The sequence below is a fragment of the Pseudomonas viridiflava genome, assembly GCF_001642795.1.
In the GTDB taxonomy this organism is placed as follows: Bacteria; Pseudomonadota; Gammaproteobacteria; order Pseudomonadales; family Pseudomonadaceae; genus Aquipseudomonas; species Aquipseudomonas viridiflava.
In genome coordinates, this window is record NZ_LKEH01000047.1 from 115344 (window position 1) to 171137 (window position 55794).

Annotated in this window: 60 protein-coding genes and 2 tRNA genes (2 of these 62 running past the window's edge); 41 read left to right on the forward strand and 21 right to left on the reverse strand. The window is 55.9% G+C overall.

Going from position 1 to position 55794, the window contains the following annotated elements; genetic code table 11:
- Window positions 1–559, reverse strand: the beginning of a protein-coding gene (locus AO065_RS23520; protein ID WP_004879128.1) for an OprD family porin. It extends 782 nt beyond the left edge of the window; only the first 559 of its 1341 coding nucleotides appear in the window; the start codon lies at window positions 557–559; its stop codon lies beyond the left edge, outside the window.
- A 971-nt stretch (window positions 560–1530) separates the two neighbouring features.
- Between AO065_RS23520 and AO065_RS23525 the strand changes: the two genes are divergently transcribed.
- Entirely contained in the window at window positions 1531–1956 is a 426-nt protein-coding gene (locus AO065_RS23525) for an HIT domain-containing protein (protein WP_004879130.1), read from the forward strand.
- A 2-nt stretch (window positions 1957–1958) separates the two neighbouring features.
- Complete coding sequence (locus AO065_RS23530; RefSeq protein WP_004879131.1) at window positions 1959–2165, forward strand: SlyX family protein; 207 nt, start codon at window positions 1959–1961, stop codon at window positions 2163–2165.
- Between the two features lie 59 nt (window positions 2166–2224).
- Here the strand turns inward: AO065_RS23530 and AO065_RS27610 are convergent, their stop codons facing one another.
- Window positions 2225–2830: a cold-shock protein gene (locus AO065_RS27610; RefSeq protein ID WP_032650179.1), complete on the reverse strand. Its 606-nt coding sequence runs from the start codon at window positions 2828–2830 to the stop codon at window positions 2225–2227.
- Between the two features lie 459 nt (window positions 2831–3289).
- Here AO065_RS27610 and AO065_RS23540 point away from each other — a divergent pair, with 459 nt between their 5' ends.
- The 17 genes from AO065_RS23540 to AO065_RS23620 all read left to right on the forward strand — a co-directional run bounded on the left by AO065_RS23540 (window position 3290) and on the right by AO065_RS23620 (window position 16943).
- Window positions 3290–3763 (forward strand): Dps family protein, encoded by a 474-nt coding sequence (locus tag AO065_RS23540; RefSeq protein ID WP_004879132.1) that lies wholly within the window; start codon window positions 3290–3292, stop codon window positions 3761–3763.
- Window positions 3764–4090: 327 nt separating this feature from the next.
- Window positions 4091–4435, forward strand: a complete 345-nt coding sequence (locus tag AO065_RS23545; protein ID WP_004879136.1) for a ribbon-helix-helix domain-containing protein — start codon at window positions 4091–4093, stop codon at window positions 4433–4435.
- Between the two features lie 289 nt (window positions 4436–4724).
- The gene (gene aspS, locus AO065_RS23550; protein ID WP_025994454.1) at window positions 4725–6500 is read left to right on the forward strand and encodes an aspartate--tRNA ligase; all 1776 of its coding nucleotides are present in this window, start codon (window positions 4725–4727) and stop codon (window positions 6498–6500) included.
- Window positions 6501–6613: 113 nt separating this feature from the next.
- Complete coding sequence (locus tag AO065_RS23555; RefSeq protein ID WP_004879139.1) at window positions 6614–7360, forward strand: YebC/PmpR family DNA-binding transcriptional regulator; 747 nt, start codon at window positions 6614–6616, stop codon at window positions 7358–7360.
- Window positions 7361–7488: 128 nt separating this feature from the next.
- Window positions 7489–8013, forward strand: a complete 525-nt coding sequence (gene ruvC / locus AO065_RS23560; RefSeq protein ID WP_004879140.1) for a crossover junction endodeoxyribonuclease RuvC — start codon at window positions 7489–7491, stop codon at window positions 8011–8013.
- Between the two features lie 106 nt (window positions 8014–8119).
- Entirely contained in the window at window positions 8120–8728 is a 609-nt protein-coding gene (gene ruvA / locus AO065_RS23565) for a Holliday junction branch migration protein RuvA (protein WP_004879141.1), read from the forward strand.
- Window positions 8729–9787, forward strand: coding sequence for a Holliday junction branch migration DNA helicase RuvB (gene ruvB, locus AO065_RS23570; protein ID WP_004879144.1), 1059 nt, complete (start codon window positions 8729–8731; stop codon window positions 9785–9787). It abuts the gene before it with no gap.
- A gap of 135 nt (window positions 9788–9922) precedes the next feature.
- Window positions 9923–10390 (forward strand): tol-pal system-associated acyl-CoA thioesterase, encoded by a 468-nt coding sequence (gene ybgC / locus AO065_RS23575; protein ID WP_004879146.1) that lies wholly within the window; start codon window positions 9923–9925, stop codon window positions 10388–10390.
- Window positions 10380–11075 (forward strand): protein TolQ, encoded by a 696-nt coding sequence (gene tolQ / locus AO065_RS23580; RefSeq protein WP_004879148.1) that lies wholly within the window; start codon window positions 10380–10382, stop codon window positions 11073–11075. Before ybgC ends, tolQ begins: the two co-directional genes overlap by 11 nt.
- 14 nt (window positions 11076–11089) lie before the next feature.
- Window positions 11090–11554: a protein TolR gene (gene tolR, locus AO065_RS23585; RefSeq protein ID WP_002554654.1), complete on the forward strand. Its 465-nt coding sequence runs from the start codon at window positions 11090–11092 to the stop codon at window positions 11552–11554.
- Window positions 11554–12624: a cell envelope integrity protein TolA gene (gene tolA / locus AO065_RS23590; protein ID WP_004879153.1), complete on the forward strand. Its 1071-nt coding sequence runs from the start codon at window positions 11554–11556 to the stop codon at window positions 12622–12624. Before tolR ends, tolA begins: the two co-directional genes overlap by 1 nt.
- Window positions 12621–13922, forward strand: coding sequence for a Tol-Pal system beta propeller repeat protein TolB (gene tolB, locus AO065_RS23595; RefSeq protein ID WP_004879154.1), 1302 nt, complete (start codon window positions 12621–12623; stop codon window positions 13920–13922). The genes tolA and tolB overlap by 4 nt, the downstream gene beginning before the upstream one ends.
- 52 nt (window positions 13923–13974) lie before the next feature.
- Complete coding sequence (gene pal, locus AO065_RS23600) at window positions 13975–14472, forward strand: peptidoglycan-associated lipoprotein Pal (RefSeq protein ID WP_004879156.1); 498 nt, start codon at window positions 13975–13977, stop codon at window positions 14470–14472.
- A 6-nt stretch (window positions 14473–14478) separates the two neighbouring features.
- A complete protein-coding gene (ybgF, locus tag AO065_RS23605; protein WP_054998489.1) occupies window positions 14479–15294 on the forward strand; it encodes a tol-pal system protein YbgF in 816 nt (271 codons plus the stop codon).
- Between the two features lie 173 nt (window positions 15295–15467).
- Window positions 15468–16115: a 7-carboxy-7-deazaguanine synthase QueE gene (queE, locus tag AO065_RS23610; RefSeq protein WP_004879159.1), complete on the forward strand. Its 648-nt coding sequence runs from the start codon at window positions 15468–15470 to the stop codon at window positions 16113–16115.
- 16 nt (window positions 16116–16131) lie between these two features.
- Complete coding sequence (gene queC / locus AO065_RS23615; RefSeq protein WP_004879161.1) at window positions 16132–16806, forward strand: 7-cyano-7-deazaguanine synthase QueC; 675 nt, start codon at window positions 16132–16134, stop codon at window positions 16804–16806.
- A gap of 63 nt (window positions 16807–16869) precedes the next feature.
- Window positions 16870–16943: transfer RNA gene (locus AO065_RS23620), tRNA-Lys, on the forward strand.
- Between the two features lie 454 nt (window positions 16944–17397).
- Here the strand turns inward: AO065_RS23620 and AO065_RS23625 are convergent.
- The 3 genes from AO065_RS23625 to AO065_RS23635 all read right to left on the reverse strand — a co-directional run bounded on the left by AO065_RS23625 (window position 17398) and on the right by AO065_RS23635 (window position 19956).
- On the reverse strand, window positions 17398–18126 hold the full coding sequence (locus AO065_RS23625) for a type 1 glutamine amidotransferase (RefSeq protein WP_004879163.1): 729 nt from the start codon (window positions 18124–18126) through the stop codon (window positions 17398–17400).
- A gap of 119 nt (window positions 18127–18245) precedes the next feature.
- Window positions 18246–19136 (reverse strand): dihydrodipicolinate synthase family protein, encoded by an 891-nt coding sequence (locus AO065_RS23630; protein WP_004879165.1) that lies wholly within the window; start codon window positions 19134–19136, stop codon window positions 18246–18248.
- A 43-nt stretch (window positions 19137–19179) separates the two neighbouring features.
- Window positions 19180–19956 carry an aldolase gene (locus AO065_RS23635; protein WP_004879166.1) on the reverse strand — a complete coding sequence of 259 codons (777 nt, stop codon included), beginning with the start codon at window positions 19954–19956 and terminating at the stop codon, window positions 19180–19182.
- 132 nt (window positions 19957–20088) lie between these two features.
- On the opposite strand from AO065_RS23635, the gene AO065_RS23640 reads away from it, so the two are divergent.
- The 4 genes from AO065_RS23640 (at window position 20089) to AO065_RS23655 (ending at window position 23900) form a co-directional block, all read left to right on the forward strand.
- A complete protein-coding gene (locus AO065_RS23640) occupies window positions 20089–20625 on the forward strand; it encodes a helix-turn-helix domain-containing protein (RefSeq protein WP_004879168.1) in 537 nt (178 codons plus the stop codon).
- Window positions 20626–21318: 693 nt separating this feature from the next.
- The gene (surE, locus tag AO065_RS23645) at window positions 21319–22098 is read left to right on the forward strand and encodes a 5'/3'-nucleotidase SurE (protein ID WP_032650183.1); all 780 of its coding nucleotides are present in this window, start codon (window positions 21319–21321) and stop codon (window positions 22096–22098) included.
- Window positions 22099–22195: 97 nt separating this feature from the next.
- Window positions 22196–22627, forward strand: coding sequence for a MarR family winged helix-turn-helix transcriptional regulator (locus tag AO065_RS23650; protein ID WP_032650186.1), 432 nt, complete (start codon window positions 22196–22198; stop codon window positions 22625–22627).
- Between the two features lie 43 nt (window positions 22628–22670).
- Window positions 22671–23900, forward strand: a complete 1230-nt coding sequence (locus AO065_RS23655) for an alginate lyase family protein (RefSeq protein WP_004879175.1) — start codon at window positions 22671–22673, stop codon at window positions 23898–23900.
- 189 nt (window positions 23901–24089) lie between these two features.
- On the opposite strand, the gene AO065_RS26835 is transcribed toward AO065_RS23655, so the two are convergent.
- From AO065_RS26835 to AO065_RS23675, 5 genes are all read right to left on the reverse strand, one after another.
- Window positions 24090–24449, reverse strand: a complete 360-nt coding sequence (locus AO065_RS26835) for a putative ATP-dependent zinc protease (protein ID WP_268873405.1) — start codon at window positions 24447–24449, stop codon at window positions 24090–24092.
- A gap of 52 nt (window positions 24450–24501) precedes the next feature.
- Complete coding sequence (gene katG / locus AO065_RS23660; protein WP_004879176.1) at window positions 24502–26772, reverse strand: catalase/peroxidase HPI; 2271 nt, start codon at window positions 26770–26772, stop codon at window positions 24502–24504.
- A 285-nt stretch (window positions 26773–27057) separates the two neighbouring features.
- On the reverse strand, window positions 27058–27960 hold the full coding sequence (locus AO065_RS23665; protein ID WP_004879178.1) for a DUF1460 domain-containing protein: 903 nt from the start codon (window positions 27958–27960) through the stop codon (window positions 27058–27060).
- A 310-nt stretch (window positions 27961–28270) separates the two neighbouring features.
- Entirely contained in the window at window positions 28271–28660 is a 390-nt protein-coding gene (locus tag AO065_RS23670; RefSeq protein WP_004879184.1) for a tautomerase family protein, read from the reverse strand.
- 30 nt (window positions 28661–28690) lie between these two features.
- Window positions 28691–29755, reverse strand: a complete 1065-nt coding sequence (locus AO065_RS23675; protein WP_004879187.1) for an NAD(P)H-dependent flavin oxidoreductase — start codon at window positions 29753–29755, stop codon at window positions 28691–28693.
- 395 nt (window positions 29756–30150) lie between these two features.
- Between AO065_RS23675 and AO065_RS23680 the strand changes: the two genes are divergently transcribed.
- Window positions 30151–30786 (forward strand): LysE family translocator, encoded by a 636-nt coding sequence (locus AO065_RS23680; protein ID WP_004879190.1) that lies wholly within the window; start codon window positions 30151–30153, stop codon window positions 30784–30786.
- A gap of 60 nt (window positions 30787–30846) precedes the next feature.
- Here AO065_RS23680 and AO065_RS23685 read toward each other — a convergent pair whose 3' ends face one another.
- The gene (locus AO065_RS23685; protein ID WP_004879192.1) at window positions 30847–32136 is read right to left on the reverse strand and encodes a M20 family metallopeptidase; all 1290 of its coding nucleotides are present in this window, start codon (window positions 32134–32136) and stop codon (window positions 30847–30849) included.
- Between the two features lie 182 nt (window positions 32137–32318).
- Between AO065_RS23685 and AO065_RS23690 the strand changes: the two genes are divergently transcribed.
- Window positions 32319–33539, forward strand: a complete 1221-nt coding sequence (locus tag AO065_RS23690) for an alpha/beta fold hydrolase (RefSeq protein WP_032650188.1) — start codon at window positions 32319–32321, stop codon at window positions 33537–33539.
- A 232-nt stretch (window positions 33540–33771) separates the two neighbouring features.
- Window positions 33772–34830: a quinolinate synthase NadA gene (nadA, locus tag AO065_RS23695; protein WP_004879196.1), complete on the forward strand. Its 1059-nt coding sequence runs from the start codon at window positions 33772–33774 to the stop codon at window positions 34828–34830.
- A gap of 77 nt (window positions 34831–34907) precedes the next feature.
- On the opposite strand, the gene AO065_RS23700 is transcribed toward nadA, so the two are convergent.
- Window positions 34908–36341 carry a M48 family metalloprotease gene (locus tag AO065_RS23700; RefSeq protein ID WP_004879198.1) on the reverse strand — a complete coding sequence of 478 codons (1434 nt, stop codon included), beginning with the start codon at window positions 36339–36341 and terminating at the stop codon, window positions 34908–34910.
- 140 nt (window positions 36342–36481) lie between these two features.
- Here AO065_RS23700 and AO065_RS23705 point away from each other — a divergent pair, with 140 nt between their 5' ends.
- Together AO065_RS23705 and AO065_RS23710 are read left to right on the forward strand one after the other, a co-directional pair.
- Entirely contained in the window at window positions 36482–36733 is a 252-nt protein-coding gene (locus tag AO065_RS23705; protein WP_004879200.1) for a sulfurtransferase TusA family protein, read from the forward strand.
- Window positions 36734–36763: 30 nt separating this feature from the next.
- Window positions 36764–37834: an AI-2E family transporter gene (locus tag AO065_RS23710; RefSeq protein ID WP_004879201.1), complete on the forward strand. Its 1071-nt coding sequence runs from the start codon at window positions 36764–36766 to the stop codon at window positions 37832–37834.
- Between the two features lie 51 nt (window positions 37835–37885).
- On the opposite strand, the gene AO065_RS23715 is transcribed toward AO065_RS23710, so the two are convergent.
- Both AO065_RS23715 and AO065_RS23720 read right to left on the reverse strand, forming a co-directional pair.
- Window positions 37886–38359, reverse strand: a complete 474-nt coding sequence (locus tag AO065_RS23715) for a peroxiredoxin (RefSeq protein ID WP_004879203.1) — start codon at window positions 38357–38359, stop codon at window positions 37886–37888.
- 9 nt (window positions 38360–38368) lie between these two features.
- A complete protein-coding gene (locus AO065_RS23720; RefSeq protein WP_004879204.1) occupies window positions 38369–38932 on the reverse strand; it encodes a glycine cleavage system transcriptional repressor in 564 nt (187 codons plus the stop codon).
- A gap of 325 nt (window positions 38933–39257) precedes the next feature.
- Here AO065_RS23720 and dapA point away from each other — a divergent pair, with 325 nt between their 5' ends.
- The 9 genes from dapA to AO065_RS23765 all read left to right on the forward strand — a co-directional run bounded on the left by dapA (window position 39258) and on the right by AO065_RS23765 (window position 45899).
- Window positions 39258–40136, forward strand: a complete 879-nt coding sequence (gene dapA / locus AO065_RS23725; RefSeq protein ID WP_004879206.1) for a 4-hydroxy-tetrahydrodipicolinate synthase — start codon at window positions 39258–39260, stop codon at window positions 40134–40136.
- 18 nt (window positions 40137–40154) lie between these two features.
- Window positions 40155–41273, forward strand: coding sequence for an outer membrane protein assembly factor BamC (gene bamC, locus AO065_RS23730; RefSeq protein ID WP_004879210.1), 1119 nt, complete (start codon window positions 40155–40157; stop codon window positions 41271–41273).
- Window positions 41274–42032 (forward strand): MBL fold metallo-hydrolase, encoded by a 759-nt coding sequence (locus AO065_RS23735; protein ID WP_004879212.1) that lies wholly within the window; start codon window positions 41274–41276, stop codon window positions 42030–42032. It begins immediately after the preceding gene.
- A 28-nt stretch (window positions 42033–42060) separates the two neighbouring features.
- On the forward strand, window positions 42061–42771 hold the full coding sequence (gene purC, locus AO065_RS23740) for a phosphoribosylaminoimidazolesuccinocarboxamide synthase (RefSeq protein ID WP_004879213.1): 711 nt from the start codon (window positions 42061–42063) through the stop codon (window positions 42769–42771).
- Window positions 42772–42863: 92 nt separating this feature from the next.
- Window positions 42864–42953: transfer RNA gene (locus tag AO065_RS23745), tRNA-Ser, on the forward strand.
- A 229-nt stretch (window positions 42954–43182) separates the two neighbouring features.
- Window positions 43183–43806: a GIY-YIG nuclease family protein gene (locus tag AO065_RS23750; RefSeq protein WP_004879215.1), complete on the forward strand. Its 624-nt coding sequence runs from the start codon at window positions 43183–43185 to the stop codon at window positions 43804–43806.
- A 23-nt stretch (window positions 43807–43829) separates the two neighbouring features.
- Window positions 43830–44438 carry a hypothetical protein gene (locus AO065_RS23755; protein WP_004879217.1) on the forward strand — a complete coding sequence of 203 codons (609 nt, stop codon included), beginning with the start codon at window positions 43830–43832 and terminating at the stop codon, window positions 44436–44438.
- Window positions 44439–44505: 67 nt separating this feature from the next.
- Complete coding sequence (locus tag AO065_RS23760; protein ID WP_155500402.1) at window positions 44506–45333, forward strand: DUF7946 domain-containing protein; 828 nt, start codon at window positions 44506–44508, stop codon at window positions 45331–45333.
- A complete protein-coding gene (locus tag AO065_RS23765) occupies window positions 45333–45899 on the forward strand; it encodes a hypothetical protein (RefSeq protein ID WP_004879220.1) in 567 nt (188 codons plus the stop codon). Before AO065_RS23760 ends, AO065_RS23765 begins: the two co-directional genes overlap by 1 nt.
- Window positions 45900–46234: 335 nt before the next feature.
- Here the strand turns inward: AO065_RS23765 and AO065_RS23770 are convergent, their stop codons facing one another.
- From AO065_RS23770 to AO065_RS23780, 3 genes are read right to left on the reverse strand one after another with little or no spacing between them, the layout of a single operon-like run.
- Entirely contained in the window at window positions 46235–46600 is a 366-nt protein-coding gene (locus AO065_RS23770) for a DUF7079 family protein (protein WP_004879222.1), read from the reverse strand.
- The gene (locus AO065_RS23775) at window positions 46585–47367 is read right to left on the reverse strand and encodes a hypothetical protein (RefSeq protein WP_004879223.1); all 783 of its coding nucleotides are present in this window, start codon (window positions 47365–47367) and stop codon (window positions 46585–46587) included. Before AO065_RS23775 ends, AO065_RS23770 begins: the two co-directional genes overlap by 16 nt.
- Window positions 47368–47377: 10 nt before the next feature.
- Window positions 47378–47923: a PAAR domain-containing protein gene (locus AO065_RS23780; RefSeq protein WP_032650279.1), complete on the reverse strand. Its 546-nt coding sequence runs from the start codon at window positions 47921–47923 to the stop codon at window positions 47378–47380.
- Window positions 47924–48031: 108 nt separating this feature from the next.
- On the opposite strand from AO065_RS23780, the gene AO065_RS27970 reads away from it, so the two are divergent.
- From AO065_RS27970 to AO065_RS27975, 3 genes are all read left to right on the forward strand, one after another.
- The gene (locus tag AO065_RS27970; RefSeq protein ID WP_412778559.1) at window positions 48032–48418 is read left to right on the forward strand and encodes a CopG family ribbon-helix-helix protein; all 387 of its coding nucleotides are present in this window, start codon (window positions 48032–48034) and stop codon (window positions 48416–48418) included.
- Between the two features lie 77 nt (window positions 48419–48495).
- Window positions 48496–48948 carry a type VII toxin-antitoxin system HepT family RNase toxin gene (gene hepT / locus AO065_RS23790; RefSeq protein WP_004879227.1) on the forward strand — a complete coding sequence of 151 codons (453 nt, stop codon included), beginning with the start codon at window positions 48496–48498 and terminating at the stop codon, window positions 48946–48948.
- 30 nt (window positions 48949–48978) lie between these two features.
- Entirely contained in the window at window positions 48979–49191 is a 213-nt protein-coding gene (locus tag AO065_RS27975; protein WP_080597865.1) for a type II toxin-antitoxin system MqsA family antitoxin, read from the forward strand.
- Between the two features lie 55 nt (window positions 49192–49246).
- Here AO065_RS27975 and AO065_RS23795 read toward each other — a convergent pair whose 3' ends face one another.
- The 4 genes from AO065_RS23795 to xylA form a co-directional block, all read right to left on the reverse strand.
- Complete coding sequence (locus AO065_RS23795) at window positions 49247–50383, reverse strand: sugar ABC transporter permease (RefSeq protein ID WP_004879229.1); 1137 nt, start codon at window positions 50381–50383, stop codon at window positions 49247–49249.
- A complete protein-coding gene (gene xylG, locus AO065_RS23800) occupies window positions 50384–51940 on the reverse strand; it encodes a D-xylose ABC transporter ATP-binding protein (RefSeq protein WP_004879230.1) in 1557 nt (518 codons plus the stop codon). It abuts the gene before it with no gap.
- A gap of 98 nt (window positions 51941–52038) precedes the next feature.
- Window positions 52039–53040: a D-xylose ABC transporter substrate-binding protein gene (gene xylF / locus AO065_RS23805; protein WP_004879232.1), complete on the reverse strand. Its 1002-nt coding sequence runs from the start codon at window positions 53038–53040 to the stop codon at window positions 52039–52041.
- Window positions 53041–53209: 169 nt separating this feature from the next.
- Window positions 53210–54526 carry a xylose isomerase gene (xylA, locus tag AO065_RS23810; RefSeq protein ID WP_004879233.1) on the reverse strand — a complete coding sequence of 439 codons (1317 nt, stop codon included), beginning with the start codon at window positions 54524–54526 and terminating at the stop codon, window positions 53210–53212.
- A gap of 164 nt (window positions 54527–54690) precedes the next feature.
- On the opposite strand from xylA, the gene AO065_RS23815 reads away from it, so the two are divergent.
- Window positions 54691–55794, forward strand: partial view of a XylR family transcriptional regulator gene (locus tag AO065_RS23815; protein WP_004879236.1) — the 5' portion only. 90 nt of this gene lie beyond the right edge of the window; the window shows 1104 of its 1194 coding nt (coding positions 1–1104); its start codon is at window positions 54691–54693; its stop codon lies beyond the right edge, outside the window.

The window sequence follows — 55794 nt, forward strand, 5'->3', positions numbered from 1 at the left end:
GACTGGTGCCGGAATAGAAGTGACCACCCTCAAGATCAAGGCCTTTGATCTCACTGCTTTGCAGGCTTATGCCGCTGGCTGTCTGTGGCAGTAGTCGAGATCCGCCGACTGCAAATACCGGGCTGGTAGGCTGCATGTCGCCGATTTTAAGCTCGGTCTTAGATACGCGGAATTTTACTGCGCCGCCCAGTTTGCCAAGCGTATCTTCGTTACCGCCATTTCGGTCGGTAACCAGGTTGGTGGATCCGGAATAAGTGTCTGGCCCCCAGAGCTTCAACCCAAAATAGCCGAACGCTTCCACACCTACGCCGACAGTACCCTGAGTGTAGCCAGAGCTGAAGTTCGTCCACAAACCTTGGGTCCAGTCACGCTGATCCTGGTTGCCGTCGCCTTTGTTGTCGCGGTTGAAATAATAATTGCGCAATTTCAGGTCAAGCGTGCTGCCTTCAACAAAACCCTTGGCCTCAGCCTGATCACTGACGAACGGTGCCGCTGTTGCCAGTTGGGCGCTGGCTGCGGTAACGGCCAGTGCGATTGCGCTCCACTTCATCACTCTCATCGTGATTGCTCCTTTGGTTTTTAGAAGGTACTCAAGCCGTCCCACCTGTTTTTTTATCTGGGCGGCCTTTTCTATTTTTATGTCGGCGGAAAAACTACCTCACGCTGACGATGCTTGCGATAGGTGCAGCCCTATCCTTTCAGAATCTTTACGGCGGTGTCGCTGAGTGCGTCATCCTTGTTGGTGCTTCGCTTGAGCTGTTTCGGGGGCTGTTCCAGGCAAAGGCCTCAAGGAGAGACTCTGCGCGGTCTGGCTGGTCGACAGCGTCATTGCGCGGCACGAACTGTTTTCCCTTGGTCATTTTCGCTTCTGTTTTCCGCCAGAAGCATCGTGACCATATGGGTGATATAGCAACAAGCGTGCACAAAATTCCATCGAATGAAAAAAATTTGTGAAAAATCAGAATCAGCGTCGACTTTACGCTGTATCCGATTGTTTTAACGTGAAAATTTCCATAAGAAAATTTTCACATGCGATGCCCGGCAGGTATCAGGTTAGCCGCAGGCCCCGGATTTGTTACCGTTTCCCACCTGTATTTGTGTAAATCGCGCACCCTCAGTGTTGGCGACGCAACATCAGTGTGTGGTTTTGGTGCACTGGTCGATGTGACTGCCTGACTCTGGAGCGACGCTTGTGCACGGTTCATGTTGATCGAGACCCTGTTTCATTTTCATGACCCGGATTCAGGTTTTTGAGCGATCAAAGCAATTCAAGTGATGGGTATCCCTGCACCCAGCGCTGTTCCTGAGGCTCGCACGCGGTTCAATTCAGTGCGGTTCCAAGGATTTCAGCTGCATTCTGGTGCGAGCGGGGCCGGGGCGTGGTCAGCCGTTGTTCACTGCGTCGGTAAGATGCTGCGACCGACACGGGGTGAAGCCTTGCCCGATCACGCGTATCCTTTCAAAAACGTCAGGCATCCTGCTGTCACAGGGCAGGGCGGCTACCTAATCTGGCAATCAGGAGCTTTTATCGTGTTCGTTCTGGATTCACGTCTGCTGCAAGACACCCGGCCCCTGGGCGACTTTCCGCTATGTCGGCTTTTGCTCTCCAATGACTCGAACTACCCGTGGTTCATTCTCGTGCCTCGTCGCGCCGACATCAGTGAGGTGTTTGAGCTTTCCGCACAGGATCAGCTGCAGCTCTGGCAGGAAACCACCACTCTGTCGAAGATTCTCAAGGATCTGTTCAGCGCTGATAAGCTCAATGTTGCAGCGCTTGGCAATGTCGTCAGCCAGCTCCATATGCATGTAATCGTGCGTAAGCGCGACGACGCTGCCTGGCCTGCACCGGTGTGGGGCAAGCATCAGGCGGTTCCTTATACGGATGAGGCGTTTGCTGCCATTCGTGAAAGGCTGAAGCCTGTGTTAACGACTGATTTCCGATTTGAGGGGGAATAATCATGAACCTTGATGAGCGAGTCATGGAGCTTGAGAGCCGTCTGACCTTTCAGGACGATACCATTCAGGCATTGAATGACGTGCTGGTGGCTCAGCGACGCGAGCTTGACCAGTTACAACTGCAGATGACCGCTATGCTCAAGCGGCAGGAGGAGTTGGGCAATCAGTTCGAAACCTTCGAGGAAGATGCGCCACCACCTCATTACTGACAAACATAAAAAAACCGCGGCCTCCCATGGAGGTCGCGGTTTTTTATCGCCGTTGGAAATCAGCGGCGAGGCAGAGCTGCGATAACGTCTTCGGCTTGCAGGCCCTTGTCTCGATTCATCACCGAGAACTCGACGCGCTGACCTTCGACCAGCACACGATGACCTTCACCGCGAATGGCGCGAAAATGCACAAAAATATCGTCGCCGGAATCACGTGAGATAAAGCCGAATCCCTTCGAGGTGTTGAACCACTTCACGGTGCCGGTATCACGGTTACCCATGTCATGGCTCTGTGGTGCGGGCGAAGGGGACGATCTGTAGAAGCTCACCCCAAGATGCAGGGCGACGGCTACGATGGCGGTTACCAGGCCGGCAATGATCGCTGGCTGGCCTGCTATATATTGCAGCGGAACAAGTAGCGTGAGGATTTGCAGCACGACGGCAAGAACGAGCAATGCACTGACCAGATTTTGCAGTGTGTGACGGGTGCCTCGATTCCAGTAGGGAATTACCGGAGCGAGAATCAGGTTGAGTAGCCCCAGAAAAGCCAGAAAAAGCGCGTCAGGCTGTTGCAGGTAGGGAGCGACCGCTTCGCTACGCAGGCTGGGGATGAAAGAAAGCAACAGAGCTGCTGCTCCCGTTACCAGGTGGACAATTTTCAACATTTTTAAAAAGCTCACAGGTCAAGAAGGATTACAAGAAAAAGCGGGTAACGCCCGGTACGCTTCTGAACAGGAGGAGGCGTGATACACGAGCGATGGGCCAGCCTATGCGCCAAGCCGGATGACAACGCTTCAGCGACACGCGGTGTATTTAACAGCAAAGCCCGATGCTACTCAAATCAGTCGTTTACGCAGTCAAAAACAGCGTGTGGGCCGCAGCGTGGGCCGCATCATAAGCCCTCCTGCAAGTGCCGAAACAGAGCCTTCCAAAGGCTTTCTGGCGGGTTTGGGGCTTCCGGCCCTCGCGGGTTTCATGAAAAGGCCTGGCTGACGCCTCCGGTATTTCTCCTGTGCGTACGTCAGCGTCGGGCTGCACGTCGACAGAAAGCTGCGCGGCTCCTCTTCTCTTGATAGAGTAGCGGCTGTTACTGCTTTCCAATCCTCACTAAAAGGACATGAAACATGGCAATCGATATTGGTATCAGTGAAGAAGATCGCAAATCGATCGTTGACGGTCTTTCGCATCTGCTTTCGGATACTTATGTGCTCTATCTCAAGACCCACAACTTTCACTGGAACGTCAGTGGGCCAATGTTTCGTACGCTCCATCTGATGTTTGAAGAGCAATACAACGAACTGGCTCTGGCAGTCGACTCCATCGCCGAGCGTATTCGTGCGTTGGGTTTTCCTGCACCGGGTACTTATTCGACCTATGCGCGTCTTTCTACCATCAAGGAAGAAGAGGGCGTGCCAAGTGCTGAAGATATGATCAAAAGTCTGGTTCAGGGTCAAGAGGCTGTTGTCCGCACGGCACGTAGTATTTTTCCTTTGTTGGATAAAGTCAGTGATGAGCCTACTGCGGATCTGTTGACGCAGCGGATGCAGGTTCATGAAAAAACTGCATGGATGTTGCGCTCGATGCTTGAGTCGAAGTAATGATATCGGCGAGTGGCACCCTGTGCCGCTCGCCAGCACCATCCTTTCCGCTAGCTCCTCTGCATCTGGGTCGCCTGCCTTCGGTGTGACCGATTTCGTCCTTTTCTTGCAGTCATGTAACTATCACGTGCCTCCAGAGTGGTGTTTTGAGTTGTCGCTGTTGCACGTCTTGATATTCCTTAGTCTCTTGTAGTCATGTCCTACGGTGAGCAAGTACAACCGCTGCTGGATATAAATTCATGGATCGGGCTTTATAGGTCAGGTAGTCACTTGTTTATAAATGTTTCCTTTTTCCTGTTCCGAATTTAACTAACAGAGGTTATCAAGATGATGGCACACGGTGTCGAACGCGAGGTCAAGGATTTAAGTCGTCATGCGACGATACGTGATGATCCTTTTGTCGAGGATTTCAACATGACGCTGGCTCAACCCCATTCCAAGTCAGTCCGGCTCAACGGTCTGGCAACGTGTCTGCGTCTCGAGAACGTGTACTGGAACATACTGTCCGGTATTGCGAACTCCAATAACTGCTCGGTGAATGCCGTGCTTTCCTATATTGATAGAGAGGTTCATCTGCGCCATGGCGGTGTAAAGAATTTCAGCGGTCTGATTCGCGTCGTCTGTGTGGCGCACCTGTTGAAGGCCGATCGTCTGGACATGTCCCGGGCCTAGCTTGACCCCCTCATTCTGCGGGCCTGCCTCTGGCGGGCCCGCGCCTTCCCGGTGTTGCGGGTGAACCACTCGGGCGCACGGGGCAGCCACGAACTTATCCTGGCGGGATAGGTTCGTTCGGCTGCACGGCATCGATTAACTCTATATAATCCTCCGCCTTGCTAACGGGCATGACTCTGCGTGGGCGAGGGCTGGCTTGAACTGTGTGCCGGTGCCTTGCACTATTGAGCGCAAGCCAGGAGCGAAAGCCCCACCGAATTTTCGAATTACGAGAAGTGAAACCACCATCATGATGCGCAGCCATTATTGCGGCCAACTGAACGAGAGCCTGGAAGGTCAGGAAATTACCCTTTGCGGATGGGTCCACCGTCGCCGTGACCATGGAGGCGTTATCTTCCTCGATATCCGCGACCGTGAAGGCATGGCTCAAGTGGTGTTCGACCCTGATCGTGCAGACACCTTCGCCGCTGCCGACCGTGTTCGCAGCGAATATGTGGTCAAGGTTGTCGGCAAGGTCCGTGCGCGTCCTGCCGGTGCCGTGAACCCCAACATGGCCTCGGGTGCCATCGAAGTGCTGGGCTATGAGCTGGAAGTGCTGAACGAGTCGGAAACCCCGCCGTTCCCGCTGAACGAATACTCCGATGTCGGCGAAGAGACCCGCCTGCGGTATCGCTTCATCGACCTGCGTCGCCCGGAAATGGCTGAAAAGCTGCGTCTGCGTTCGCGCATCACCACCAGCATCCGTCGTTATCTGGATGACAACGGCTTCCTCGATGTCGAGACGCCGATCCTGACGCGTGCCACACCGGAAGGCGCTCGCGACTATCTGGTCCCGAGCCGCACACACCCGGGCAGCTTCTTCGCGTTGCCGCAATCGCCTCAGTTGTTCAAGCAGCTGCTGATGGTTGCCGGTTTCGACCGTTACTACCAGATTGCCAAGTGCTTCCGCGACGAAGACCTGCGTGCCGACCGCCAGCCGGAATTCACTCAGATCGACATCGAGACCAGCTTCCTCGACGAGAAGGACATCATCGGTCTGACCGAGAAGATGGTCCGCCAGCTGTTCAAGGAAGTCCTTGATCTGGAATTCGGCGAATTCCCGCACATGACCTTCGAAGAAGCCATGCGTCGCTATGGTTCCGACAAGCCGGACCTGCGCAACCCGTTGGAACTGGTCGACGTGGCCGATCAGCTCAAGGAAGTCGAGTTCAAGGTATTCAGCGGTCCGGCAAACGATCCGAAGTGCCGCATCGCTGCGCTGCGTGTTCCAGGCGGCGCGAGCATGCCGCGCAAGCAGATCGACGATTACACCAAGTTCGTCGGCATCTACGGTGCCAAGGGTCTGGCGTACATCAAGGTCAACGAGCGCGCCAATGGCGTGGATGGCCTGCAGTCGCCGATCGTCAAGAACATCCCTGAAGCCAACCTCAACGTGATCCTTGATCGCGTCGGTGCGGTGGATGGCGATATCGTGTTCTTCGGTGCTGACAAGGCCAAGATCGTGAGCGAAGCGCTGGGCGCACTGCGCATCAAGGTCGGTAACGATCTGAAGCTGCACACCTGCGAATGGGCTCCGATGTGGGTCGTCGACTTCCCGATGTTCGAAGAGAACGACGACGGCAGTTTCACCGCGTTGCACCACCCTTTCACTGCGCCCAAGTGCACGCCTGAAGAGCTGGAAGCCAATCCGGCCACTGCGTTGTCCCGTGCCTACGACATGGTCCTGAATGGTACCGAGCTGGGTGGCGGTTCGATCCGTATCCACCGCAAGGAAATGCAACAGGCGGTATTCCGTCTGCTGGGCATCGCCGAAGACGAGCAGCAGGAGAAGTTCGGCTTCCTGCTGGACGCTCTGAAATACGGCGCACCACCGCACGGTGGTCTGGCGTTCGGTCTGGATCGTCTGGTGATGCTGATGACTGGCGCTCAGTCGATTCGTGAAGTCATTGCCTTCCCGAAAACCCAGAGCGCTGCGGACGTCATGACCCAGGCGCCGGGTGTCGTTGACGCCAAGGCCCTGCGTGAACTGCACATTCGCCTGCGCGAGCAGCCAAAGGCCGAGTGATGCCGGGCAGGGCGTATCCTGGATACGCCCTGCATTGCCCGAATCGAGTGAAACTTTTTGCCTGTTGCATGGGCGAAAGGTGAAGGTGTTTCGAAAAGAATCTGGAGCGAGAAATGGCAGGTCATTCTAAGTGGGCGAACATCAAGCACCGCAAAGAGCGTCAGGATGCCAAAAAAGGCAAGATCTTCACCAAATGGATTCGTGAGCTGACCGTTGCCGCTCGTCAGGGTGGCGGCGATCCGGGCTCCAACCCGCGTCTGCGTCTGGCGCTGGACAAGGCGCTCGGCGCGAACATGACCCGTGACACCATTGATCGTGCTGTGGCGCGTGGCGTGGGCGCTTCCGATGGCGATGATGTCGAAGAGCTGGGTTATGAGGGCTACGGCCCGGGCGGCGTTGCGATCATGGTCGAAACCATGACTGACAACCGCAACCGGACTGCTGCCGCTGTGCGTCACGCGTTTACCAAATGCGGTGGCAACCTGGGCACCGACGGTTCCGTTGCCTACCTGTTCGACCGCAAGGGGCAGATCTCCTTCGCTGCGGGTGTCGATGAAGACGCCTTGATCGAAGCGGCAATGGAAGCGGATGCCGATGACGTCGTGACCAATGAAGACGGCTCCATTGATGTCTTCACATCCTTTTCCGGGTTCTATGCCGTGCGTAACGCGTTGGAAGCAGCGGGTTTCAAGGCGTCGGATGCGGAAATCGTCATGCTGCCGACCACCAGCGCCGTGCTTGATCTGGAAACCGCTGAAAAGGTGCTCAAGCTGATCGACATGCTTGAAGACCTGGATGACGTGCAGAACGTCTATTCGAACGCAGAAATTCCGGACGAGGTCATGGAGCAACTGGGCTGACTATCGTCAGACAAGCTGCACTGGAAGCCGGGGGAACGAAGCCGTGAGTGATTGCGGCTATCGGCCTCCGGCTTCTGCCTTTATGCTGCGCTCATTGTGTTGCGTCACCTTTCCTTGCTGCAGGCGTTATGACTCTTATTCTTGGTATTGACCCCGGTTCGCGAATCACAGGCTACGGCGTGGTGCGTGACACCGGCCGCGGCTGTGTCTACGTGGCGTCGGGCTGCATTCGCACCGGCAGTGGTGAGCTGCACGAACGTCTGCAAATCGTCTATCGCGGCGTTCGTGAGGTGATCAAGACCTACGGGCCTGTGACGATGGGGATCGAAAAGGTCTTCATGGCGAAAAACGCCGATTCTGCGCTCAAGCTCGGCCAGGCCCGGGGCGCGGCCATCGTGGCGGGAGCCGAAGAAGAGCTCGAGATTGCCGAATATACGGCGACCCAGGTCAAGCAGGCTGTGGCCGGTACCGGCGGTGCAAATAAGGAGCAGGTGATGATGATGGTCATGCACCTGCTCAAGCTGACTCAGAAGCCACAGATAGATGCTTCCGATGCGCTAGCCATTGCGTTGTGCCATGCGCATACCCGTTCCAGTCTTCTTCCTCACGGTTTGAGCACGGCACGTAGCCGGGGCGGCAGGCTGCGTCTGTGACTGCATCATTCGCACGCATTTTTTTACTTGCAGGGCTGGCTGGCTCTGTGATGATTGTTCCCAACTTTTTCGCGCAAGCGACAGGCAACACGAAAGGATCTGAAACGTGATTGGACGTTTACGCGGCTTTCTCGCCGAAAAACAGCCTCCGCATCTGGTGCTGGACGTCAATGGCGTCGGTTATGAGCTGGAGGTGCCGATGACTACGCTGTACCGGCTACCCCACGTCGGTGAACCCGTGACCCTGCATACGCATCTTGTGGTCCGAGAGGACGCGCACCTGCTGTATGGCTTTTATGAAAAGCGCGAGCGCGAACTGTTTCGAGAGCTGATCCGTCTCAATGGTGTCGGCCCCAAGCTGGCACTGGCATTGATGTCCGGTCTTGAAGTCGATGAGCTGGTACGCTGCGTTCAGGCTCAGGACACCTCGGCGCTGACCCGCATTCCTGGTGTCGGCAAGAAGACCGCCGAGCGGCTGCTGGTAGAACTCAAGGACCGTTTCAAGGCCTGGGAGTCGCTGCCCGGCACGTTCACACTGGTTTCCAGTGGTCCGAATCAGGCTGAACCCGTGGCGTCGGCCGAGTCCGATGCGGTCAGTGCGTTGATATCGCTGGGCTACAAACCTCAGGAAGCAAGCAAGGCCGTTTCCGCCATCAAGGAAAAAGATTTGAGCAGTGCCGATCTCATCCGGCGTGCATTGAAGGGGATGGGCTAAGTGATAGATGCCGACCGCTTGATAACCGCTACCGGCGGCCGTGATCGCGACGAACAGCTGGACCGTGCGATTCGCCCGCTCAGCCTGGCCGACTACATTGGTCAGCCAACGGTTCGCGAACAGATGGAGTTGTTCATCCAGGCTGCACGAGGCCGTAATGAATCTCTGGACCACACGCTGATCTTCGGGCCTCCGGGTCTGGGCAAGACCACACTGGCCAATATCATTGCTCAGGAAATGGCGGTCTCGATCAAGAGCACGTCCGGGCCGGTGCTCGAAAGGCCCGGTGATCTGGCCGCAATTCTGACCAATCTTGAACCCAACGACGTGCTTTTCATCGACGAGATTCACAGGCTGTCGCCCATTGTGGAAGAAGTCCTGTATCCGGCGATGGAAGACTTTCAGCTGGATATCATGATCGGGGAGGGGCCTGCTGCACGGTCCATCAAACTCGACCTGCCGCCGTTCACGCTGGTTGGTGCGACCACCCGTGCGGGTATGCTGACCAATCCGTTGCGTGACCGTTTCGGTATCGTCCAGCGTCTGGAGTTCTACAGCATCGCCGATCTGTCGACGATTGTGACTCGGTCCGCCGGCATTCTGGGGCTGGTTATCGAACCGGAAGGCGCGTTTGAAATTGCACGCCGCGCACGTGGCACCCCGCGTATCGCCAACCGCCTGTTGCGTCGTGTGCGCGACTTCGCCGAAGTGCGTGGCAATGGACAGATCACCCGGCAGACCGCCGACAAGGCCCTGAACCTTCTGGACGTTGACGAGCACGGGTTCGACCATCAGGACAGACGCCTGCTGTTGACCATGATCGAGAAGTTCGACGGCGGTCCGGTGGGTGTCGACAGCCTCGCGGCGGCCATCAGTGAAGAGCGCCATACGATTGAAGACGTACTGGAACCCTATTTGATCCAGCAAGGCTATATGATGCGCACACCGCGCGGCAGGGTCGTGACTCGTCATGCCTATCTGCACTTCGGTCTTAACATCCCTTCCCGAATGGGAGAGCTGCCGGCCGCCGAGGAATTTATCGATGATCCGGCTGATTAAATGTGACGTCATGCAATTTAATGGCCGTCTGTGTGTCACATTGCCAGTCTCTTGGGTGTTACAGGCGGTGAGCGGCAAATCGTTGAAAAACAGTTGCCTGACCCGATTGGCAACGTGAGGAGTAAGCACTAGAGTATGCGCGCGCAAAACGGGGTTCAGTCGTTCGCACATCGCTGTCGCGTTTATTACGAGGACACCGATGCTGGCGGCATCGTCTACTACGTCAATTATCTGAAATTCATGGAACGGGCTCGTACCGAGCGGCTGCGCGATCTTGGTTTCGCCCAGTCAGCAATGGCGCAGGACAACCTGCTGTTTGTCGTGCACTCCAGCGAAGCGCGTTATCACAAGCCGGCGCGGCTGGATGACGAATTGCTCGTCAGTGCACAGGTAACCGAATTGAACCGTGTCAGCCTGCGCTTTCAACAGCAAGTCAGGCGGGCGTCGGATGCAACGCTGCTCTGCGAGGGGCAGTTCTTGGTGGCGTGTGTAAGCGCCGATAGTTTGAAACCCCGGGCCATTCCCGAAGCTCTGCGAGCGGCCTTTGCCGATCAGAGCGGCGCGGGCACACATTCAGAGCAGGAGATAAAGCGTGGAAGCTAACGTCGTCGACCATTCCTCCATGTGGAGTTTGGTCAGCAATGCCAGCATTGTTGTTCAGTTGGTGATGCTGATTCTAGTGGCCGCCTCGGTCACTTCATGGATCGTGATTTTTCAGCGCAGCAACATGCTGCGTGCAGGTCGGCGTGCACTGGACAGCTTCGAAGAGCGTTTCTGGTCCGGTATCGATTTGTCCAAGCTGTACCGTCAGGCAGGCAGCAATCCTGATCCTGATTCGGGCGTCGAGCAGATCTTTCGTGCAGGCTTCAAGGAGTTTTCCCGTCTGCGTCAGCAGTCAGGTGTCGATCCTGATGCGGTGATGGAAGGTGTGGCCCGTGCCATGCGTGTTGCCATTTCCCGTGAGGAAGAAAAGCTTGAGTCCGGTCTGTCGTTTCTGGCGACCGTGGGTTCCACCAGCCCGTATGTCGGTCTGTTCGGTACTGTCTGGGGGATCATGAACTCCTTCCGTGGTCTGGCAACCGCTCAGCAGGCGACCCTCGCCACTGTGGCACCAGGTATTGCCGAAGCCCTTATCGCAACAGCCATCGGCCTGTTCGCGGCAATTCCGGCCGTTATTGCCTACAACCGTTTCTCCGCGCGCAGCGAGACTCTGATCAGCCGTTACTACACGTTCGCTGAAGAGTTCCAGGCCATCCTGCACCGTAAAGTGCACACCAGCGAAGAGTGAGCAGGTAATTCCCCATGGCTTTAATCGCTCGAGATCGACGCAGAAAACGCAAGCCGGTCGCCGAAATGAACGTAGTGCCCTACATCGACGTGATGCTGGTGCTGCTCGTGATTTTCATGGTGACGGCTCCCATGATCAACCAGGGCGTGAAGGTCGACTTGCCCAAGGTCTCCAGCGAGGCTTTGCCGCAGGACAACAACAATCAGGTCCTGACCATTTCGATCAAGGCTGACAAGACCTATTACTGGAACCTTGGCAGCGAAGTCGATACCGACAAGCAGATGGACAAGGCAATGACCTTGCCGCAGCTGACTGCCGCCGTCACCAAGATCGTCGCTGCCGGGCGTGATGCCGGCAAGCAGACGCAGGTGTTCATCCGTGGTGACAAGACCGTTGATTACGGTTCGGTCATGGGCACGATGGGTGGGTTGCAGAAAGCCGGGGTCGGGAATGTTGGCTTGATTACCGAGGCCCCCTGATGCAGCCGATTCGAGAGCCGACAGCCTCGGAAAGCTATTTCTGGCCCAGTGTCTGGGCTGTGGCGTTGCACATCCTGATTTTCGGCATGCTCTTTGTGAGCTTTGCGATGACGCCCGATCTGCCTGAAGCCAAGCCTATCGTTCAGGCAACGCTCTATCAGCTCAAGTCCAAGAGTCAGGCGACGACCCAGACCAACCAGAAAATTGCTGGCGAGGCAAAAAAGACGGCTGCACGACAGACTGAAGTCGAGCAGTTGGAGCAGAAGAAAATCGAGCAGTTGAAGCAGGAAGCTGTTAAAGCTGCGGAACAAAAGAAAGAAGAGTCCGCTCAAAAAGCGGAAGAACAAAAGGCGGCGGACGAAGCCAAGAAGGCCGAGCAGAAAGCGGAAGAGGCCAAAAAGGCTGACGACGCCAAGAAAGCTGATGAGGCCAAGAAGGTTGCCGACGCCAAGAAGGCTGAAGAGAAACAACTGGCCGACATAGCCAAGAAAAAAGCCGAAGACGAAGCGAAGAAGAAAGCCGAGGAAGACGCCAAGAAGGCTGCTGCCGAGGAAGCCAAGAAGCAGGCTGCTGACGAGGCCAAGAAAAAGGCCGCAGAAGACGCCAAGAAGAAGGCTGCCGAGGACGCGAAGAAGAAAGCCGCTGCCGACTCCGCCAAGAAAGCGCAGGAAGCTGCCCGTAAATCTGCTGAAGACAAGAAGGCGCAGGCACTGGCCGATCTGCTGTCCGATAAACCGGAACGGCAACAGGCTCTGGCAGACGAACGTGGCGACGAAACCGCTGGCAGCTTCGACGATCTGATTCGCGTGCGTGCATCCGAAGGCTGGAGTCGTCCTCCATCGGCACGTAACAACATGTCGGTAACGTTGCAGATCGGCATGCTGCCGGACGGTACAATCGCCTCCGTGTCGATTGCCAAGTCCAGCGGTGACGGGCCATTTGACAGCTCTGCGGTTGCTGCGGTGAAAAACATTGGGCGTTTGACAGAAATGCAGGGTCTGAAGCCCGCTGACTTCGCTCCCTATCGTTCATTCAAGATGACATTCACACCTGGAGATCTAGCCTTGTGATCAACCTTTTTCGAGGACTGCTTTTCGTTCTCTGCTGTGCAGCCGGAGTCGCGGCCGCAGAAGAAAAGAACATTCTGGTCACCAGCGGCAGTGACCGTGCCACACCGATCGCTGTCGTACCGTTTGGCTGGCAGGGCGGCAACGTACTGCCAGAAGACATGGCGGAGATCATCGGCAATGACCTGCGCAACTCCGGCTACTACTCGCCGATCCCGAAGCAGAACATGATCAGCTTGCCGACCCAGGCCAGCGAAGTCATCTTCCGTGACTGGAAAGCACTGGGTGCCCAGTACGTCATGGTCGGCAACATTGTTCCTGCAGGCGGTCGTCTGCAGATTCAATACGCGCTGTTCAACGTGGCCACCGAACAACAGGTCCTGACCGGTAACGTTTCCGGCACCAATGACCAGCTGCGCGACATGGCGCACTACATTGCAGACCAGTCGTTCGAGAAGCTCGTCGGCATCAAGGGTGCGTTCTCGACACGCATGCTCTATGTCACGGCAGAGCGTTTCTCGGAAAACAATACGCGCTACACCCTGCAACGTTCGGACTACGACGGTGCGCGTGCGGTAACGCTGTTGCAATCCCGTGAGCCGATCCTGTCGCCGCGCTTTGCGCCGGACGGCAAGCGTATTGCCTATGTGTCGTTCGAACAGAAGCGTCCGCGCATCTTCGTTCAACACATCGATACCGGTCGTCGTGAGCAGATCACCAACTTCGAAGGCCTGAACGGCGCGCCTGCGTGGTCGCCGGATGGCACCAAGCTGGCATTCGTGCTGTCCAAGGACGGCAACCCGGAAATCTACGTGATCAACCTGGCTTCGCGTCAGTTGAGCCGTGTGACCAATGACTCTTCCATCGACACCGAACCGTTCTTCGGCAAGGATGGCTCGACGATCTACTTCACGTCGGACCGTGGTGGAAAGCCGCAAATCTATAAAACCAATATCAATGGCGGTGGTGCCGAACGTGTTACGTTCGTGGGTAACTACAACGCCAATCCGAAATTGTCAGCCGATGAAAAGACGCTGGTGATGATTCACAGGCAGGACGGCTTCACTAATTTCAAGGTTGCAGTGCAGGATTTGGCCCGCGGAAGCGTAAAAATCCTCACAGATAGCAACCTTGATGAGTCGCCTACTGTTGCGCCCAACGGCACCATGGTAATCTACGCCACCCGCCAGCAGGGCCGGGGAGTCTTGATGCTCGTGTCCATTAACGGACGCGTAAGGCTCCCGCTTCCTACCGCTCAAGGCGAAGTCAGAGAACCTTCCTGGTCCCCTTACCTGAACTGACGCGGCGCTACACGATTTGCTTAACACACTGGGGTTCATTAGGAGTTTCAAGATGGAAATGCTGAAGTTTGGTAAGTTTGCTGCGCTGGCTCTGGCCATGGCTGTAGCTGTAGGTTGCTCGTCCAAAGGCGGCGACAATGCCGGTGCTGGCGCTGTCGACCCTAACGCTGGTTACGGCGCCAACACTGGTGCTGTTGACGGTTCCCTGAGCGAAGAAGCTGCTCTGCGCGCAATCACCACCTTCTACTTCGAATACGACAGTTCGGACCTGAAGCCAGAAGCCATGCGCTCCCTGGACGTGCACGCTAAAGACCTGAAAGCAAACGGCGCTCGCGTTGTTCTGGAAGGCAACACCGACGAACGTGGTACTCGTGAGTACAACATGGCACTGGGCGAGCGTCGTGCGAAAGCCGTTCAGCGCTACCTGGTACTGCAAGGTGTTTCCCCAGCTCAGCTGGAACTGGTTTCCTACGGCGAAGAGCGTCCAGTTGCTACCGGCAACGACGAGCAGTCGTGGGCTCAGAACCGTCGCGTCGAACTGCGTAAGTAATTTGACATGCGAACGTGCCGACGTGCTCTAACCGTTTTGGCCCTCGCCCTTCCGCTTTCAGCGTTGGGTGCGGCTCCTGTGGTCGATAACAATTCTGGCTCTGGCAGCAGCAGTTATCCGCCAGCGGGTTATGGCACGTCCGGCGCCTATGCCGGGGGAGGGGTAACACCTCCTCCCTCGGCACAAGGTCAGCTGTTCATGCAGTTGCAGCAAATGCAGGAAGAAATCGCGCGTTTGCGCGGGCTTGTCGAGGTTCAGCAGAACGATATCCAGCGCATGAAGCAGGAAGCTCTGGAGCGTTATCAGGAACTCGATCAGCGTATAGCCAGTGGCGCAGCCGCTCCGGCTACCAATAATTCTCAACCTTCTGGTGGCGCTGTAGATGCCAGTGGGACGCCGTCGGCTCAAGCCGCTCAGGCACCGGCAGCAGGCACAGAGCCTCCTGACCCGGCGAAGGAAAAGCTTTATTACGAAGCAGCCTTCGATTTGATCAAGGCAAAGGATTTCGACAAGGCCAGTCAGGCCTTCACAGCATTCCTGCGCAAGTATCCGAACAGTTCGTATGCGGGCAATGCCCAATACTGGCTGGGCGAGGTGAATCTGGCCAAAGGCGACCTTCAAGGCGCAGGTCAGGCATTCGCCAAGGTGAGTCAGCAATATCCGAAGCACGCCAAGGTGCCTGATTCGCTGTACAAGCTGGCCGATGTAGAACGCCGCCTGGGTCACAATGACAAGGTCAAAGGCATTCTGCAGCAGGTTGTTGCCCAGTATCCGGGTACATCTGCCGCCCAGTTGGCGCAGCGAGACCTTCAGCGACTGTGATGTCCTGACTCGCAAATCAAGAAAGCCGCGCTCGTCGCGGCTTTTTTCGTTAGAATCTCGCACCCGAAATTCCGGTACACCCATTACGCTTCTCTGGATTCTGCGAGTGCAGGGTTCCTTGAAGTGCCTGACGGAGGCGGACGGCCTGTTTAGCTGTTACGCCCGTGGCTGATATGCAAGACACATTACGCATCACCGAAATATTTCACTCGTTACAGGGTGAAACCCGTACGGCTGGGCTACCCACCGTATTTGTACGCCTCACTGGCTGCCCCTTGCGCTGCCAGTACTGTGACAGCGCCTACGCATTTACTGGCGGCACCATCCATACGCTCGACGACATCATGGGTCAGGTCGCGGCCTATCGTCCTCGTTACGTGTGCGTAACCGGCGGCGAGCCACTGGCCCAGCCCAATGCGATTCCATTGCTCAAGCGCCTCTGTGACGAGGGCTATGAAGTGTCGCTGGAAACCAGCGGCGCGCTGGATATCTCGGCGGTCGACCCCCGGGTCAGTCGAGTCGTTGACCTCAAGACCCCTGGGTCGAAAGAGGTCACGCGCAACCGCTACGAAAACATGGAGCTGCTCACGCCCAACGATCAGGTCAAATTCGTGATCTGTTCGCGGGAGGATTACGACTGGGCGGTTTCCAAGCTCATTCAGTACGGGCTTGATCGCCGGGCTGGCGAGGTTCTGTTCTCTGCCAGTCATCATGAGCTGAAAGGCCGTGATCTGGCCGACTGGATAGTGGCGGACAACCTGCCTGTACGCTTGCAGATGCAGCTGCATAAATTTCTTTGGGACGACGAGCCGGGGCGCTGAGATGAGTGAATTGAACATGACCGAGAAAAGAGCCGTAATCCTGCTGTCCGGTGGCCTCGACTCCGCAACTGTCGTCGCCATGGCCCGTGCTGAAGGCTACGCCTGCTACACCATGAGTTTCGACTACGGTCAGCGTCATCGCGCCGAGCTCGACGCAGCCGCGCAGGTAGCTCGCGACCTCGGTGCGATCGAGCACAAGGTGATCGGCTTGAATCTCAATGGCATTGGCGGCTCGGCGTTGACCGACAGCTCCATTGCAGTCCCTGAGACGCCCTCAGAGGGCATTCCGGTAACGTACGTGCCGGCCCGCAACACTGTCTTCCTATCGTTGGCCCTGGGCTGGGCAGAAGTGCTGGGCGCACGCGACATCTTCATCGGCGTGAACGCTGTGGATTATTCGGGCTACCCGGATTGCCGTCCCGAGTTCGTCGAGTCCTTTGAGCGCATGGCGAATCTGGCGACCAAGGCCGGTGTGGAAGGGCAGGGCTTCACCATCCGCGCACCGCTGCAGAACCTGAGCAAGTCTGACATCGTCAAGGCAGGCACTGTACTGGGCGTCGATTACGCGCTGACGGTTTCCTGCTACCAGGCCGACGATCAGGGCCGTGCGTGCGGCAAATGCGATAGCTGCCGCCTGCGTGCAGAAGGCTTCGCCGCTGCTGGCGTAGCAGACCCGACGCGTTATTTTTAAGTTTTTTTAAAATAGGTGTTGTATTACTCATAAAAATCAGTAAGATACGCGCCACACAACAGAGGGTCGTTAGCTCAGTTGGTAGAGCAGTTGGCTTTTAACCAATTGGTCGTAGGTTCGAATCCCACACGACCNCGAAAATCTGGAAGGCCCATGAAAATGCGGATTTCCAGATTTTTTTTTGCGTTGCAGATTGTCAGGTCGGAGAGCTGATTGAGCTTCTGTCATGAGTGAAGCGACGATCTCTAAAGCAGTTGGCAAGTCTTTCGAAGCTGAAGGCAGTAGTACCGATCGAGCGTTATGCGCCCGGACAAGCAGCCATCTGTCGCGAAACGTAGCGCCGGAAAGCAGTAATGTCCAATTGCGGGGCGGAGTGCCTGCTCAAGGTTACCCAGCGCCACGCGTTTTGTTCACCCTGTTGCAGCACGTGGCTGTTATCGGCGATTGCAGGGGTTTGCTGAGGTCGAATGTCTGCTGGGTCGACTGGAAACGATGATGGCATTGGGCATGTTCTGACGCCATGGCGAGGTCGGTCGTCCTTCATGACCTGATGACTCATTTTTGCGGATATCGCTTAACCGAGGGTTATGGTCATAGGACGTTAGTTGCTCGGTACTCGGTGACGAGCTTATCCAGAAAGGTGAACAGCTTTTGATTCATCTCATTCCAGTTGTTAGCGCGCAGCGCTGCGGACTGCTGGACAAAGCGCCGGTCGGAGAGAGTGTTCAGTTCAGGCTCCGAGGCTGCTATCAGAAGCTCTACGACTTCGCTGGTAAATTCCATGTGACATTGGAATCCATAAACCAATGTGCCGTACTCGACGATCTGTCGAGGGCAACCTTCACTTACAGCGAGAATTTTTGCGTCGGCGGTAAGGCCCGGCATATCGTTGTGCCAATGGCCGACCTCGAGCACGTCGCCAAAATGGGCGACTTTGCTGTTGGCTTTACCATCGGCAGTCAGACTAATCGGGTACTTTCCGATTTCCTTTTCTGGACTGTGCCCAAACTGTGCACCCAGTGCCTCTCCGATTAGTTGGGAGCCGAGGCAGATGCCCACGACCGCTTTTCTGGCAACGATTGCCTGGCGGATCAAGCGGCATTCAGCGACGGCATCAAAGTGAGGGCACTGCTCAACGGTGGTTGCGGGGGCTTGCGGCCCACCCAGCACTACCAGAAGATCGATATTGTCCGCATTACTCGGCAGAACCTCGTTGGCGTAGACGCGGGAGTAGCTGATTTTGTAGCCTCGCTCGCGGACCCAGGTTTCATATGCTCCAGGCGCTTCGAATGATTCGTGGACGATGAAATGTACTCTCATGGCAGATATCTCATGGTGGCCCAGCAAAGGCGAAAGGGGAGGTAGCGGGTGTTCGAATGCGTAATGGGTGATGGGGCATGTCTGGCAGCGAGGTGCTGTCGGGCACTCCAGCCAAACCATTATTCCGAAGAAAGCTCGTCCAGTAGACCTTTGAGGTAAATGGTGTCTTTAGCGTCCAGGGGCTGCAAAGGCAGGCGCGGCGCGCCGACATCCAACCCCAGCATCTTCAGACCGGCCTTGATTGTTGTGGGCAGGCCGCGACGAGTGATGTACTCCAACAATTCGTACTGGCGATAAAACAGCGCTCGTGCTTCCAGCAAGTTTTCATTCTGAACAGCATTCCAAAGAGCGAGATTCAGCTCTGGGATGAGGTTTGGTGCGGCGGTGCACCAGCCAGTTGCGCCAGCGATAAGCGCTTCAAGGGTGAGCGGATTGCAACCGTTGAAGAAAGCGATCCGGCCACCAGTTGCTTTGTACAAACGGTGCATGCGCTGAATGTCGCCGGTACTTTCCTTGACCATCGTGACGTTTATGACTTCACTCAGGATGCGTAGGATCAGGTCAACGGCAAGGTCGGTTCCGCTGGTGCCTGGGTTGTTGTAAAGCATGATCGGGATGTTGATAGCTGCACCGACGGCTTTATAGTGATCGACGATCTCGGTCTCGGTCAGCTTCCAGTAGGAGACCGGCAGTACCATCACTGCTGTGGCGCCACAGGATTCGGCCAACTTGGCGCGCTGCACGGTGCGCGAAGTGGTTAGGTCCGAAACGCTGACGACAGTCGGTACGCGCCCGCTGATCTTTTCCTGGCTGTAACGTACGACCGATTCCCACTCGCTGTCGGACAGGTAGGCTCCTTCCCCTGTGCTGCCCAAAGGAGCGATTGCGTGCACTCCGGACTGAATGAGGCGTTCGATGGACTTGCCCAACGCATCCAGATCAACTGAACCATCAGCACCGAATGGAGTGATGGTGTAGCCGATGACGCCGCGAACTTGAGGTGCAGACATAAATAAGCCCCGTACAATTTTCTGAGAATGAGTGCAGCTTCAATTAGCCCAAGCAGTCAGCGTGGGCACGCAATGCACGGCGTGCGTAGTAGCTAAACGCAGCGCCATGACGTTTTGGTGTGGAGATCCAGTCATGGGCCTCTCTGCCCAGTGCCTCCGGAATTGGACGGATTTCACCTGCGCTCATGGCTAGTAACTGCATCCTGGCAGCGCGCTCGAACAGCAGAGCCAGCACACAGGCCTCTTCGATTGAGCTTCCAGCGACCAGCAGGCCATGGTGAGAAAGCAGGATCGCTCGCTTGTCTCCAATTGCCCTGGAGATGATTTCGCCCTCCTCGTTTCCGACCGGGACCCCCGGCCATTCCATTAAGAACGCGCAATCGTCGAAAAGCGGGCAAAGGTCCATGTGTGAGATTTCAAGCGGTATCTCCAGCATCGACAAGGTTGCGCTGTTCAGCGGATGGGTGTGGATGATGCAACTCACATCTGGGCGTGCTCGGTACAGCCAACTATGAAAACGATTGGCCGGGTTGGCCATTCCGTTACCGGTCAATACGGTAAGGTCCTCATCAACGATGAGGAGGTTGGATGCTGAGATCTCATCGAATCCCAGCCCTAGCTGTTGCGTATAATAAGTACCCGGCTCGCCCGTGCGAGCTGTGACCTGACCGGCGAGGCCAGAGTCGTGACCACCATCGAACAGGATTCGACAGGCCAGAGCGAGTTTCTGGCGTGATGTGTAGGTGTTATCGATCAACGTGGTCAGCATTTGCTCACGGGCGAGCTTGACGAGTTGGTCTTTCGATGTCTGCATGGTCATGGTCGAGGTACCTGATCGAAGAGCTAAACGTGTTCAGTGGTCGCTGCAACGACCTAGGACACGAAATGATAATAATGACACTTGGTGTCATAAACAAGATATGTTTCATTCTTTTCCAGGGGACAGCTTTGCATGTCGGTTCAGCTGAAGATTTTGCGTAAAAAGATGGGCGTGACCCTTGAGCAGCTGGCAGGCCAGACGGGATTGACCAAGAGCTACTTGTCAAAGGTAGAGCGAGGTTTGAACTCTCCTTCGATCGCCGTGGCGCTCAAGTTGGCCAAGGCGCTCAACGTCCAGGCAGAAGAACTCTTCAGCACTGAAGCAGTGCCAGTTGAGGGCTATAGCCTGGTTCGTCGTCAGCAACGTGATGCCTCTCCTAAAGGCGCGGCTGCGACCCACGTCGCGTTAGCGAAACACATCGGGCAGAGGGCCTTGCTGCCGTTCATGGTCTATCCGCCTAAATCATTTGCGCATTCGGCCTTCAAGGAGCATCTGGGGGAAGAGTTTGTCTATGTCCATCGCGGAAGCGTGGAGGTCGATTTCGGTAGCGAGCGTCTCATTCTGGAAGAAGGAGACGCGCTGCATTTCAATGCGCAGAAATCTCATCGCATTCGCACGGTTTCAGAGACGCAAGCAGAGCTGCTTGTAGTTGTGCACAGCTCGGAATAAGCGAGCCCTACAATGCCTGCAAATCAGATTTGATCCTGCTTTCGCCTATTTCTACAGCTGTCGTGGTTACCTCGTATGGCCAGATTTGATGCGGGTGGTGGGTCAAAGACCACGGTCCATCGGTCGATCAGGTCCTGTTGAACTGTAATGAGATTCTGATGCAGGCGCTGCGCTAGCGTGAAGACGTTGCTGCATGATGCAGTGGATCGTTACGGGTCAGCCGGTCAACCTTCGGGTAGTAGCGACCGAGCGCCACGTGGCAATTGACGGGGTGGTTTCGGTTGGTGACCCATCAGGGGCCGCATACGCGAAGAATTGTATAAAACCGTTATCACAACCGCCCGAGCCAAGCAGGTTCGTTTCCTGATGCGAGGCGAGGCTGGGCATGACGCGCAAGCTGAAAAAGCATTTTCAACGCTTTCGGTAAAAGGTTTGGCCTGCGTGCTCCTACACCTTCCGGAGTAGCGCTCTCTTTTCTTTATGGTCTGAACGGGCATACTCCGAGGCCTCTTCGTAAGTCCTCAAATGACGAACGCATCACATCTGCTGTCTGGAACCTGCGCATCGTAGGAGTCAATCCGAGCCGCTAGGCGCGTGAAGTTTTTTTCACAGATATGGCTATGAGAATTTAGCTATGTAAATATAGGTTGTTCGCGGTGAGCAAGATGAGCCTCGATTTTATCGGAGAAGATCATGCGTGTTCCCACTTCTAGATTCGAGCGTATTCTTCTCACTAATGATGACGGGATTGATGCTCCAGGATTGAAGGTTCTTGAGCGTATTGCAAGCCAGCTCGCAGACGAGGTATGGGTTGTGGCTCCCTTGCTTGATCAAAGCGGCACGTCGCACTCATTGAGTCTCCATACGCCTTTGCGACTCAGTTCCCATGGAGCTAGACGATTTGCAGTGACGGGAACCCCAAGCGACTGTGTGGCTATGGCACTCGGGCATCTACTAAGTCACGATCAACCTGATTTGGTTTTATCTGGCGTCAATCGGGGCGCCAATCTCGGGGTGCAGACAGTCTTTTCTGGAACTGTCGGAGCGGCCATGACAGGCCTTTTATTCGATGTCCCGTCAATCGCCCTTAGTCAGGCAGCTACACAAAGCAGAGCGATATCCTGGGAAGTCGTGCTTGCCCATGGGCCGAGCGTTATTAATCAACTGATTGACATGAACTGGCCAAAAGATGTGTGCCTGAACGTCAACTTTCCTGATTGCCTGCTGAGTGAGGTTTCCCCTTTAAAATTGACGAGCCAAGGTACTGGTCACGTTCAGGATGTGGAGGTCAGTTCAGAGCATGACCCTCGCGGCGTTGAATACCATTGGCTGAGTCTGAAAAAGCGTCATACAGAAGAGCAGACAAATACCGAGACGGCTGCGCTGGCAGCCGGGCATATTACGGCGACCCCTTTGCAGTTCGAGCGAACGCATTTCGGCGCGCTTGCTGCGATGGCTGTAAATGTAGTTTAGCTTATCGCTTCCAACACTTGAGAAGATCAATACGTTTTTGACCGCAACGCTTTGCCCCGTTGTACGCCCAGAACATTGCGGTCCTTTGGAGCTTTCAATGAGTATTTCAGTATTGCGAGAGCAATTGACACGTTTGAGCAAACGCCTGCGTCAAGAGGCACAAAACCATCCGGAAGGCTGGTCTCAAATGTTGGTTCTGAGCGCGATTGATCGAATGGCTGGAGCTGCAACGCCTACCCAGATCGCGGAAGCCGAGAGGATGCAATCTTCAAATCTCGCCTCGTTGCTCAGAGAGCTGGACGCACGAAAATTGATTGAGCGGACTCCGGACATTCACGACAAACGACGCGTCAGGATCAGCCTTTCTGAGGGCGGTAAGGCCCTTCTACAAGAGAGCCGGGACCAGCGTGATCGCTGGTTAAGCAATGCCGTCCAGAGCTGTCTTACAGAAGAGGAACGTCATCAGCTCGAAGCTGCCGGCGTGCTCATGGAGAAGTTAAGCAATTACAGCCAAACCTTCGATAAATGACCGTCATCAAAATGGTATCAGGGTTTTATTTTAACGAAAGCTCATGGGCCTGGAGGCATTCTTGAAGTTATTAATCCACACACGGCTCAAGCGAGTATTTTCCAGAACCTTACACCTTAGTCTGCTGATATCCATTGCACCTCATTGTGGCGCAGTGCTGGTGGATACTCACCCGTTTGTCCACCCTGGTTTGCTGCATTCGAAGCAGGATTTTGAACGTGTGCAAGTCAAGGTGGCGAGCAATGAACAGCCCTGGCGGGCGGGCTGGCAGAAACTGATCGATAATCGTCATGCTGCACTCAATTGGCAGTCGCATCCTCAAGTGATCGTTTATCGTGGACTGGACCACCTGCATAAAGAAAACTACCGGATACTGTACAATGATATCGCAGCCGCTTATGCGTTAGCACTACGTTGGCGAATTTCGCATAATGATGCCTACGCAGCCAACGCTGTAGAAATATTGAATCAATGGTCTGCCACGTTAACATCGATTGAGGGATCGGGTGACCGTTACCTGGCGTCTGGACTTTATGGTTATCAATTTGCAAATGCTGCCGAGATATTGCGTGATTATTCTGGCTGGGCACCGGCGGATTTTCGACGTTTTCAGCAGATGATGCTGACCAGGTTTTACCCTATGAATCACGATTTTCTGACTCATCATGACAACGCACTGGTAGATCATCATTGGGCAAACTGGGACCTCGCGAACCTCAATGCGATGCTAGCCATCGGCGTACTCACTGATCGGCGTGACATCTATAACGAGGCCTTAGAGTATTTCAAGAATGGTGCAGGCAACGGGTCAATCCGGCATGTTGTGTGGCATCTCCATAGCCCTCTGCTTGGTCAGGTGCAGGAAAGCGGTCGGGATCAGGCGCATACGATGCTTGATATCGCCTTGCTCGGTTCGTTTTGCCAAACGGCCTGGAACCAGGGAGATGACGTGTATAGCTACGACAACAATCGTGTATTGGCAGGTGCTGAATATGTAGCCAAGTACAATCTTGGCTATGAGGTGCCTTTTACTCCTTATACTAATAGTATTGGAACTCAGTCAGTCATATCCGAGCAATCCAGAGGTGATAAGCGGCCGATCTGGGAAATGCTTTATAATCACTATGTTGTGATGAGGCATTTGAAGGCTCCCAATGTGGAAGCTTTTGCAAAACAGGTCAGAGTTGAAGGCGGCGGCGGCGATTACAGTCCAAACAGTGGAGGCTATGACCAATTGGGTTACGGAACGTTAATGTTTTCTCTGGGGCGGTGATTTTTATCGTGCGTCAGAGCATGCACTGGTCTGGTTGTGTCGTCGGTTTCTGTATGTCCTGACCTGTATGAGCCGTATTGAATTTTGAATAAATGCTCATTCGCATAGCGTATCTTGGTGCGCGTTAGACCGCACTTGCTGAAAATCTGCGCCGTCGCACAGCACACTCTTGGGACTTCGGAAATGCATTCACTCTGCTTTCTGTGCGATGGAAGCGCAGCGGGGTTTTCCTATCGCATACCTGAGAGCTGGATCGATCGTCGCATCGAAGCGTGTCAGGGCTTCGGAGTTGATCAAAAGGGGAAACTGGAAAGCGCTTCGATCGGTCAGGTTGACTTCTATAGTGCGTGAAGCATCACCCATGCATACGGTCAGGAGGATGACAGGCCGATTGGAATACAAACTCCTGTCGTACGGGCCGCGATCATCCGCACGGCGTTTGATCTGATCTATTCCCTCCAGCGGTCTTTCGATGACGCGGGTGTGACTGCCATCAATCGCAAGCTTGAAGCTGACCCAGCGCTCACCATGACGTTTGCCTGGCCAGATACCGCCAAAAAAAACGCCTCCACTAGGGAGGCGTTCCTGAGCTCTTACTGCATCAAACCAGATCGAAACGATCCAGATTCATCACCTTGGTCCACGCCGCCACGAAGTCTTTAACAAACTTCTCCTGTGCATCCGCACTGCCGTAAACCTCGGAAATCGCACGCAGTTGAGCGTGGGAACCGAAGACCAGATCGACACGGGTGCCGGTCCATTTGACGGCACCGGTCTTGCGATCACGGGCCTCGAAGGTGTCGTTGGCACCCGAGGTCGCTTTCCACTCGACGCCCATGTCTAGCAGGTTCTTGAAGAAGTCGTTGGTCAGAGTGCCCGGCTTGTCAGTGAACACGCCATGCTTGCTCTGACCGACATTGATGTTCAGGACCCGCAGGCCGCCCAGCAGCACACTCATCTCCGGTGCGGTCAGGGTCAGCAGTTGCGCCTTGTCGACCAGCAACGACTCTGCCGAGACTTTGTAGTGCCCCTTCTGGTAGTTGCGGAAGCCATCGGCAATCGGCTCAAGGAAGCTGAACGATTCAACGTCGGTCTGCTCCTGAGACGCATCTGCGCGGCCCGGTGTGAAAGGAACCGTGACGTGCTGGCCTGCGTTCTTCGCAGCCTGTTCGACGCCTGCACTGCCAGCCAGGACGATCAGGTCCGCGAGGGAAACCTTCTTGCCGCTCGACTGGGCGGCGTTGAATTCGCTCTGAATGCCCTCAAGCGTCTTCAGAACACCCGCCAGATGCTCAGGCTGGTTCACCGCCCAATCCTTCTGCGGAGCGAGACGCAGACGACCGCCATTGGCACCGCCGCGTTTGTCCGAACCACGGAAGGTAGAGGCTGCTGCCCATGCAGTCGAAACCAGTTGAGGCACCGAAAGGCCCGAAGCAAGAATCTTGGCCTTGAGAGCAGCAACGTCCTGATCGTCTATCAGCGCGTGATCAACGTTCGGAATCGGGTCCTGCCACAGCAATTCTTCGGTCGGCATTTCCGGGCCGAGGTAGCGGGCCAGCGGGCCCATGTCGCGGTGAGTCAGTTTGAACCAGGCGCGGGCAAACGCATCGGCCAGTTGATCGGGGTTGGCCAGAAAACGGCGGGAGATCTGCTCGTAGGCCGGGTCGAAGCGCAGCGCCAGGTCAGACGTCAGCATGCTGGGCGCATGACGCTTGGCCGGGTCGTGGGCGTCCGGAATCTTGCCAGCGCCTGCGCCGTTCTTCGGCGTCCATTGATGCGCGCCGGCCGGGCTTTTGGTCAGTTCCCATTCGAAGCCAAACAGGTTTTCGAGGTACTCGTTGCTCCACTTGGTGGGCGTCGATGTCCAGGTCACTTCCAGGCCGCTGGTAATGGTGTCGCCACCTTTGCCTGTGCCGAATTTGTTGCTCCAGCCGAAGCCCTGCGCTTCAAGGCCTGCGGCTTCCGGCTCCGGACCGACGTTGTCAGCCGGGCCTGCACCGTGGGTCTTGCCGAAGGCGTGACCGCCCGCGATCAGGGCCACGGTCTCTTCATCATTCATCGCCATGCGACCGAAGGTTTCACGGATATCCTTCGCCGACGCAACCGGATCAGGAACGCCTTCAGGGCCTTCCGGGTTGACGTAGATCAAGCCCATCTGCACCGCAGCAAGCGGGTTTTCCAGATTTCGCTCGCCTTTATCGGTGCGGCTTTCTTCGTTAGCGTGATTCTCCGGCTCGGCCACCAACGTGCCGTCGCCCGGCTGCTGCATTTTCTTCTGCGCGCCGTAGCGCTCTTCACCACCCAGCCAGGTGGTTTCGGAGCCCCAGTACACATCTTCTTCCGGTTCCCATACATCTGGGCGACCGCCGGAGAAACCGAACGTCTTGAAGCCCATCGACTCCAGCGCGACGTTACCGGTCAGCACGATCAGGTCAGCCCAGGAAATCTTGCGGCCGTACTTTTGCTTGACCGGCCAGATCAGGCGACGCGCCTTGTCCAGGCTGACGTTGTCAGGCCAGCTGTTGAGCGGCGCAAAGCGTTGCTGACCCGCACCCGCACCACCACGGCCATCACCTGTGCGATAAGTCCCGGCGCTGTGCCAGGCCATGCGAATGAACAGCGGGCCGTAATGGCCGAAGTCTGCTGGCCACCAGTCCTGAGACTGGGTCATGACCGCGCGCAGGTCCTGTTTGACCGCTTCGAAGTCGAGGCTTTTGAATTCTTTGGCATAGTCGAAACTCTCGCCCATCGGGTCGGAGAGGGCGGAATGCTGATGCAGGATCTTCAGGTTCAGCTGCTTGGGCCACCAGTCACGGTTGGTGGTGCCGCCGCCAGCAGCGTGGTTGAAGGGGCATTTCGATTCAGTTGACATGCTTGGTACACCTTTTTGTCAATGCGTGCGGCCATCCGGTCCACTCGCGGGACTTCAGACAGTAGGGATGGAACTCATTGGCGCTGCGTTCATGCCAGCCGCTCGATCAATGATCAGGCCAGCTCCACGGATACGGTGCGTTGCAGTGAACAGATTGCTGCGAGACAGGCTCACAACGCGCAACGCAGGTTTGAGCGCATTCTTATCATCAGGGTAAAACCACACGGCTTTCGCCACGCTCACCCAGATTAGCCTTCTTCGAGAAGATTTCTAATAGAAAGAACGTTAAGGCGTGATAGGAAAACTTCTTGCGCCATCCCGTTGAGGATGTGTCAGGAGGGGAGGTGATGGGTAAGCTTGTGTTTTGGGTCTGTAAACAACGATTCCGGGTTTCTGTGACACGTAGTCCAGAAAGGGCAGGTCGACCACCTTTCCTTTTTTCAGCGATGCATGCCTCAAGACTGGACCTTTGTCCGTTCTTATGAAGAAACCGACGTGGGTCACGTCAAGCCCCGGAAGCTCCGTGTAGAGGCCGATGTAGTCGCCCGTTTGCAAGTGACTGACCACTTCTTTGTCGACGAATTTGCTGGGGATATACGTAATGGTACGCCTGACCGTGGGCAAACCGGGAAGGTAGGCCGTGCCATCGCTCTTTGCATTCAGGTTCTTTTCAATGCTGACCGCGTGGGGGGTTATCCGAGACGTCAAATCGTCCGCCAGGGCGTGGTCTTTATCGTTCGCCCAGTCGCTGAAGAAATGCCTGCGGTTCAAAAAACCAACGGTGCCGTTTTTATAACGGGTCTCGATCAGGTTCTTCTCGAAATCGGATTCTGATGACGATTTCCTCAGGGCTTCCACATATTCGAGATAGGTAAAACAATCCAGTCCTCTAAAATCAATGACCAGTTGTTCTGCCATGCTGTCCGTGCCGCGCAGCATATTGGCACGGTAAGGCGTACCTATGAAAAACGCTGAAATGGCGTTGGTTCTCTGACCCGTATCCATGGGGCTGATTTGATGCTTCAGGACGGTGTCGATTTTCGATGAGGTGTAATCATCCAGTTTCAAACTGACAGGCTGTGGTGTCGCTGTCAGGTGACTGGAGGGATTATTCAGGGCTTTGGTTTCAGAAACGGCGCATCCCGACAGCAAGAAGGATGTGAAGGCCAACAGAACTGTTTTTCGCATGATGATTGATTTCTTACCTGCCAGCAGCTCATCACGGCCATGACGGCGCGAGCCGACCGTGTCGGAACGTTATGGGGGGCATTCGGAAAAAGGGGATGTCGAAGTGGGGCATCAACCAACTGATCCACTTCACCATCAACCGTAGCCCGCATGTATATCAAGCCTGTCTGGCATGTTGCAGGCTTTTGGGGCGTTTTGCGGTGAATGTTTGTTTAAGAGAATCAGGTATGGACCACAGGTAAAGTCTTTTTCCACCGGTCGGGCAGCGCCGTATTCTGGACTTCGACTACGTGCGCTGTCCGTGCCGAGCTTACAGCTCCCCGGTCAGAAACTGTGCTCTGCCCAGCCCGAAGCTCCAGTCCTCGTCGCTGTTGATGACCATGGAGATCATCAAATCCTGCGGTGATATTCCACAGTTTGCCTCCAGGCCCTCGGCGACCAGCTTATAAAATGTCTGCTTCATTTCGGCAGAGCGTGGTCTGCTGATCGCTGTAATCACCACAACATCCTGTGTTCGGGTAAGCCCGAGCCCGGTGTCCTGAACGATCATTCGTGACGGCGCATGCTCGGTCACGATCTGGTAGCGATCCCTGACAGGCACCTGAAATGCTTCAACCATCGCGTTGTGGACGGTGTCCAGCAGCGTCGCCAGCGCTTCGTCAGAGCGACCTTTGATGACATCGATTTTGAGCAGCGGCATGTCGACTACCTTTTAAACAGGGTGTGAGATTTAATGTTCAAGCATTTCCTGAACAAGCGTCTGAACAAGCATTGCAGCGGGAAGCTCTCTGGCCAACGGTGCACCTTGTCCTGCCCATTGAGCGGCAAAATCATGACAGCCCTTGGCTGCAGCGGCCGAGTGCAACGCCTTTGCCAGGTCGTAAGCGAGTGGGTATTCCGCCGGGCGGGGCAGGTTCGCGTCCAGCGCCTCCAGGTAGAGACGGTTGGAAATGCCACGAGCGGGCCGTCCCGAAATACAGCAGGTAACGCGTGTCTCATGGGCTTTGGCGGTTCTGAGTGCTTCTCGATGTTCCTGCGTTGCTGATGATTCCGGGCACAGGATAAACGCGGTGCCCAGTTGGCAGCCGCTTGCCCCGAGCGCCATGGCTGCGTTGATACCGGCCCCGTCCATGATGCCTCCGGCAGCAATGACGGGCAGGTCTACTGACGAGCGGATGATCCGCAAGAGTGCGAACAACCCCAGTTCGTCATCTCGGCCGGGTGCATCGTCAAAAACGCCGCGATGCCCGCCTGCTTCATAGCCCTGCGCAACGATGGCCTGAATGCCCGCCTGCTCGAGCTGTCTGGCTTCGAGCAATGTTGTTGCACACCCCAAGGTGAATATCCCGGCCGTCTTGAGTTCGGCGACCCACTCTTTTGGCGGTGCGCCAAAGTGGAAGCTGACGACAGCCGGACGCTCCTCCAGCAGCATGTCGAGCATCGCTCGATCATTGACGAAGCTCTGGTAAATCTCTCTTAAAACGCGTGGCGGGTTGGCGTCAAACTCGGCAAACGTTTTGGCCATGTACGTCAACCATGCCTGGTTCCTTGTCTCGTCGAACGCTGCCGGCGTGTGGCAGAACAGGTTGACGTTGAAAGGTCTGGCGGTGAGGGCCCTTGTCCGTCTGATCAGCTCGCGCCCCTGCTCAGGGTTATTGGCTCCGAGGCCTATAGAACCCAGAGCGCCTGCGTTGGATACGGCTGCAGCCAGCTCAGGCGTCGAAACGCCCACCATGGGCGCCTGAATGATGGGGTGTTCGATTTCCAATAGGGACGATAAGCCTGTTCGTGACATGGATTAACCTGCCTTATGCTTCGTTGCACACACTGAATCCCGATGTCGGTGCCATTGAAAGGAGTCGTTCGATGGCTGCTTCGATGGGGATGATGTCATGTATAGAGCAACAGGCATGCCACTGAAATGGCGCTTGTTAAACGGGAGTGCAGAGCCGTTGCGGGTCTTTTTGACTGGGTCGTAAAGACTGCCATCAATCGGGTTGTGTCTTATTGACTCCATGGCTGCTGCATTGGGAGAGGACTGAACCAGCGCTGAAAATCGACGCTTTCAATGCTGTCCGTGAAAATTTACAGCAGTTGACCGCGTTGCGGCAGGTAGGCAAGGTGGCAGCTTATGGTTTCAGCGTTTTAAAGCCGCTTTAACCTCCTCAAAAAAACCTGGAGCACTGCGTCATGACCCTGCATGAGTGGTTGGTATTTACGCTGGTTGCGATGTTGATCACCTTGACGCCCGGACCTGCCGTGATCATGGCGCTTTCCAATTCACTGGCCTACGGTCCTGGTCGGGCGATGATTGGTTCGCTGGGCAATGCTCTTGGATTGCTAGTGGTATCTACCGCGACAATTGCCGGGCTTGGAGCGTTGCTGGCAGCCTCCGCAACGGCATTCATGGTGCTTAAAGTGGCGGGCGCGGCGTACTTGGTCTTTTTGGGTATCAAGCAATGGCGCACCCGCGACAGTGCTTATTACGGTATCGATAAAAAAGCGGTACAAACGGCGTCCGTGGGCAAGTTGATTCTGCACGGCGTGTCCGTGGCGATCACTAATCCTAAAGCCATACTGTTCTTCGCTGCATTTCTGCCTCAATTCATCCACGGTACTGATCCGGCCATCAGTCAGCTTGCCTTGATGGTCGCCACCTTCGCTGCCTGCGCGGTGACTTCCCACTTCCTGTACGCAATGTTCGCTCAGGTGATCAAAAAGTATCTGAACTCGCCGGCGCGCATGCAAAAGATGAATCGAGTCTTCGGAGCGTCTTTCATGCTGCTTGGCGCCAGCCTGTTTACGCTTAAATCGAAAGCGGCCTAGGCCGGCAGTCTTTAGGTGTGCAGCTGAACTACCGGATGCTGACGCTGCACACATGCCTCTTCAATAACGGCTCATGAAAATCGCAGCCCGTTTGGTCGCGATTGGCAGAGAACTCACGTCGAGCGTTTCGTTCTCGCTGTGCGCGCCGGTGCCCCAGGCACCCAGTCCATCCAGACTGGCGCTTATGTAAGGGTTTACATAGGACACGTCTGCGCCACCTCGATCAGCAGACGGAGCGGACTCCAGCGCCGGGCCGTCCAGGTCTCGACTCACGCGGCTGTAGGCCTCCAGCAATTTTTGGTTGCTGTCGCGCTCGGCCATGACGGGCATGATCGCTTTTATCGTTATTTCGCTGCTGGTCTGGGGCAATGGGCGGCTGACGATTTCCTTCAGCCTGGTTTCTGCCGATTGTCGTTGCTCCTCGGTCTTGAAGCGTAGGTCGCCGTGCACGAGTACTGATTTGGCCACCGTGGTCTTTCTGCCTGAAGCCGTGCCTTGCCCGCTTGCGACGTCCTCGTTTGCAGTGGAACCACCCAGAATCAGACCGGGGTTGATGGTTAAACCATCCTCTTCGGAAAGCTTCGAGCGGATCTCATCAAGCACACGAGCCGATTCGTACACCGCGCCGTAGCCGGTCTTAGGTTGAAAGATGGTTGCTGAGTGGTTGTCCAGACCGGTGCTGGTCAGAAACCACTCGCTCAAGCCTCTGCGATCGGTCACCAACTGGTTGGGAGACAAGGCGAATTCGAAACCCAGTGCAATATCGCTTTTTTTGGCTTCGTCTATCAGTACGCTTCTTGAGATCGTGGTCGGCTTGGCGGCGAACTCTTCGTCGCCGACCAGCACGACTGCAATGTTCATGGTGTCGAGCGCGCCGGTACTCTTCAGGGCTTGCAGCGCATAGAGCATTGTCACCATGCCGCCTTTGTCATCGATCACGCCAGGGCCTTTGGCTTTCTTGCCGCCTTCGGTGTAGGTGAAGGTCTGAAAATTGCTGTTTTCAGGGAAAACGGTATCCAGGTGACCGATCAGTAACAGTCGTTTTGCGGACCTGTTTCCTTCATGCAGTGCGATGAGGCTTCCCGCATGTTTCATTTCCGCCGGAAGTTCGTGCCAACGGGTGTCGAAACCCAGCGCTTCGAGTTTCTGCTTCATGATGTTGCCGACCCGAATGACACCCTCGGCGTTGTCGGTGCCGCTGTTGATGTTCACCAGTTGTTCAAGTAGCGCTATCTGTTCTGCACTGCGGCTATCGATATAGGAAACGATATTCTGTTCGTCCAACGTCGATCCGGCCATTGCACCGCTGGAGGCAAGTAGCAGGGTGAGCAGACAAATGCGCTTTTTCATGTCGAGTGTCCCGTCCAGATCGCGATGTGTATTCGGGTGTCGCTTGATGTCCATGCAAACGCTGATAGCCATGGAATCAGGGCCGGTCATGATGCCGACTGATCAAAGGAGCAAGGCATTAAATATAATTAATGCTTAACCCACGTCGAAACGCCCACGCTCGGGTATTTGGAGGTTTGGAAATGCACCTTTCCCGGTTATTGCGCCTTCGCTCGGCCAGCGCCTTGTTCATCTTCTTGCTGGTGCTGCAAGGTGGATGTACTGATGCAGCCGTCATGCCTTCGGGGGAGGGGGCGGTTCCTGACTTCTACACATGGACCGACGGCGTGCCAGCCGCGCCCGGGACGATGCTTCGATCCGAGCCATTGCCCATGGCGCAAAGCCTTGGCAATGCAGTTACCCATATCCGGTTCCTGTACACCTCGACCGATGGTCTCGAAAGCACAAGGCAGGTTGTCGTCTCTGCAGCTTTATTCATACCCGAAGGAAGCCCGCCAGTGGGCGGCTGGCCGCTGATGGCGTGGGCACATGGCACGGTGGGCAGTGCCGATATCTGCGCTCCCTCTTTCGCAGGTCGCAGTCCGCGTGACACTCGTTACCTGAATCAGTGGCTTGCACAAGGCTATGCTGTGGTCGCGACCGATTATCAGGGGCTCGGAACGCCTGGGCCGCACCCTTATGGGCTGACACGTCCGCTCGCGTTTGACATCCTCGACAGTATCCGAGCTGTCATGGGCGGCGGTTTCCACCTCTCGAAACGAGTTGTGGTATTCGGTCAGTCTCAGGGCGGACGAGCAGCGTTTGCGACGGCGGTCTATGCCAGTACGTATGCGCCTGAGTTGAACATCGCCGGTGTGGTCGCGACAGGCACGCCTTACGCCGGTGTGCAAAAACGATCGGGCGTGGCGGTTGGATCAACGCCTTCGACGTTCTCCTACAACCTGTTAAGACTCAGCACCGGCGCGCTGCTCGATCCGTCCTTTGTGCCTGCCGACTATTTGAGTGAACGTGCCGTTGCTGCGTTCAAACTCAGCCAGCGCGCCTGCCTCCATGACATCGAACAGCAAGTCATTGCGGATCATCTCACCTTCGACAACGGCTTCAAGCGCTCACCCAAGCGAGTGCTCGACCTGATAAACCGTGCGTCAGCCTATCCGACGTTGAAGTCGGATATCCCGGTCTTCATCGGGACCGGAGGGCAGGATCACGATGTTTCGGTGGCCCAGCAAACAGCATTGGTCGCTGATGCCTGTAAAGCGGGCAGCCGGATCGAATGGCATCTTTATCCGGACCTGGACCATTCGGGCGCTGTGAATGGCTCGCTGGTCGATTCGATAAAGTTCGTTCAGAAGGCGTTCTCAGGGGAGAACATAACGGGTAACTGTAAGGCAGCCGGTTATTGATCACCTATTATCGGTCCATGGATAAGAGTCATTCTCATCATATTGGCCACCCTGAAAACTACTGTTAAATCAGTTTTTTAAAGTTAGAATCGGCGTCGACTTCACACGCAGGCCACACACCTGCGTCAGTGCCGGAAGGTCCCACCGCAGTAAAGTTTCGGCACTTTTTCGATGCCTGTCTTTCGGGTGTAAACTTGCCTTTCGCGCTCAAGCGCCTTCAGGTCCCGCGAACATGACACAGATTTCCGAACGCTTTCTGGTACAAGCGCATCTTGATGCCAAGCAGCCCAAGACGCTGAGCCCGGAAGAGCAGGCGCATTACCGCGCCGAAATCGCAGCCGAGCTCAAGAAGCAGGACGCGGTGCTGGTGGCTCACTATTATTGCGATCCGGTGATTCAGGCACTGGCCGAGGAAACCGGTGGCTGTGTGGCTGACTCGCTGGAAATGGCGCGTTTCAGCAACAATCACAAAGCCAGTACCGTGCTGGTGGCTGGCGTGCGTTTCATGGGCGAGACGGCCAAGATCCTCAACCCGGAAAAGCGCGTCTTCATGCCGACGCTGGAAGCGACGTGCTCGCTGGATGTCGGTTGCCCGGTGGACGAGTTCTCGGCGTTCTGCGATCAGCATCCGGAGCGCACTGTAGTCGTTTACGCCAACACCTCCGCAGCGGTCAAAGCCCGTGCTGACTGGGTAGTGACTTCGGGTTGCGCTCTGGAAATCGTCGAGAGCCTGATGGACAACGGCGAGAAGATCATCTGGGCGCCGGACAAGCACCTGGGTCGTTATATCCAGCGCGAAACCGGTGCCGACATGCTTCTCTGGGACGGGGCGTGCATCGTCCACGAGGAATTCAAATCCAAGCAGCTCGAGGATATGAAGGCGCTGTATCCCGAGGCGGCGATTCTGGTCCACCCGGAGTCGCCGGAAGCTGTCATCGAACTCGCCGACGTCGTGGGCTCTACCAGCCAGATGATCGCCGCCGCGCAACGCTTGCCGAACAAGACCTTCATCGTGGCCACCGACCGCGGCATTTTCTACAAGATGCAGCAGGTGTGCCCGGACAAGATCTTCATCGAAGCGCCAACGGCCGGTAATGGCGCGGCGTGCCGCAGTTGCGCGCACTGTCCGTGGATGGCGATGAACACCCTTGAACGCACGTTGCAGTGCCTGAGAGAGGGCTCCAACGAGATATTCGTCGATCCTGCAGTCATTCCCAATGCAGTGCGTCCTTTGCAGCGCATGCTGGATTTCACTCACGCAGCGCGCATGAGACAGGCGGGCAATGCCTGACAGGGCTGACAAACGCAAACAAAAAGCCCGACTCGACTGTTGGGCTTTTCGTTTTCGGGACTGATGTTACGGCGCAGTCAGTTCATCATTTCCTTGACCATGCGTTCCTGCTCGATCAGGTCCTTCTGCCGCGCATCGATGCGTGAAGCCAGCTGAAAGTTGTTGGCCGAGCGACGCTTGGCGAAATCGAGTTGCTGAATGGCCTGACGGAAGTCACCGACCAGCGCGAAGTACTCGGCGCGAGCCTGATGCAGGCCGACCGTGTTGCCATTCAGGCCGCGAGTTTCGGCCACGACATACCAGATGTCCGGATCGTCAGGGCGCGTCTTCAGCAACGCCTCAAGGCTTTTTTCGGCTTCGGCGGTGCGATTCTGCTTGAGCAACACGTCGATACGCACATCGTTGAGCGGGTAGTTGTTCGGGTACAGCGTCAGCATGCGGTCGACCCGTTGCTGCGCGTCGGGCAGGCGGTTGTTGGTGATGTCCAGTTCGATCTGCGTCAGGTTGTAGGTGATGTCATTCGGTGATTTCTCCAGCAGCGGTTTGAGGCTCTCGCGGGCCTCGTTGAGCTGGCCACCCTTGATCTGTGCGATGGCCAAGCCATAGCGCGCGGCTTCGGATTTCGGGTTTTCAACCAACTGGGCGCGGAAGCGTTTGGCGGCAATGCCGGGTGTTTCCTCATAGATCAACGCAACCCGTGCCCGCATCAGTTGATACAGCACGCTGTCTTCCTTGCCGCCCGGTTTGGCCTGTTCGGCGCGGTTACGGGTGTCGGCAATCCGCGATTCGCTGACCGGGTGAGTCAGCAGAAACTCAGGTGGCCTGGCATCGAACCGATACTGACGCATCAGGCGCTCGAACATGGTCGGCATGTTGCGCGGGTCATAACCGGCCTTTTCCAGGTTGAGGATGCCGATACGGTCGGCCTCCTGCTCGTTCTGGCGTGAAAAACGACGCTGTTCCTGGATGGCGGCAGCCTGGGAGCCGGCGATGGCGGCGATGCCTGCGTCACCGGCACCGGCGGCAGCCATCACGATACCGGCCAGCATGGCGGCCATGACCGGCACCTGCATGCGCTGCTGTGCTTCGATGCCTCGGGCAAAGTGACGCTGCGACAAGTGGGCGAGTTCGTGAGCGAGCACCGAAGCGTATTCGCCTTCGGTCTGGGCATTGAGAAACAGACCGCCGTTGACGCCGATGATCCCGCCGGGTGCGGCGAAGGCGTTCAATTGGGGGCTGTTGATCAGAATGAATTCGAGGCGCCGGTCCTGGACCTGGCTGGTTTCGGCCAGACGATAGACCGTCGTCTCGACGTAATCCTTGAGCTGAGGGTCCGACAGTTGGCTGACTTGGCCACGCAGCAGGCCCAGCCAGGCACGGCCCAGTTTGTGTTCCTGCTCGGGAGAAACGATGGAAGAACTCGCGTCGCCAAGGGATGGCAGGTCATCGGCCATGCTCGGTACGGAAAACAGGCAGGCGAGCGTGAGCAGTGTAGGACGCAAAAAATTCATGCACGGAGCTCTTTTCTGAAGAGCCTGTACTGTAGCTGGCTAAATGGCGTGCTGACCAGAGTGAGGTATTCTTGCTGGCTGGCCAGCGATGCCTTTCGCAGCCTGCTTTGTAATTCGATGTGTCTGCCAGGAGAGAAACGATGTCTGACCCAGTAGCGCGCCCCGAGGCGTGTGACGCCGAGCTTGATGCGAGCGGGCTCAACTGTCCGTTGCCCCTGCTCAAGGCCAAGATGGAGCTCAACCGTCTGGCCAGCGGTGCCGTGCTGAAGGTCATCGCGACCGACGCCGGTTCCCAACGTGATTTCCGTACGTTTGCCCGACTGGCTGGCCATGAACTTGTGCATGAAGAAGTGGAGGCGGGTGTCTATCGTTACTGGCTGCGCAAAGCCTGATTGCCGCGATTTTTCTGAAAAGGATGTTTGATGTTCAATGTGCTTCGCGGTTGGGTGCAGCGCTACTTCTCTGATGAAGAAGCCGTGGTGCTGGCCGTTCTGTTGTTTCTGGCGTTTACCCTGGTGCTCACGTTAGGCGGCATGCTGGCACCGGTTCTGGCCGGGCTGGTGCTGGCGTTCCTGATGCAGGGCGTGGTCAATTTTCTGGAGCGCTTTCGCATTCCGGAGGTGGCAGCAGTAGGGTTCGTGTTCGCCTTGTTCATCGGCGCACTGCTGGTGTTCCTGCTGGTGCTGGTGCCACTGCTCTGGCACCAGCTCATTACGCTGTTCAACGAACTGCCGGGCATGCTCGCGAAATGGCAGTCCCTGCTGCTATTGCTACCGGAGCGCTATCCGCACCTGGTGTCCGACGAGCAGGTACTGCAGGCCATCGAGGTGGCGCGCGGCGAGATCGGCAAGTTCGGACAGCTGGCAGTCACCTTGTCCCTGTCGAGTCTGCCGCTGGTGGTCAACCTGATGATCTATCTGGTGCTGGTGCCGATTCTGGTGTTCTTCTTTCTCAAGGACCGCCGCATGATCGGGCGTTGGGCGCGGGGTTATCTGCCGCGCGAGCGGGCGCTGCTCAATCGCGTTGCTGAAGAAATGAATCGCCAGATCGCCAACTATATCCGTGGCAAGGTGATCGAGATCTTCATCTGTGGCGGCGTGACCTACATCGCGTTTGTCGCGCTGGGGCTCAATTACGCCGCGCTGCTGGCGATGCTGGTCGGTATTTCAGTGGTCGTGCCTTATGTGGGCGCGGTGGTGGTGACCGTGCCTGTTGCGCTGATCGGCCTGTTTCAGTGGGGCTGGGGCGATCAATTCATCTACCTGATGATGGTGCACGGCATCATTCAGGCGCTGGATGGCAACGTGTTGGTGCCGCTGCTGTTCTCCGAGGCGGTCAACCTGCATCCGGTCGCAATCATCTGCGCCGTATTGCTGTTCGGCGGTTTGTGGGGTTTCTGGGGGATTTTCTTCGCGATTCCGCTGGCCACCCTGTTCAAGGCCGTCCTCGATGCCTGGCCGCGCAATGAGCCGACGGTGGCGCCATTGCTGTAGCGTCGGGCGAAGGTCGCTGCGGTGCATTGCGCGCCGCAGCGATGTGTCACATCAGGCCTTGTTCAGGGCTTCAGCCTGGGCCAGCACTTCGGCCACGTGGCCCGGCACTTTCACACCACGCCATTCCTGACGCAGCACGCCTTCCTTGTCGATCAGGAAGGTGCTGCGATCAACGCCAAGGTATTCCTTGCCGTACAGCTTCTTGAGCTTGATCACGTCGAACAGCTTGCAGACCGCCTCGTCCTTGTCCGAAATCAGCTCGAACGGGAACGATTGCTTGGCCTTGAAGTTTTCGTGGGTCTTCAGGCTGTCGCGGGACACGCCCAGTACGACGGTGTTGGCGGCCTGGAACTGCGCGATGTGATCGCGAAAGTCCTGGCCCTGCGTGGTGCAGCCCGGCGTGTTGTCTTTCGGATAGAAATAGATCACCACCTGCTGGCCCTTGAGCTCTGACAGGGTGACGGTCTGGCCGCTGGTGGCGGCTGCCTGGAAGTCGGGAACGGATTGATCTACTGCAACGGCCATGAGGATTCCTTACATCGGGGCTTGTGGGCGCCAGGGTTCGATCAGCGCGTCGAGATTCAGTGCGTCGGCAAAATCGAGGAACTGATCACGCAGCCAGCTGATTTGCGTGCCGGCAGGCAGCGTGACGGTGAAGGTGGCATTGAGCATGGTGCCGCCTGTCTGCGGGGCCTGGTAGGTGTCGCAGATCAGGTTTTCCAGTTCGACGTTATGGTCGATGAAGAACTGGCACAGCTCGTTGATGATGTCCGGGCGGTACGCCGAGCTGACGTAGGCCACGTAGGGCAGGGCTTCCGGGCGGCTCTCGGAGGTGGCACTGCGCACGACGCTGATCGTGAACGCATGCTTCTTGGCAAGGCCCGGCAGGCCGGTCTCCAGGCGCGCCAGGGCATCCCAGCTGCCTGCAACCTGAAGGATCAGTGCGCTGCACTCGCCGTGGCGGGTCAGGCGCGAGGTAACCACCGAGCAGCGATTTTCATGGCTGGCTCGGCACAGGACGTTGGTCAGCTCCATGGGGTTTGCGCCAAGGGCACTGATGACAAGGAATTGTTCGCGAACTGTGGGGGTGGACGACATGCAGCATTCCTAGACGATGAGCGGTCGGTACTTTTTTGGTCTTGCGGGGCTTTTTCGACAATCGAGAGCGCGAGACACCGACCTGAGCCCCGGTGCGTCTGGCGTGCATGGCCTGGCCATGGCTGGGCTGGAACGCGCTGGGGCGGGGCTTCTGGCGACAAATTCGACCGATTGAGCGAGGTGCGCAGGTGACCAGTACCGATCAAAGGACGAAGGGTAGCGAAAACCATCGCTCAGGGGAATGCTCAGAGCGCGGTACTTCGCTTGTACAAGCATGATAGCGCCAGTACCATTACGGCTCTCTTTTTCCGGCAGGAGCGGTTGCATGATTGCGGGCAGTATGGTGGCACTGGTCACACCCATGGATGCACAAGGTCGTCTGGACTGGGACAGCCTGAGCAAACTGGTGGACTTCCACTTGCAAGAGGGCACCAACGCCATTGTTGCCGTCGGCACCACAGGCGAGTCGGCGACGCTTGATGTGAACGAACACATCGAAGTCATCCGTCGCGTGGTCGATCAGGTGGCTGGACGCATTCCGGTGATTGCCGGCACAGGCGCCAATTCGACGCGTGAAGCGGTCGAACTGACCACCAACGCCAAGACCGCAGGTGCCGACGCGTGCCTGCTGGTGACGCCTTACTACAACAAGCCGACCCAGGAAGGGCTGTTCCAGCATTTCAGCCATATCGCCAATGCGGTCGACATTCCGCAGATTCTCTACAACGTGCCGGGCCGTACTGCCTGCGACATGCTGCCAGAGACCGTTGTGCGCCTGTCTGCCGTGAAGAACATCATCGGCATCAAGGAAGCCACCGGTAACCTGCAGCGCGCCCGTGACATCCTTGCAGGCGTCAGCAGCGACTTCCTGGTCTACTCCGGCGACGACGCCACTGCCGTCGAATTGATGCTGCTGGGTGGAAAGGGCAATATCTCCGTCACCGCCAACGTTGCACCGCGCGCCATGAGCGATCTGTGCGCTGCGGCCATGCGTGGCGATGCCGAAGCGGCCCGTGCGATCCACGAAAAGCTGATGCCGCTCAACAACACACTGTTTATCGAATCCAACCCTATCCCCGTGAAGTGGGCGTTGCATGAAATGGGTCTGATGCCGGACGGTATCCGTCTGCCGCTCACCTGGCTCAGCGAAGCCTGTCACGAACCGCTGCGACAGGCCATGCGCCAGTCCGGCGTCCTGGTTTAATTGAGGAAGTACTACGCAATGAAGCGATTGGCCGGACTTTCTGCACTTGCCTTGATTATCTCCAGCACCAGCGGTTGCGGTTGGCTCTGGGGCGAAGACGGTTATTTCCGTGATCGCGGCAGTGATTACCTTCAAGCGTCCCAGACAGCACCGATGCAGGTGCCTGCCGACGTCTCCGGCGTCAAGCGCCTTGACCCGCTGCTGCCGATCCCGCGCAACGTCGCCGACAGCACGCAGAAGGACGGTGAATACGTCGTTCCGCGTCCGTTGCCGCTGGGAACCGCCTCCGAGTCCAGCGACTTCAGTCTGCAGAAGAGCGGCGACGCTCACTGGATTCTGGCTCAGCGCCAGCCTGCCGAAGTCTGGCCGGTTGCCCACCAATACTTCGAAGACAACGGTTTCCGCATCGCTGAAGAGCGTCCGCAGACCGGTGAATTCAGCTCCTCCTGGCAGCGCCTCGACGAACTGTCCGCTTCAGTGGCCAAGCGCCTGACTGCAAGTGGCGTGTCGGCCGACTCGGAAACCCGCGTGCGGGTCCGTATCGAACCGGGCGTACAGCGCAATACCAGTGAAGTCTATGTGGTCAGCGTAGAACGCCCTGCAGGCAGCACTTCTGATGTGGCGTTCCCGAATCGCACCACCAACCTGGGTCTGGATGCAGCGCTGACCGACGATCTGCTGGCCAGCATGAGCCGCAACGCCGAGAAGGGCGGTTCCATCTCCCTGCTGGCAGCGCGTGACTTCGACACCCCGAGCCGTGTCGCCCTGAGCGAAGACGGCAGCGGCAACCCGGTCCTGAACCTGGGTGCCGATCTGGATCGTGCATGGTCGAGTGTCGGCCGTGCGCTGGATCAGGGTGACTGGCGTGTCGAAGACATCAACCGCAGCCTGGGCCTGTACTACATCAACCTCGCAGAGAAGGCCCAGAAGCCTGAAAACGAGCCTGGCTTCTTCGGCCGCATGTTCGGCAGCAAGAGCAGCAAGGAAGAGATCGATGCACGTGCCGAGCGCTATCAGGTTCGCCTGAGCAAGGTGGGTGACAACGTTCAGGTCACGGTCGAGAAGAACATCAATACCGTTGCGCCGGCAGATGTCGCCCGCCGCGTATTGAGCGTTATTCAAGACAACCTGGGTTAAGTGCGCTTCGCGGTTCTGGGCAGCGGCAGCCGTGGCAACGGCACGCTGGTCGCAAGCAACGATACGTACGTGCTGGTCGATTGCGGTTTCTCCCTGCGGGAAACCGAGCGACGCCTGGCTCGCCTAGGTGTCGCGGGCGAGCAACTGAGCGCGATTCTGGTGACCCACGAACATGCCGATCACGTGCATGGCGTGGGTTTGCTGTCTCGGCGTTACAATTTGCCGGTGTACCTCAGTGGCGGCACCTTGCGCGGGATGCGCAAGCCGGTCGAGGCGGCCGGATTGCTCACAGGTGGCGAGCGATTGCAGGTCGGCGCGCTGGACATCGATGTGGTGTCCGTCTCGCACGATGCGCTCGAACCCACGCAATTCGTCTTCAATGACGGTCGACGCCGCTTTGGCCTGTTGACCGATCTGGGGTCGTATTGCCCGAACGTGCTGCAGCGTTATCACGGCCTGGATGCCTTGATGATCGAAGCCAACCACTGCCGCGACATGCTTGCCCGAGGCCATTACCCGGTCTTTCTCAAGCAGCGTGTAGGCTGTGAAACGGGACATTTGAACAACCATCAGGCCGCCAACCTGGTGAGCGAACTGGGATGGCAAAGCTTGCAGCACCTCGTGCTGGCTCATCTCAGCAGCAAGAACAACCTGCCGCATCTGGCCCGGCAATGTTTTGTCGACACCCTTGGGTGCGACCCGGACTGGCTGCAACTGGCCGATCAAGATTCAGGGCTCGACTGGCGACACATCGCCTAGCCCAACTACTTAGCAAGCGGAGCCCATCATGGAAAAACGTGAAGAACTCTACCGCGGCAAAGCCAAATCGGTTTACAAGACCGACGACGCTGACCGCTTGATCCTGCTGTTCCGTAATGACACCTCGGCGTTCGACGGCAAGCGCATCGAACAGCTGGACCGCAAAGGCATGGTGAACAACAAGTTCAACGCCTTCATCATGCAGAAGCTGGAAGAAGCGGGCGTTCCGACCCAATTCGACAAGCTGCTGGGCGACAACGAGTGCCTGGTCAAGAAACTGGACATGATCCCGGTCGAGTGCGTCGTGCGTAACTACGCCGCAGGCAGCCTGGTCAAGCGTCTGGGCATCGAAGAGGGTACAAAGCTCGATCCGTACACCTTCGAACTGTTCCTCAAGGACGACGCCAAGGGCGACCCGTTCATCAACGAATCCCACGTTGTGGCATTCGGTTGGGGCACCGCCGAGCAACTGGTCCGCATGAAAGAGCTGTCGCTCAAGGTCAACGAAGTTCTGAAGAAGCTGTTCGACGACGCAGGCCTGCTGCTGGTCGACTTCAAGCTTGAATTCGGTGTGTTCCACGGCGAAATCGTTCTGGGCGACGAATTCAGCCCCGATGGCTGCCGCCTGTGGGACAAGGACACACGCAAGAAAATGGACAAGGACCGCTTCCGCCAGGGCCTCGGTGATGTCATCGAAGCCTACGAAGAAGTCGCCAACCGTCTGGGCGTACCGCTTTAAGCTGCAAAAACGACGCAAGCGTTTGATAGCACGAAAAAAAATGGCCTTAGGGCTTCGCGTTACGTCTCGATGCTGTTATGATGCGCGCCGTTGGAGAGATGCCAGAGTGGCCGAATGGGACGGATTCGAAATCCGTTGTACCTTCACCGGTACCTAGGGTTCGAATCCCTATCTCTCCGCCATTATTAAAAGCCCTTGTAAATCAATGAGTTACAAGGCAGAAAAACGGTAATTATGTAGCAAAATTCTGTAGCAGTGCCTTTGAAGGCGGTGGAACAGAAAAAGCCTACAGATTGCCGTTTTTTTTCGCCCGCCTTTTTTCTGGGTTGCCTCTCAGTCGCTGAATCACTTTACCTTGCCCTTGGGGTGGCCTTTGGATAGCATCGGGGCTTATCACAAGGATGTTTGACTATGCTTACTCGCTCGTTCAAAGAAACGGTCAGGTCCGTGGTTGAGGCTTCTCAGCAGCCTCTGACACCGCAAGAGATCAAAGAGGTCGTAAAGGCCCAATATCCAGAATTCCATGGTACGCCTTCACACCTTCGCAACGTTGAGCGGGGCCACTACACGACCCTAGATCATGCCCTGTTAGCTCAGATTTATGGCGTGGTGAAGACCAATGATGAGTTCTTCTGTGACGACTCAACTAAACCTTACAAGGTATCGCTGACCACTGGCGAGCTTGCTGAAGATGCATCTGAGCTAGAAGACTTTGACGTATCCATCGGCAACGTTTACGTGTTGAAAACAGGAACCTATACTCAGCAGGGTCGCGAGATCATCAAAATAGGTTTCACATCTCAAGCTATAGAAAAGCGAATTTTGCAACTCTACACAACTGGTGTGCCTTTCGAGTTCTCTGTTCATAAAGTTTACTCAACTCGGAATTTTATTGAGCTTGAGCAAGCGCTGCACAAATTGCTAATAGACTTTAGAATCAATAAGTCTCGAGAGTTTTTTACTGATGATGCTCTTCCATTTATTGATGGAGTAGTCGAAATTCACAGGTTGATTCAGGCGGAAGCTAAGCAGTAGTGTTTTGTGATAAGGAGTTTGAAATGCCAAGGATTACGCTAACAGATGTTGTAGATATTATTTCGAAGTCGGGCACGCCCAAGGCGACGAAAGTAAATCAAATAAAGTATCGTCAGGCTTACTCTCCGCAGACTGACTTTTATAAGCCTTTAAGAGAGTGGATTGTATCTATCCATCAAAAAAATCATCCAAAAAATCAGTTGACTGATGTACTGAAGTTTCTCACGGACGAGAAAAAAATAAAAAATTACCCTAAAGCTATTAGCGGTTATGAGAGGTGGTGGGGAAGGAAAGTCATTATTTGGAATTCTTCTTTTAGTGCGGTTTATAGTTATCAGAATATTGATATAGGCATAAATCCGGAGCTTGGGTTGGTAGTAGACGGAGTGCCGCATCTCATAAAACTTTATCTTAAAGACGAACCCCTTCATAAGCTTCGAGTCGATGTTATCTTGGCATTAATGCAGTCTGCATTAAGTTCTGGTTCGCCTGCAAATTGCAAGATGGCTATCTTGGATGTGAGAAATAGCAAGCTATTTTGTGCAAATTATGATTCGGCATCTCTTGAGAAATTGATGCGAATGGTAAATGCTGAGTTGGCTTATGTTGCCACGCTGTGGGATCAAATCTAGGTATGGTATTTGAGTGTGCGGGGTTTGGGTTTGTATCTTATTTTGAGTTTAAGCCGAGGGTATGGAAGTGGATGTCAAGGAAGTAAGTTTGATTTTACGTGTAGAGGGTGGAGTTGCCGATGAAGGATTGCTTGATGTGTATGATGCTGCGAACACCATTACAGGTCTCGCCCGGGCTGTGAATTTGGTGGCTCATGCTTTTGCAAATAATGAAGAGGTGAGGACAAAAAATCAAAGCGCAAAAGGTGCGCAGGCATTTATTCACTCATCGAAGAAAGGATGCTTTGAAGAACAGGTAGATATCCGGTTCGGCGAAAAAATCGCAAGGAAGGTAGGTGGCACCGTGTTGGTTAATGTTTTTTGGGATTACTTGAGCTGGACATTGTCAAGCTCTGTAGGCGTCGATTATGAGCCCCAAACACCATATGTAAAAAAAATTGCCTCTAAGAAAGAGAAGGAACTGTTTATTCATGAGGTGGCAGATGCGCTCGAGTCTCCGATGTATCTAATACATAAAGCTATTACGAGTGATGAAAACGTCAAGATTTTCTTTAACCGCCCAAGAGTAGGCGATGCGTTAGCGCTAGGAAGTGATACGCTTGACTATGTGACTGTAAGAGAGGTTCAAGCTGATAGCGAATATATCGTGGGGAATGTTACTAAGGTAAACGTCCTTAGTCATTTTGGCCGCTTATTTTCTGATGAAGAAGGCAAGGTGGTTTCTTTCGCTTTAGCTCATCCTGACGATCACAGATTAAAAGGGCTTTCATTGAAATCGATGCAAGAGCACAATGATGGCTTGCCTGGTAAGGTGCATCTTAGGGTGAGGAAAGTCGTGAGTGCGAATGGCGTGGTAAAGCGGTATATAGTTGAAGATATTTTAGAGGTATTGTAATGGCTGATCCTTCACAATACTGCATGGTTGTGATAGATGTTTGCTTAGCCATGAGCGAGTGGGCCTCCTGCTGGCAGGCGCTCGGGGTTATTGCCATGGTTGTGTTTGGTACAGTTGGCTTGTATAAGATTTATCAGGAATTGCGTAGATTAGATGAGCAGAGATTAAAAGACTTACAGGATAAGGATATTTCTGCGCGGTTGAAAAGAACTGAATTTTTTCTGGCTCAGCACCGTAGATTATTTGACGATAAGGATCTGTCTGAAATCCTATGCTTTATTGATTCTGATGATATTCGACTTGCTAATGAAGATATGTGGGATAAAAAAAGAAAGCTAATGGCTTTTTTTGAAGAAATTGCTTTGCTAGTCCGATCAAATCAGATTGATCGGAAGGTGGCTTATTATATGTTTGGATATTATTCATATTGTGCTATGTACGGGAAAAATTTTAACGAAGGTATAAATATTTCCCAAGAGTACTGGGGGCTTTTTTTTGAGTTTGCGACAAGTGCTAAAATTTATAACGATAGTGTTATTGGAGTGCCGCCAGAAATAGCTCTGTGACTTATTTTATTCTAGAGGTTGTGTTGACATCGCATTTGTCGATGTTGCTCGCAAGTAGAATTTCTGTAGCAGATTTCTGTAGCAAAAAGGGAGTAAGCCCCAATAAGGGCAGTATTTTCAAGGCTTTCAGAGCAATTGTCCGCTGCTCCCTATCTCTCCGCCATACAAATAAGACCCGTAGCTGATTCAGCTACGGGTTTTTTTGTGGTCAAAATAACGATGATTTCTGCGACCTTGCTTCATTTGGTCGGATTTACGACTTCCCCCACACGTCGGCACACGTGATGAGTAATTATGGCGATGGATATCTGTATCCCGTAGCTCCTGCAATCAGTTCACTCTAACTGACGAAACGCCATAATTTCCTTCCAAATATACCCGTAGCTATACCGTAACCATCTAACCTTCACCAAGTCGAAGCTACGCCGTAGCCAGCTGTTCTCGCGCGACTTCAGCTCTTTGGCTATTTCATCCAATAGCCACTCATCCTTGAATCCGGTCCAAACAGAAGGTACGGGCGTTTCGAGGTTACTGAAGCAAACCGGTGCGACTTCCGAATACAAAATTTCTTCGATAACCCGTGAGTCATAACCCCTGATCCGTTCCGCGATGGACGCATAATCAACATTGTTGTCGACAAAGGCCTCTGCTAGCGCGATTTGTATGGTCGATCGTTCCGCTGGAGTCAGAATATGTCCCAATGGACCAACTCCTCTAGTTCTGAGTCGAATGTATCTGCAGCGACTCCGCCTGCAATGCCGCCAGCGATGCTACCGATCAGAACAACGGCTATGGCGCACGCTGGGGCTCCAGGACCGCAAATTGCTGATACGCCCAAGCCAGCTAGAAACCCACCCGCCGCACCGCCACCGAAGATAGTGGCTTGACGCGCTGTTTCTTTGGCCTTGTCGTCAGCATTCAGTATCTGATATGTGCCCAATACTGCTGTCATGATAATGCCAACTTTGCCCATGACTGCCATTATCTTGGTGCCGGAAGTGAACTTGGCGTTGGCACTGCCGGACCTCTCTAAAGCCCTGTATAAAACTTCTTTCTGTTGAGATTTTGAAAGTTGATCGTAGTTTTTGTTGAACTGGGTTTGAGATTTTTCATTCAGGATTTCGCCGTGTGTTCTTCCTGCTTTCTTCTTTTTTTGTGCGATGGCTAGGCCCTGAGCCGAGGTCAGCTTTCGGTGTTCGAACATGATTTTGTTGCGCATCTCATTGCTGAATTTTGTTGCGTCCTCGACGCTAATATTGCCAGCTCTGACCTCGGCGAATATCTGTTGTGACATTCGTCTAATGTTGCGCTCGTAGCTGGCGCGGACGCGCTCATCCTTGATGGCGTCAATGGAAAATCGACTCGCCGCGCCCTCCATGCCTGCAACCGCCATTTCGAGCGGTGACCGTTCAAGCGTATGTTCGCTTTTGACGATATAACTTCCGGTTACCAGATTCGGTTCCGTCACGAGAATATCCTTATCCCAAAATGTCGTTCAGCAATCCGTCGATTCCTGCGGTCATGCAGGTATTTTCGTCTTGGTTAAATGCCAATGTATGACAGGAGCTTCCAGAGGGATTGGAAAATCTGACTGAGTTTTTTGCGTCAAACACGCCGGACATGGAAGACCCATCGTCAAAGTAAGCCGTGCAAGCAAATCCCTCATAACTTTCTTCTGCGGGAATCTTGAAGCCAATCCAGTTGCCGTGAGTGACCATGGCTGAGGGCGGGGTAAAAGGGGCTGGGGTGTGGACGCTTCCGATGATAACCGTACCCGAGCCGCCTATAACAAGGTCGCCGTGATTACCGGCAGTACCGACCAGTGCAGCATTTTTTCCGTTAATGAACACTGTCCCGGACACCTCAGAGGTCAATGCACTGCCGCAAGTGCATAAGTCGCCTTTGCGAGCGGCTGCCAGACCGTCAAAAAATACATCGGGAGAGCCTGAGGCTATAGATTGAGGACCGTGCCCAGGCATCGGGCAACTGGTCGGGTCTGTGACACGCGCAGCGGGCTTTGCCATTTTTGACTCCTTGTCGATGAATCTAACGGAAACGACTGTATCAGACTGGTTCAGAAAAATTACCTCGAGGGGCGCAATATCATTCTTGATGAGATGCACCGCCAAACGATGAGCCAAGTTTTGCATGGAACATTGTTCAGACTGAGCACGCGGCCACAGAAAAGGACAAAAACGGTTGATGTGATCGCGTACCCGGCTTTCAATTCTTCTAAGACCAGAGATTTTTATGAATTTGATGGCTTGGAGGTTTTGCTTAAATTGTCTGTTTTGTCATTCCATGTTGAAGATGAGTTGGTCGAAATGCTCGACCAGCTAGCCCTCGCCATAGGTGATCGTCAGTACCACTTGGACGAGCTGTCTCGCTACGTTGAAGTCGAAACGCAGAATCTCAATGCCACGGATGAGGGCCTTGTCGACGTCAAGGCAGGTAAGACAGTCGATCTGAAATCGGTCAAAGCCAAATGGATTGCTCGTGCCGCGAGTCGGGCTAAGTGAAGGGGCGATAGCAATATGGGAGCAATTTTGAATAACGCTGTGCTGACGGGCGCTCAAAAAATCTAGAGGGACTGGTGATGAGCGATGATGTGCTGACCTTCAAAGCAGCCTCCATCGAGCGCTCTGTATCAAGAGCACGAGATGAATACGAAAAAGAACCCGATACGTTCGGAGCTGACATCACGCGCCAGGATGCCGCTATTTTCAACATGCAACGTGCCTGCGTGGCCGCCCTCGACATGGGCCAGCATCTGATCCGACGGGAAGGCCTTGGCGTCCCGGAAGACGCTCGCGATGTTTTCGAATTGCTTCATCGTGGTGGCTGGCTGGAAGCACTGTTGCTGCCGAGGATGAAAAATATGGTGGGGTTTCGCAACATCGCTGTGCATGATTACCAGACGCTGCAATTGCCAACAGTGGTTTTTATGATCACCCAGCATTTAGGTGATTTTATGTTGTTCAGTTCGGCAATTCTGCGCAAGGATGCTGCTATCAAAGCGACCCTGCGTGACGCTTACCGATTTAGATAACGCTCACTGCTCCTATCGAGTAACCATGACATGAACTGTCCAACGTGTCGTACCGCTGATTTGACGTCTTGCACCCGCAACATCCCGCACTCGTATAAATCAGAATCGATGGTCATCTCATCGGTCTCAGGCAATCACTGCCTGATCTGTGGTGAGGTAGTGCTGGACGCCACTGAATCTGCCCGGGTCAGCGCAGAGATGGTGAAATTCAACCAGCAGGTGGATGCTCGGGTCGGAACATAATCCACGCCTACTGCGAAGCTTTAACTCCTAGCCCCTCGTAGAGCTCCAGCTCCGACTACCGCCGCCCCGTCCGCGTACTCACATCCACCCAGACCGCTAACACCAGAATGCTGCCCTTCACGATCATCTGCCAGTAACTGTCCACATCCAGCATGGACATGCCGTTGTCCAGACTCGTGATCACCAGCGCCCCCAGCAGCGCGCCGTAGACCGTGCCGGAGCCGCCGCGCATGGAGGTGCCGCCAATGAAGCAGGCGGCGATGGCGTCGAGTTCGCCCATGTTGCCGGCCGACGGCGAGCCTGCCGCGAGGCGGGCGGTGTTGACCATGCCGGCGAGGGCGCACATGACGCCCATGATGCCGAAGATCCACAGTTTGACGGCTTGTACATTGATGCCGGACAGGCGTGTAGCTTCCATGTTGCTGCCCACCGAGTAGACGCGGCGGCCGAACACGGTCTGGCTGGTGACGTAGCTGAATACGCCCAGCAGGACCAGCAGAAGCAGCACGGGCACCGGAATGCCGTCGTAGCTGTTGAGGGTGTAGACGAACCCGGCCACCACGGCGCCGATCAACACCACGCGTGAAACGTCGCGGGCCATGGAGTGGGCGGCCAGGCCGTGCAGGGCGCGGTTGCGGCGTTGTCGCCAGGTGAGGAACAGGGTGAGGGCGAAGAGGACGATGCCCAGGCCGGTGCCGACCGCATGCGGCAGGTAGCCCTGGCCGACGTACACCAGCTCCGGCGAGACCGGCGCGATGGTGGTGCCGCCGGTGATGCCCAGCAGAATGCCGCGGAACGCCAGCATGCCGCCCAGGCCGACGATGAACGACGGGATGCGCAGGTAGGCGGTCATGTAGCCGTTGGCCAGGCCGATCATCAGTCCGCACAGGGCGACGATGCTCAGGTTGGCGAGCAGCGGTATGTGGTAGATCACGTCGAGAATCGCCGCCAGGCCGCCCAGCAGCCCGAGCAATGAGCCTACCGACAGGTCGATCTCGCCGCTGATGATTACCAGCACCATGCCGCAGGCGAGGATGCCGGTGATCGACATTTGCCGCAGCAGGTTGGACAGGTTGCGCGGGGTCAGAAAGCCGCCTTCGGTCTGCCAGCTGAAGAACAGCCAGATGATCGCCACGGCGATGACCAGTGCGAGCATTTTGTAGCGGGAAAAGAGCTGTTTGACCTGATTCATCTACGCGGTCTTCCGATCATTATTGTTATGGCCATCGGGATGGCTGAGCGCGGCGGCGAGCACCTGTTCCTGGGTAAGATCCTGGTTGATGAAGTCGCCACGCAGCTGACCTTCGCCGATCACCAGCACGCGATCGGAGACGCCCAGCACTTCAGCCAGCTCCGAGGACACCATGATGATCGACACACCAGCAGCTGCCAGCGCGCCCATCAGTTTGTAGATCTCGTATTTGGCTCCGACATCGACGCCTCGGGTCGGCTCGTCGAGAATCAGCACGCGCGGCTTGGTGAGCAGCATCTTGGCCAGCACGGCCTTCTGCTGATTGCCGCCGGACAGGCTGGTGATCGGCAGGAACGGGCTCGCGGTCTTGAGGTGCATACGCGAGATTTCCCGGTCGATGCTGCCCAGTTCGGCTTCGGCGTCGATGCGCGTCATCTTCGAGTAGCTGTCCAGCACGGCAAGGGTGATGTTCTGGCCCACGCCCAGGTCCGGAATGATGCCCTGACGCTTGCGGTCTTCCGGGACCATGCACAGCCCGCCGCGGATCGATTTGAGCGGCGTGCGCGTGTCGATCTGCCGCCCCTCCAGCCAGACCTCGCCTTCGTAGCGACCGGGATAGGCACCGAACAGCGCAGAGACCAGTTCCGTGCGTCCGGCACCGACCAGCCCGGCAATGCCCAGAATCTCGCCCCGCTTGAGCACGAATGAGATGTCGTCTACGCGTTTGCGCTTCGGGTTGTCGACGTCGTAGCAAGTGAAGTGGCGCGCTTCGAACATCACTTCGCCCACGTCGTGCGGTTCGGTGGGGTAGAGGTTGCTCATTTCCCGGCCGACCATCTGGGTGATGATCTTCGGGATGTCCATGTCGGCCATCGCGGTGGTGGCGATGTGTTTGCCGTCGCGAATCACCGAAATGGTGTCGCATACCGCAGCGACTTCATCGAGCTTATGGGAGATATAAACGCACGCCACTCCCTTGGCCTTGAGGTCGCGAATGATGTCCAGCAGCACCTCGATTTCCGAGCGTGTCAGGGCCGAGGAGGGCTCGTCCAGGATCAGCAGCCGCGCCTGTTTGTTCAGCGCCTTGGCGATCTCCACCAGTTGCTGGTAGCCGCCACCGTACTGTGACACCGGCAGCGCCACGTTCATGTCCGGCACTTTCAGTTCACGCATCAGGGCTTCGGCGCGATGGATCATCGCCGGGTAGTTCATGCGCCCGCCGCGCAAGGTCAGTTCGTGGCCCATGAAGATGTTTTCGGCCACCGACAGGTCAGGCACCAGCGTCAGTTCCTGATGGATGATGACGATGCCTGCGGCTTCCGTTTCGCTGATCGATTGCGCCTTGAGCGGCTGGCCGTCCCAGAGGATTTCACCTTCCCAGGTGCCGTAGGGATAAACCGCTGACAGGACTTTCATCAGCGTGGATTTACCGGCACCGTTTTCGCCGCACAGACCGACGCACTCACCGGCGCGGACCTTGATGTCGATGCCGTTCAGGGCTTTGACGCCGTCGAAGGTTTTGATGATGCCGTTCATTTGCAGCAGATAATCGGACATGGCGAGGCACTCACACAGAGGCAACACAAGACGTATCGCAGGACAGGTCTCATCCGGTCCTGCGGTTCATCCTCAGGCGTTCAAGCGAGCCTGATCGGTCATTGCCCGGCGATCTGCGCCTTGGTGTAGAAGCCGTCCTTCTCCAGCAAGTCGATGTTGTCCTTGGTCAACGGGGTAGGCGTGAGCAGGATGGTATCGACCTTCTTGTTGCCGTTGTCGTACTGCGAGCTGTAGGTCGGTTTTTCGTTGCGCGCCAGTTGCACCGAGAGTTTGGCGGCTTCCGAGGCGATCAGTTTGAGCGGCTTGTAGACGGTCATGGTCTGGGTGCCGTCGATCACACGCTTGACCGCAGCCAGGTCGGCGTCCTGGCCGGAGATAGGTACCTTGCCCGCCATTTTCTGCGCAGCAAGGGCCTGAATGGCGCCGCCTGCCGTGGCGTCGTTGGAGGCGACGATACCGTCGATCTTGTTGTTGTTACGGGTCAGAGCGTTTTCGACGATGGCGAGGGCTTCGGTCGGGTTCCATTCCTTGACCCACTGCTGGCCGACAATCTTGATGTCGCCCTTGTCGATCGCCGGTTGCAGCACCTTCATCTGGCCTTCGCGCAGAATCTTGGCGTTGTTGTCGGTGGGCGCGCCGCCGAGCAGGAAATAGTTGCCCTTCGGCGCAGCTTGCAGCACGCCGTTGGCCTGCATCTCGCCGACCTTTTCGTTATCGAAGGAGATGTAGGCATCGATGTCGGCGTTGAGGATCAGTCGGTCGTAGGACACCACCTTGATCCCGGCTTTCTTGGCCTCGGCGACGGCGTTTGTCAGTACGGTGGCGTTGAACGGCACGATGACGATCACATCGACACCACGGGAAATGAGGTTTTCAATCTGGGATATCTGCTTCTGCTCATTGGCGTCGGCGGATTGCACATAGACCTTGGCGTTCATCTTTTCCGCTGCCGCGACGAAATAGTCACGGTCCCGGGACCAGCGTTCAAGGCGCAGGTCGTCGATGGAAAAACCGATTTTCGGATTGGCGGAATCGGCCATGGCCGGAAGCGAGAGCAGGGCCAGCGCACTGGCGAGTAACGTGAGCCGTAGTTTTTTCATGGTGGTGCGTCCTTTTATTGTTGTTTGAAAGACACTGCATGACGTGGAGCAGGTTGCCGGTAAAACTGTAGAGAGTTGCGAGGCGCTGCGAGCAGAGATTTGTCGCGAGAATGTAACCGCTTCGCCGGGCCTGCAGCTCTCTCCAAAGTCTAGCCATTACAGCGTTTGATCAGCGGTAGATGAACCGATTGACCACGTTTTCGAGCATCTCCTGTCGACCGCTGACCGCCTGAGGATTCAGTTCGTCGGCGAACGCTTTCTGCGCCAGCGACTCCAGGCTGAAATCGCCCGCCAGCACAGCTTTGCCAAACGGCTGCTGCCAGCCCGCGTAACGTTGATCCTTGAATTTCTGAAGCTGGTCGTTCTGCACCATCGCGGCTGCGCGCTCCAGTGACAGGGCCAGGACATCCATGGCCGCGATATGGCCGTGGAACAGATCAACTTCATCCAGGCTCTGGCGACGAACCTTGGAGTCAAAGTTGAAGCCGCCATTCTTGAAGCCGCCGGCTTTCAGAATCTCGTACGTGGCGAGGGTCATTTCTTCGACACTGTTTGGAAACTGGTCCGTGTCCCAACCGTTCTGCGGATCGCCGCGGTTGGCGTCGATGCTGCCGAAGATCCCGAGTGAAACCGCCGTGGCGATTTCGTGATGGAAGCTGTGTCCGGCGAGGGTCGCGTGGTTGGCTTCGATATTGACCTTGATCTCGTTCTCCAGGCCGAACTGCTGCAGAAAACCGAAAACCGTGGCGCTGTCGTAATCGTACTGATGCTTGGTCGGCTCCTGCGGCTTGGGCTCAATCAGCAGATCGCCTTTGAAACCGATCTTGTGCTTGTGCTCGACCACCATGCGCATGAAGCGGCCCAGTTGTTCGCGTTCCTGTTTGAGGTCGGTGTTGAGCAGGGTTTCGTAGCCTTCGCGGCCGCCCCACAGTACGTAGTTCGAGCCTTTGAGGCGCTGGGTGGCGTTCATGGCGCTGAACACTTGAGCGGCGGCGAAGGCGAACACTTCAGGGTCCGGGTTGCTGGCGGCTCCGGCGGCAAAGCGCGGGTTGCTGAAACAGTTGGCTGTGCCCCACAGCAGTTTGATGCCGGTCTCTTCCTGATGGCGCTCCAAGTGATCGATCATCTGCGCGAAGTTGTTGCGGTATTCCTTCAGCGAGCCGCCTTCCGGCGCCACATCAGTGTCGTGGAAACAGTAGTAGTCGATACCCAATTTGGAGAAAAACTCGAAAGCCGCTTCAGCCTTGCCGATGGCTTGCTCCATCGGACCTGCGGCGTGCTGCCAGGGGCGCTTGAAAGTGCCTGCACCGAACACGTCCGAGCCTGGCCAGACGAATGTATGCCAATAGCAGACGGCCATACGCAGGTGCTCGCGCATGGGTTTGCCGAGGATCAGCTTGTCGGCGTCGTAGTGTTGGAAAGCAAAGGGCGAATCGCTGGCAGGACCTTCATAAACGATCCTGTCGACAGTGGGGAAGTACGACATGGGCGTGTTCCTTATTGTTCTTGGCGGTTTCCCGATACTAGCAATGGCCCTGTCGCCATGGATTATGAAAGTCACCAACAGGCAGTGCGATTTTGAGTTGAGATATGGCGACCACCCGCCTAGTCTTCAGCTCACGGCTCCGCTACCGGATCACTATAAAAACAATGAAGACTGTCCCTCCTGTTCACCGCATCGCGCTGTTATTCAATGGCAGCAAGATCTACGACCGCGGCATCATCAGTGGCATCGGCAATTACCTGAGCAGCACTCGCGCGTCCTGGGACCTGTTCCTTGAGGAGGACTTCCTTTGTCGTCTGCGCGGTATCGAGCGCTGGCAGGGTGACGGGATCATTGCCGACTTCGACGATCCTTTGATTGGCGAGGCGCTGGCCGGGATCAAGTTGCCTGTCGTGGCCGTGGGCGGCAGTTATCAGGACGCCCGGGCGTATCCGAAGGGGATTCCTTACGTCGCGACCGACAACGACGCGCTGATGAAGCTGGCATACGAGCACTTGATAGAAGCGGGGCTGACCCGTTTCGCCTGCTTCAGCCTGCCGGAGTCGCAGGCCAATCGCTGGGCGCAGGAGCGTGAGAAGGCGTTTCGCAGGCTGCTGCAGCGCGACGGGCTGCACGTCGATATCTATCGTGGCATGGGCACCAGCGCGCCGCTCTGGGACAGCGCCGTCGAGCAGCAGATCGCCTGGCTGCAAAGCCTGCCCAAGCCGATTGGCATCATCGCGGTCAGTGATGCCCGCGCCCGGCAGTTGCTGCAAGCTTGCCTGACGGCTGGCATTGCCGTGCCGGAGCAGGTGGCGCTGATCGGCATCGACAACGATCCGCTGACCCGCACTCTGACCCGAGTGCCGCTGAGCTCGGTTATCCAGGGCACCGAAACCATGGGCCGGACGGCTGCGCACCTGCTGCATCAAATGCTGCACGGCATGCCGTCCGCCGGGACGCAGATTCTGATACCACCCGATGCGATCAACGTTCAGGCTTCAAGCCTGCACCAACCTCTGGGCGATCCGTATGTGATGCAGGCGCTGCTGTTCATCCGCCAGTATGCGTGTCAGGGCATCAAGACTGCGCAGGTGGCAGCCTATGTCGGAATATCACGGTCCTCGCTGGAGTCGCACTTTCGCAAGGTGCGGGGCTGCAGCGTCCATGACGAGATCCTGCGCTTCAAGCTCGCCGCAGCGGCCAGCGGGCTGGAGAACACCGATTCGGCCATCGCCGACATTGCCCGCGATTGCGGCTTCACCTCGGCG

Bases quoted from the DNA above. Each gene is read 5' to 3' on its own strand.
- ybgF (WP_054998489.1), top strand. From the start codon at position 14,479: ATGCGAACGTGCCGACGTGCTCTAACCGTTTTGGCCCTCGCCCTTCCG.
- AO065_RS23675 (WP_004879187.1), bottom strand. From the start codon at position 29,755: ATGTCACGAACAGGCTTATCGTCCCTATTGGAAATCGAACACCCCATC.
- AO065_RS23680 (WP_004879190.1), top strand. From the start codon at position 30,151: ATGACCCTGCATGAGTGGTTGGTATTTACGCTGGTTGCGATGTTGATC.
- AO065_RS27975 (WP_080597865.1), top strand. From the start codon at position 48,979: ATGAACTGTCCAACGTGTCGTACCGCTGATTTGACGTCTTGCACCCGC.
- tolA (WP_004879153.1), top strand. From the start codon at position 11,554: ATGCAGCCGATTCGAGAGCCGACAGCCTCGGAAAGCTATTTCTGGCCC.
- AO065_RS23750 (WP_004879215.1), top strand. From the start codon at position 43,183: ATGCTTACTCGCTCGTTCAAAGAAACGGTCAGGTCCGTGGTTGAGGCT.
- AO065_RS23755 (WP_004879217.1), top strand. From the start codon at position 43,830: ATGCCAAGGATTACGCTAACAGATGTTGTAGATATTATTTCGAAGTCG.
- pal (WP_004879156.1), top strand. From the start codon at position 13,975: ATGGAAATGCTGAAGTTTGGTAAGTTTGCTGCGCTGGCTCTGGCCATG.
- aspS (WP_025994454.1), top strand. From the start codon at position 4,725: ATGATGCGCAGCCATTATTGCGGCCAACTGAACGAGAGCCTGGAAGGT.
- nadA (WP_004879196.1), top strand. From the start codon at position 33,772: ATGACACAGATTTCCGAACGCTTTCTGGTACAAGCGCATCTTGATGCC.
- xylG (WP_004879230.1), bottom strand. From the start codon at position 51,940: ATGTCCGATTATCTGCTGCAAATGAACGGCATCATCAAAACCTTCGAC.
- AO065_RS23655 (WP_004879175.1), top strand. From the start codon at position 22,671: ATGGGCCTGGAGGCATTCTTGAAGTTATTAATCCACACACGGCTCAAG.
- AO065_RS23765 (WP_004879220.1), top strand. From the start codon at position 45,333: ATGGCTGATCCTTCACAATACTGCATGGTTGTGATAGATGTTTGCTTA.
- AO065_RS23690 (WP_032650188.1), top strand. From the start codon at position 32,319: ATGCACCTTTCCCGGTTATTGCGCCTTCGCTCGGCCAGCGCCTTGTTC.
- AO065_RS23555 (WP_004879139.1), top strand. From the start codon at position 6,614: ATGGCAGGTCATTCTAAGTGGGCGAACATCAAGCACCGCAAAGAGCGT.
- queC (WP_004879161.1), top strand. From the start codon at position 16,132: ATGACCGAGAAAAGAGCCGTAATCCTGCTGTCCGGTGGCCTCGACTCC.
- AO065_RS27970 (WP_412778559.1), top strand. From the start codon at position 48,032: ATGAGCCAAGTTTTGCATGGAACATTGTTCAGACTGAGCACGCGGCCA.
- purC (WP_004879213.1), top strand. From the start codon at position 42,061: ATGGAAAAACGTGAAGAACTCTACCGCGGCAAAGCCAAATCGGTTTAC.
- AO065_RS23795 (WP_004879229.1), bottom strand. From the start codon at position 50,383: ATGAATCAGGTCAAACAGCTCTTTTCCCGCTACAAAATGCTCGCACTG.
- AO065_RS23540 (WP_004879132.1), top strand. From the start codon at position 3,290: ATGGCAATCGATATTGGTATCAGTGAAGAAGATCGCAAATCGATCGTT.
- katG (WP_004879176.1), bottom strand. From the start codon at position 26,772: ATGTCAACTGAATCGAAATGCCCCTTCAACCACGCTGCTGGCGGCGGC.
- AO065_RS23710 (WP_004879201.1), top strand. From the start codon at position 36,764: ATGTTCAATGTGCTTCGCGGTTGGGTGCAGCGCTACTTCTCTGATGAA.
- AO065_RS23720 (WP_004879204.1), bottom strand. From the start codon at position 38,932: ATGTCGTCCACCCCCACAGTTCGCGAACAATTCCTTGTCATCAGTGCC.
- AO065_RS23700 (WP_004879198.1), bottom strand. From the start codon at position 36,341: ATGAATTTTTTGCGTCCTACACTGCTCACGCTCGCCTGCCTGTTTTCC.
- AO065_RS23780 (WP_032650279.1), bottom strand. From the start codon at position 47,923: ATGGCAAAGCCCGCTGCGCGTGTCACAGACCCGACCAGTTGCCCGATG.
- AO065_RS23640 (WP_004879168.1), top strand. From the start codon at position 20,089: ATGTCGGTTCAGCTGAAGATTTTGCGTAAAAAGATGGGCGTGACCCTT.
- ybgC (WP_004879146.1), top strand. From the start codon at position 9,923: ATGCGCGCGCAAAACGGGGTTCAGTCGTTCGCACATCGCTGTCGCGTT.
- AO065_RS23625 (WP_004879163.1), bottom strand. From the start codon at position 18,126: ATGAGAGTACATTTCATCGTCCACGAATCATTCGAAGCGCCTGGAGCA.
- xylF (WP_004879232.1), bottom strand. From the start codon at position 53,040: ATGAAAAAACTACGGCTCACGTTACTCGCCAGTGCGCTGGCCCTGCTC.
- xylA (WP_004879233.1), bottom strand. From the start codon at position 54,526: ATGTCGTACTTCCCCACTGTCGACAGGATCGTTTATGAAGGTCCTGCC.
- AO065_RS23715 (WP_004879203.1), bottom strand. From the start codon at position 38,359: ATGGCCGTTGCAGTAGATCAATCCGTTCCCGACTTCCAGGCAGCCGCC.
- hepT (WP_004879227.1), top strand. From the start codon at position 48,496: ATGAGCGATGATGTGCTGACCTTCAAAGCAGCCTCCATCGAGCGCTCT.
- ruvC (WP_004879140.1), top strand. From the start codon at position 7,489: ATGACTCTTATTCTTGGTATTGACCCCGGTTCGCGAATCACAGGCTAC.
- AO065_RS23545 (WP_004879136.1), top strand. From the start codon at position 4,091: ATGATGGCACACGGTGTCGAACGCGAGGTCAAGGATTTAAGTCGTCAT.
- AO065_RS23635 (WP_004879166.1), bottom strand. From the start codon at position 19,956: ATGACCATGCAGACATCGAAAGACCAACTCGTCAAGCTCGCCCGTGAG.
- AO065_RS27610 (WP_032650179.1), bottom strand. From the start codon at position 2,830: ATGTTGAAAATTGTCCACCTGGTAACGGGAGCAGCAGCTCTGTTGCTT.
- tolR (WP_002554654.1), top strand. From the start codon at position 11,090: ATGGCTTTAATCGCTCGAGATCGACGCAGAAAACGCAAGCCGGTCGCC.
- AO065_RS23670 (WP_004879184.1), bottom strand. From the start codon at position 28,660: ATGCCGCTGCTCAAAATCGATGTCATCAAAGGTCGCTCTGACGAAGCG.
- AO065_RS23705 (WP_004879200.1), top strand. From the start codon at position 36,482: ATGTCTGACCCAGTAGCGCGCCCCGAGGCGTGTGACGCCGAGCTTGAT.
- AO065_RS23685 (WP_004879192.1), bottom strand. From the start codon at position 32,136: ATGAAAAAGCGCATTTGTCTGCTCACCCTGCTACTTGCCTCCAGCGGT.
- bamC (WP_004879210.1), top strand. From the start codon at position 40,155: ATGAAGCGATTGGCCGGACTTTCTGCACTTGCCTTGATTATCTCCAGC.
- dapA (WP_004879206.1), top strand. From the start codon at position 39,258: ATGATTGCGGGCAGTATGGTGGCACTGGTCACACCCATGGATGCACAA.
- AO065_RS23530 (WP_004879131.1), top strand. From the start codon at position 1,959: ATGAACCTTGATGAGCGAGTCATGGAGCTTGAGAGCCGTCTGACCTTT.
- AO065_RS23630 (WP_004879165.1), bottom strand. From the start codon at position 19,136: ATGTCTGCACCTCAAGTTCGCGGCGTCATCGGCTACACCATCACTCCA.
- queE (WP_004879159.1), top strand. From the start codon at position 15,468: ATGCAAGACACATTACGCATCACCGAAATATTTCACTCGTTACAGGGT.
- AO065_RS23650 (WP_032650186.1), top strand. From the start codon at position 22,196: ATGAGTATTTCAGTATTGCGAGAGCAATTGACACGTTTGAGCAAACGC.
- surE (WP_032650183.1), top strand. From the start codon at position 21,319: ATGCGTGTTCCCACTTCTAGATTCGAGCGTATTCTTCTCACTAATGAT.
- AO065_RS23665 (WP_004879178.1), bottom strand. From the start codon at position 27,960: ATGCGAAAAACAGTTCTGTTGGCCTTCACATCCTTCTTGCTGTCGGGA.